General features: G+C 66.1%; 42 protein-coding genes and 2 pseudogenes. 22 read left to right on the top strand and 22 right to left on the bottom strand.

What is annotated here, in order from left to right; genetic code table 11:
- Nucleotides 1–12: 12 nt before the first annotated feature.
- The 7 genes from ABZE94_RS02585 to ABZE94_RS02615 all read left to right on the top strand — a co-directional run bounded on the left by ABZE94_RS02585 (nucleotide 13) and on the right by ABZE94_RS02615 (nucleotide 6403).
- Nucleotides 13–1134, top strand: a complete 1122-nt coding sequence (locus ABZE94_RS02585) for a Re/Si-specific NAD(P)(+) transhydrogenase subunit alpha (RefSeq protein WP_372874009.1) — start codon at nucleotides 13–15, stop codon at nucleotides 1132–1134.
- A gap of 12 nt (nucleotides 1135–1146) precedes the next feature.
- On the top strand, nucleotides 1147–1476 hold the full coding sequence (locus ABZE94_RS02590; RefSeq protein WP_372873971.1) for an NAD(P) transhydrogenase subunit alpha: 330 nt from the start codon (nucleotides 1147–1149) through the stop codon (nucleotides 1474–1476).
- Between the two features lie 5 nt (nucleotides 1477–1481).
- Nucleotides 1482–2933 (top strand): NAD(P)(+) transhydrogenase (Re/Si-specific) subunit beta, encoded by a 1452-nt coding sequence (locus ABZE94_RS02595; protein ID WP_372874010.1) that lies wholly within the window; start codon nucleotides 1482–1484, stop codon nucleotides 2931–2933.
- A 435-nt stretch (nucleotides 2934–3368) separates the two neighbouring features.
- Complete coding sequence (locus ABZE94_RS02600; protein ID WP_372873972.1) at nucleotides 3369–3584, top strand: DUF1127 domain-containing protein; 216 nt, start codon at nucleotides 3369–3371, stop codon at nucleotides 3582–3584.
- Nucleotides 3585–3828: 244 nt separating this feature from the next.
- Nucleotides 3829–4035, top strand: coding sequence for a DUF1127 domain-containing protein (locus ABZE94_RS02605; RefSeq protein ID WP_372873973.1), 207 nt, complete (start codon nucleotides 3829–3831; stop codon nucleotides 4033–4035).
- 95 nt (nucleotides 4036–4130) lie between these two features.
- A complete protein-coding gene (locus ABZE94_RS02610) occupies nucleotides 4131–4451 on the top strand; it encodes a DUF2388 domain-containing protein (RefSeq protein WP_372873974.1) in 321 nt (106 codons plus the stop codon).
- Nucleotides 4448–6403, top strand: a complete 1956-nt coding sequence (locus ABZE94_RS02615; protein ID WP_372873975.1) for a DUF4105 domain-containing protein — start codon at nucleotides 4448–4450, stop codon at nucleotides 6401–6403. Before ABZE94_RS02610 ends, ABZE94_RS02615 begins: the two co-directional genes overlap by 4 nt.
- Nucleotides 6404–6597: 194 nt before the next feature.
- On the opposite strand, the gene ABZE94_RS02620 is transcribed toward ABZE94_RS02615, so the two are convergent.
- Complete coding sequence (locus ABZE94_RS02620) at nucleotides 6598–7002, bottom strand: GFA family protein (protein WP_372873976.1); 405 nt, start codon at nucleotides 7000–7002, stop codon at nucleotides 6598–6600.
- Nucleotides 7003–7134: 132 nt separating this feature from the next.
- Between ABZE94_RS02620 and ABZE94_RS02625 the strand changes: the two genes are divergently transcribed.
- Nucleotides 7135–8073, top strand: a complete 939-nt coding sequence (locus ABZE94_RS02625) for an AEC family transporter (protein WP_372874011.1) — start codon at nucleotides 7135–7137, stop codon at nucleotides 8071–8073.
- Nucleotides 8074–8416: 343 nt separating this feature from the next.
- Nucleotides 8417–9211, top strand: coding sequence for a gamma-glutamyl-gamma-aminobutyrate hydrolase family protein (locus ABZE94_RS02630; protein ID WP_372873977.1), 795 nt, complete (start codon nucleotides 8417–8419; stop codon nucleotides 9209–9211).
- Nucleotides 9212–9278: 67 nt separating this feature from the next.
- On the opposite strand, the gene ABZE94_RS02635 is transcribed toward ABZE94_RS02630, so the two are convergent.
- The 7 genes from ABZE94_RS02635 to recC form a co-directional block, all read right to left on the bottom strand.
- Nucleotides 9279–10961, bottom strand: a complete 1683-nt coding sequence (locus ABZE94_RS02635; RefSeq protein ID WP_372873978.1) for a phosphate ABC transporter substrate-binding/OmpA family protein — start codon at nucleotides 10959–10961, stop codon at nucleotides 9279–9281.
- Between the two features lie 211 nt (nucleotides 10962–11172).
- Nucleotides 11173–12030, bottom strand: a complete 858-nt coding sequence (locus tag ABZE94_RS02640) for a hypothetical protein (protein WP_372873979.1) — start codon at nucleotides 12028–12030, stop codon at nucleotides 11173–11175.
- Nucleotides 12027–13676 carry an AAA family ATPase gene (locus tag ABZE94_RS02645; RefSeq protein WP_372873980.1) on the bottom strand — a complete coding sequence of 550 codons (1650 nt, stop codon included), beginning with the start codon at nucleotides 13674–13676 and terminating at the stop codon, nucleotides 12027–12029. Before ABZE94_RS02645 ends, ABZE94_RS02640 begins: the two co-directional genes overlap by 4 nt.
- 9 nt (nucleotides 13677–13685) lie before the next feature.
- The gene (locus ABZE94_RS02650) at nucleotides 13686–14441 is read right to left on the bottom strand and encodes a PspA/IM30 family protein (protein WP_372873981.1); all 756 of its coding nucleotides are present in this window, start codon (nucleotides 14439–14441) and stop codon (nucleotides 13686–13688) included.
- Nucleotides 14442–14684: 243 nt separating this feature from the next.
- On the bottom strand, nucleotides 14685–16523 hold the full coding sequence (recD, locus tag ABZE94_RS02655) for an exodeoxyribonuclease V subunit alpha (RefSeq protein ID WP_372873982.1): 1839 nt from the start codon (nucleotides 16521–16523) through the stop codon (nucleotides 14685–14687).
- 259 nt (nucleotides 16524–16782) lie between these two features.
- Nucleotides 16783–20328, bottom strand: a complete 3546-nt coding sequence (recB, locus tag ABZE94_RS02660) for an exodeoxyribonuclease V subunit beta (protein WP_372873983.1) — start codon at nucleotides 20326–20328, stop codon at nucleotides 16783–16785.
- Nucleotides 20325–23633 (bottom strand): exodeoxyribonuclease V subunit gamma, encoded by a 3309-nt coding sequence (recC, locus tag ABZE94_RS02665; protein ID WP_372873984.1) that lies wholly within the window; start codon nucleotides 23631–23633, stop codon nucleotides 20325–20327. The genes recB and recC overlap by 4 nt, the downstream gene beginning before the upstream one ends.
- A gap of 183 nt (nucleotides 23634–23816) precedes the next feature.
- Between recC and ABZE94_RS02670 the strand changes: the two genes are divergently transcribed.
- Both ABZE94_RS02670 and ABZE94_RS02675 read left to right on the top strand, forming a co-directional pair.
- On the top strand, nucleotides 23817–24485 hold the full coding sequence (locus ABZE94_RS02670; protein ID WP_372873985.1) for a haloacid dehalogenase type II: 669 nt from the start codon (nucleotides 23817–23819) through the stop codon (nucleotides 24483–24485).
- Nucleotides 24486–24666: 181 nt separating this feature from the next.
- Complete coding sequence (locus ABZE94_RS02675; RefSeq protein WP_372873986.1) at nucleotides 24667–26313, top strand: Na/Pi cotransporter family protein; 1647 nt, start codon at nucleotides 24667–24669, stop codon at nucleotides 26311–26313.
- 104 nt (nucleotides 26314–26417) lie between these two features.
- Here ABZE94_RS02675 and ABZE94_RS02680 read toward each other — a convergent pair whose 3' ends face one another.
- Nucleotides 26418–27383: a TAXI family TRAP transporter solute-binding subunit gene (locus tag ABZE94_RS02680; RefSeq protein ID WP_372873987.1), complete on the bottom strand. Its 966-nt coding sequence runs from the start codon at nucleotides 27381–27383 to the stop codon at nucleotides 26418–26420.
- Between the two features lie 223 nt (nucleotides 27384–27606).
- Between ABZE94_RS02680 and ABZE94_RS02685 the strand changes: the two genes are divergently transcribed.
- The 5 genes and pseudogenes from ABZE94_RS02685 to ABZE94_RS02705 all read left to right on the top strand — a co-directional run bounded on the left by ABZE94_RS02685 (nucleotide 27607) and on the right by ABZE94_RS02705 (nucleotide 33052).
- A complete protein-coding gene (locus tag ABZE94_RS02685) occupies nucleotides 27607–27930 on the top strand; it encodes a hypothetical protein (protein ID WP_372873988.1) in 324 nt (107 codons plus the stop codon).
- 142 nt (nucleotides 27931–28072) lie between these two features.
- Nucleotides 28073–30325, top strand: coding sequence for an EAL domain-containing protein (locus ABZE94_RS02690; RefSeq protein WP_372873989.1), 2253 nt, complete (start codon nucleotides 28073–28075; stop codon nucleotides 30323–30325).
- 37 nt (nucleotides 30326–30362) lie between these two features.
- Nucleotides 30363–31058: pseudogene (locus tag ABZE94_RS02695) on the top strand (PAS domain-containing protein); the annotation flags it as partial.
- A gap of 342 nt (nucleotides 31059–31400) precedes the next feature.
- Nucleotides 31401–31940, top strand: a pseudogene (locus tag ABZE94_RS02700) (methyl-accepting chemotaxis protein); the annotation flags it as partial.
- A 77-nt stretch (nucleotides 31941–32017) separates the two neighbouring features.
- The gene (locus ABZE94_RS02705) at nucleotides 32018–33052 is read left to right on the top strand and encodes a DUF5924 family protein (RefSeq protein ID WP_372873990.1); all 1035 of its coding nucleotides are present in this window, start codon (nucleotides 32018–32020) and stop codon (nucleotides 33050–33052) included.
- 117 nt (nucleotides 33053–33169) lie between these two features.
- Here the strand turns inward: ABZE94_RS02705 and ABZE94_RS02710 are convergent, their stop codons facing one another.
- The 5 genes from ABZE94_RS02710 to ABZE94_RS02730 all read right to left on the bottom strand — a co-directional run bounded on the left by ABZE94_RS02710 (nucleotide 33170) and on the right by ABZE94_RS02730 (nucleotide 36373).
- On the bottom strand, nucleotides 33170–34399 hold the full coding sequence (locus tag ABZE94_RS02710) for a nucleoside recognition domain-containing protein (protein WP_372873991.1): 1230 nt from the start codon (nucleotides 34397–34399) through the stop codon (nucleotides 33170–33172).
- Nucleotides 34400–34580: 181 nt separating this feature from the next.
- Complete coding sequence (locus ABZE94_RS02715) at nucleotides 34581–34745, bottom strand: DUF1328 domain-containing protein (protein ID WP_013789335.1); 165 nt, start codon at nucleotides 34743–34745, stop codon at nucleotides 34581–34583.
- A complete protein-coding gene (locus ABZE94_RS02720; RefSeq protein WP_372873992.1) occupies nucleotides 34739–35020 on the bottom strand; it encodes a hypothetical protein in 282 nt (93 codons plus the stop codon). Before ABZE94_RS02720 ends, ABZE94_RS02715 begins: the two co-directional genes overlap by 7 nt.
- Nucleotides 35021–35022: 2 nt before the next feature.
- Nucleotides 35023–35283 (bottom strand): hypothetical protein, encoded by a 261-nt coding sequence (locus ABZE94_RS02725; RefSeq protein ID WP_372873993.1) that lies wholly within the window; start codon nucleotides 35281–35283, stop codon nucleotides 35023–35025.
- 253 nt (nucleotides 35284–35536) lie between these two features.
- Nucleotides 35537–36373, bottom strand: coding sequence for a BON domain-containing protein (locus tag ABZE94_RS02730; RefSeq protein WP_372873994.1), 837 nt, complete (start codon nucleotides 36371–36373; stop codon nucleotides 35537–35539).
- 232 nt (nucleotides 36374–36605) lie between these two features.
- Between ABZE94_RS02730 and algB the strand changes: the two genes are divergently transcribed.
- Nucleotides 36606–37949, top strand: coding sequence for a sigma-54-dependent response regulator transcription factor AlgB (gene algB, locus ABZE94_RS02735; RefSeq protein ID WP_372873995.1), 1344 nt, complete (start codon nucleotides 36606–36608; stop codon nucleotides 37947–37949).
- Nucleotides 37946–39721 carry an ATP-binding protein gene (locus ABZE94_RS02740; protein ID WP_372873996.1) on the top strand — a complete coding sequence of 592 codons (1776 nt, stop codon included), beginning with the start codon at nucleotides 37946–37948 and terminating at the stop codon, nucleotides 39719–39721. Before algB ends, ABZE94_RS02740 begins: the two co-directional genes overlap by 4 nt.
- Before the next feature lie 81 nt (nucleotides 39722–39802).
- On the opposite strand, the gene ABZE94_RS02745 is transcribed toward ABZE94_RS02740, so the two are convergent.
- Both ABZE94_RS02745 and ABZE94_RS02750 read right to left on the bottom strand, forming a co-directional pair.
- A complete protein-coding gene (locus tag ABZE94_RS02745) occupies nucleotides 39803–40579 on the bottom strand; it encodes an N-acetylmuramoyl-L-alanine amidase (RefSeq protein ID WP_372873997.1) in 777 nt (258 codons plus the stop codon).
- On the bottom strand, nucleotides 40576–41169 hold the full coding sequence (locus tag ABZE94_RS02750) for a MarC family protein (RefSeq protein WP_372873998.1): 594 nt from the start codon (nucleotides 41167–41169) through the stop codon (nucleotides 40576–40578). Before ABZE94_RS02750 ends, ABZE94_RS02745 begins: the two co-directional genes overlap by 4 nt.
- 158 nt (nucleotides 41170–41327) lie before the next feature.
- On the opposite strand from ABZE94_RS02750, the gene ABZE94_RS02755 reads away from it, so the two are divergent.
- Nucleotides 41328–42746 (top strand): DASH family cryptochrome, encoded by a 1419-nt coding sequence (locus ABZE94_RS02755; RefSeq protein WP_372873999.1) that lies wholly within the window; start codon nucleotides 41328–41330, stop codon nucleotides 42744–42746.
- Between the two features lie 311 nt (nucleotides 42747–43057).
- Here the strand turns inward: ABZE94_RS02755 and ABZE94_RS02760 are convergent, their stop codons facing one another.
- The 5 genes from ABZE94_RS02760 to ABZE94_RS02780 form a co-directional block, all read right to left on the bottom strand.
- A complete protein-coding gene (locus tag ABZE94_RS02760; RefSeq protein WP_372874000.1) occupies nucleotides 43058–44983 on the bottom strand; it encodes a diguanylate cyclase in 1926 nt (641 codons plus the stop codon).
- Nucleotides 44980–45846, bottom strand: coding sequence for an endonuclease/exonuclease/phosphatase family protein (locus tag ABZE94_RS02765; RefSeq protein WP_372874001.1), 867 nt, complete (start codon nucleotides 45844–45846; stop codon nucleotides 44980–44982). Before ABZE94_RS02765 ends, ABZE94_RS02760 begins: the two co-directional genes overlap by 4 nt.
- 21 nt (nucleotides 45847–45867) lie before the next feature.
- The gene (locus tag ABZE94_RS02770) at nucleotides 45868–46494 is read right to left on the bottom strand and encodes a thiol:disulfide interchange protein DsbA/DsbL (RefSeq protein WP_372874002.1); all 627 of its coding nucleotides are present in this window, start codon (nucleotides 46492–46494) and stop codon (nucleotides 45868–45870) included.
- Between the two features lie 376 nt (nucleotides 46495–46870).
- Nucleotides 46871–47476, bottom strand: coding sequence for a cytochrome c (locus ABZE94_RS02775; RefSeq protein ID WP_372874003.1), 606 nt, complete (start codon nucleotides 47474–47476; stop codon nucleotides 46871–46873).
- Nucleotides 47477–47653: 177 nt separating this feature from the next.
- Entirely contained in the window at nucleotides 47654–47944 is a 291-nt protein-coding gene (locus ABZE94_RS02780) for a cytochrome c5 family protein (RefSeq protein WP_372874004.1), read from the bottom strand.
- Nucleotides 47945–48192: 248 nt separating this feature from the next.
- Between ABZE94_RS02780 and yihA the strand changes: the two genes are divergently transcribed.
- Nucleotides 48193–48843, top strand: a complete 651-nt coding sequence (yihA, locus tag ABZE94_RS02785) for a ribosome biogenesis GTP-binding protein YihA/YsxC (RefSeq protein WP_372874005.1) — start codon at nucleotides 48193–48195, stop codon at nucleotides 48841–48843.
- A 318-nt stretch (nucleotides 48844–49161) separates the two neighbouring features.
- Here yihA and polA read toward each other — a convergent pair whose 3' ends face one another.
- Nucleotides 49162–51981, bottom strand: coding sequence for a DNA polymerase I (gene polA / locus ABZE94_RS02790; RefSeq protein ID WP_372874006.1), 2820 nt, complete (start codon nucleotides 51979–51981; stop codon nucleotides 49162–49164).
- Nucleotides 51982–52055: 74 nt separating this feature from the next.
- Here polA and ABZE94_RS02795 point away from each other — a divergent pair, with 74 nt between their 5' ends.
- Both ABZE94_RS02795 and ABZE94_RS02800 read left to right on the top strand, forming a co-directional pair.
- The gene (locus tag ABZE94_RS02795; protein ID WP_372874007.1) at nucleotides 52056–52340 is read left to right on the top strand and encodes a DUF2782 domain-containing protein; all 285 of its coding nucleotides are present in this window, start codon (nucleotides 52056–52058) and stop codon (nucleotides 52338–52340) included.
- A gap of 15 nt (nucleotides 52341–52355) precedes the next feature.
- On the top strand, nucleotides 52356–52570 hold a 215-nt coding region (locus ABZE94_RS02800), incomplete at its 3' end, for a phosphotransferase (protein ID WP_372874008.1).

Below are 52570 nucleotides of genomic sequence, written 5' to 3' on the forward strand. Positions count from 1 at the left end.
AGGAGATTTGACGTGCACATCGGTGTTCCTCTCGAAACCCATGCCGGCGAGACGCGGGTAGCCGCCACGCCAGAAACCATCAAGAAGCTGATCGGCCAAGGCCATCAGGTCACGGTGCAGAGCGGAGCTGGCGTCAGCGCCAGCATTCCCGACCATGCCTTCGCCGCAGTCGGCGCGACCATCGGCAGCGATGCCGCGGCATTCGGTGCCGACCTGGTGCTGAAAGTGCTGGCCCCGAGCGACGCCGAACTGGCCCACATGCAGACCGGCGCGGTGCTGGTCGGCATGCTCAACCCCTTCAGCAGCGAGACCATCGCGCGGATGAACGCCCGCGGCATCACCGCCTTCGCCCTCGAAGCCGCGCCGCGCACCTCGCGCGCGCAGAGCCTCGACGTGCTCTCGTCGCAGGCCAACATCGCCGGCTACAAGGCCGTGCTGCTGGCCGCCAACCATTACCCGCGCTTCATGCCCATGCTGATGACCGCCGCCGGTACGGTGAAGGCCGCCCGTGTGCTGATTCTCGGCGCCGGTGTCGCCGGCCTGCAGGCGATTGCCACGGCCAGGCGCCTGGGTGCGGTCATCGAAGCCTCGGACGTGCGTCCGGCGGTCAAGGAGCAGATCGAGTCGCTCGGCGCCAAGTTCGTCGACGTGCCCTGCGAGACCGAGGAGGAACGCGAATGCGCCGAGGGCGTCGGCGGCTACGCCCGACCGATGCCGGCCTCGTGGATGGAGCGCCAGGCCAAGGCGGTGCACGAGCGCGCCAAGCAGGCCGATATCGTCATCACCACCGCGCTGATTCCGGGGCGCAAGGCGCCGACCCTGCTCCACGAGAGCACGGTCGCCGAGATGAAGCCGGGCTCGGTGGTCATCGACCTGGCCGCGGCACAGGGCGGCAACTGCCCGCTGACCGTGGCCGAGCAGGTGGTGATCAAGCACGGCGTGACTCTGGTCGGTTACAGCAACCTGGCCGCCATGGTCCCCGCCGACGCCTCGGCCCTGTATGCGCGCAACCTGCTGGACTTCCTCAAGCTGGTCATCGACAAGGACGGCCAGTTCCACCTCAACCTCGAAGACGACATCGTTGCCGCGTGCCTGATGTGCCGCGATGGCCAAGTCGTCCGTAACAACGGTTAAAGGAGTAGAAACATGGATCTGATTTCCGATGGCATCTACAACCTGATCATCTTCGTGCTGGCCATCTATATCGGCTACCACGTGGTCTGGAACGTCACCCCGGCCCTGCACACCCCGCTGATGTCGGTGACCAACGCGATTTCCGCGATCATCATCGTCGGTGCCATGCTCGCCGCTGCCCTGACCGTGACCCCGTTGGGCAAGACCATGGGCACCCTGGCCGTGGCCCTGGCCGCGGTCAACGTGTTCGGCGGCTTCCTGGTAACCCGGCGCATGCTGGAAATGTTCAAGAAAAAAGCGCCCAAGACGATAGCCACCGGCGCGCTGGCGGAGAAGCACTGATGACCATGAGCATGAACCTGATCACCGTTCTCTACCTGGTCGCCTCGGTCTGCTTCATCCAGGCCCTCAAGGGCCTTTCGCACCCGACCAGCTCGCGCCGCGGCAACCTGTTCGGCATGCTCGGCATGGGCCTGGCCATCGTCACAACGGTCGGCCTGGTATACAAGCTCGGCGCGCAAGTCAGCGCAGCGGGCGGCGCCACCCAGGGCCTCGGTTTCGTCATCGTCGGCCTGCTGGCCGGCGGCTCGGTCGGCACCCTGATGGCCAAGCGCGTGGAAATGACCAAGATGCCCGAACTGGTCGCCTTCATGCACAGCATGATCGGCCTGGCCGCGGTATTCATCGCCATCGCCGCAGTGGTCGAACCGCAGTCGCTGGGCATCGTTGCCGCCCTGGGCGATGCGATCCCGGCCGGTAATCGGCTGGAGCTGTTCCTCGGCGCCGCCATCGGCGCGATCACCTTCTCCGGTTCGGTGATCGCCTTCGGCAAACTCTCGGGCAAGTACCAGTTCCGCCTGTTCAAGAGCGCGCCGGTGCAGTTCAAGGGCCAGCACAAGATCAACCTGGCACTTGGCCTGGCGATTCTCGGCCTCGGCCTGGTCTACACCTTCACCGGCAACCTCGGCGCCTTCGCCCTGCTGGTGGCCCTGGCCTTCGTCATCGGCGTGTTGATCATCATCCCGATCGGCGGCGCCGACATGCCGGTGGTGGTGTCGATGCTCAACAGCTATTCGGGCTGGGCGGCGGCCGGGATCGGCTTCTCGCTGAACAACTCGATGCTGATCATCGCCGGTTCCTTGGTCGGCTCCAGCGGCGCGATCCTCTCCTACATCATGTGCAAGGCGATGAACCGCTCGTTCTTCAACGTCATCCTCGGCGGCTTCGGCGGTGCCACGGATGCCGGCCCGGCCGCCGGCAGCCAGGAGGCGCGCCCGGTGAAATCCGGCTCGGCCGACGACGCCGCCTTCCTCCTGAGCAACGCCGACACCGTGATCATCGTGCCCGGCTACGGCCTGGCCGTGGCCCGCGCCCAGCACGCACTGATGGAGCTGACCGAGAAGCTGACCCACCACGGGGTTAACGTGAAATTCGGCATCCATCCGGTGGCCGGCCGCATGCCCGGGCACATGAACGTGCTGCTGGCCGAGGCCGAGGTGCCCTACGACATGGTGTTCGAGATGGAGGACATCAACTCCGAGTTCGGCCAGGCCGACGTGGTGCTGGTGCTCGGCGCCAACGACGTGGTCAACCCGTCGGCGAAGAACGATCCGAAGTCGCCGATCGCCGGCATGCCGATCCTCGAGGCCTACAAGGCCAAGACCGTGATCGTCAACAAGCGCTCGATGGCCAGCGGCTACGCCGGCCTGGACAACGAACTGTTCTACCTGGACAAGACCATGATGGTCTTCGGCGACGCCAAGAAGGTCATCGAGGACATGGTCAAAGCCGTCGACTGACCGCCGCTGCGCATGACAAAACCCGGCCATTGCGTGCCGGGTTTTTTCTGCGCGCAGGAACGCCGCCTTCTCGCCCGGCGGCTTCGCGGCCGGGCCGCATTACCCATACAGATCGCCGCAGGCCAGCAGCGGAATTCGATAAAAAGCTGAACTGCAGATCAACGACACTCGCCAATCAATTTCAAACTGTACCTATAGTTAATCACTGTTTTTCTACTATATACCGAGAAATATAGCTGCCTTTATCGCCATAACGCGGTAATTAACTTACTACCGATACAGTTACCGAAGAAAACAATAGAACAGTTACTAAGCACACTATCTAATAGCTCAACAATTTAATCCAGCTGTGACTATTGCAGCGGTTGCAAGAAGCGGAACATGGGCACCAGGCAAAACACTCTCTAGACCCGCCACAAGCGGAAGGATGACACCATGGAACGTACCTTCAGTTCCGATATGCTTTTTCAAACCAACTCCTCCAGCGCCACCAGCGGCCTGCCGCTGCGCATGGCTGCCGCCCTGCTCACCTGGCAGCGCCGCATCGTCAGCCGCCGCCAACTGGCGCGCCTGGATGCCCGTCTGCTGGCCGATGCCGGCATCAGCGAGGCCCAGCGCCACGCCGAGTTGAGCAAGCCGTTCTGGCGTTAAGCCTGGCGGCGCATGCCGCTCAGCACGCACTGACAAGCCCGCCCACGCCCAGCGTCGGCGGGCTTTGTCGTTCTGCACCGGAGCGAGCGGCACAGCTTGCCTGGCTTACAAGCAGAACAGTTTTATAAAAACATAAACTGACCCAGTACACTTTTGCCTGGCTGTGGCTGCCAGGCGAGCCAGTGGCGCGCGACCATGGATACCCATACCGCCACGCCCGCCCTGTACGGGAAGGATCATTGTCATGGAGCGCATTCTCGGCGACATTCCAGTACCACTCGACCGGCCACGCAGCGACCCGCTCGCCCGCCTGCGCAGCACCCTCAAGCGCTGGCAGCTGAATGCCCGCACCCGCCGCCAGCTGGCCAGCCTGGACCCACGCCTGCTGGCCGACGCCGGCATCAGTCCAGGGGAACGCCTGGCAGAGCTGGAAAAACCGTTCTGGCGTTAAGCCAGCATGGTGCATCGACTGACCCCTGAGCTAGGCTGCAGTAGTGTGGCCTGGCCGATTGCCACGCCCTTGAAAGATGGCTCAGGAGTCTCGGGATGATCGCCTTGCGTGCACTCGGTTTTTCCGCTTTGTTGGTGCTGGCCAGCAGCGCCACGGCGTCCAGTTTCGTCGCCACCACCGATACCCTGGGCGGCGCAGTAATGGGCACATCGGACGCCACTTCCGATGCCAGCTCTTCGCTGCGTGACGACAAGATCGTGTTGGCCGCCCGTAACGACGCTGCCAGTTTCGTCGCCAGCCAGGGCGCGATCCGTGGCGTGCAGCTGCAAGCCGCGCTCGACAGCATTCGCCGCCGCGTGCCAGCAGTGCAGCACGCCTCCGATCAGGTGCTGGCCGAAGCCATTCTCGCCAGGTGAACCCCCTCCGTGTCTGGCTGCTGGTGCTTGCCCTGCTGGCCAGCAGCGGCGGCCATGCCGAGTTGAGCCTGGCGCTCGATGGCGACGCCCTCAGCCACAGCGAACGACTGGCCAGCCAGGCGCTGTTGAGCGAGGCGCTCGCTGCCCTGCCAGCACGCTTCAAGCAGCGCCTGGACCGGAAGATCAAGGTGCGCTGGCGGCCCATGCCGGCCGAGGTCTATGGGCGCGCCGGACGCTTCAGCGGCATAGAACTGAACAGCCAGCTGCTGTCTTCACTCAGCACCGGCAGCGCCGCCACCACGCCGACCCAGCGCCCGCACGGCAACGTGCGCCGCGAGCTGCTGGCCACCCTGCTGCACGAGTTGACCCACCTCTACGATCGCGCGCAACTCTGGCCAAAGGATGAGCGGCGCCTGCTGCAGCGCTGTCGACAGCGCCTTGCCAGCCTCGGCCCGGTCGGCTTGCCCGACAGCTGCCGCGGCCAGAGCGAACGGCGCTTTACCCTCAGCGACAATCCGCGCCTGCTCGACCTGGCCGGATGGCCGCAACGGGTCGGCCGACGCGGCGCGCGCGAGCAAGCCAACGCCCAAGTGGAACGCAGTCCGGATGTCTACGAGCTGAGCAACCCGCGCGAATTCGTCGCGGTGAACATGGAGTACTTCCTCCTCGACCCCGCCTACGCCTGTCGCCGACCCTCGCTGGCGCGCCACTTCAGCGCACATTTCGCCGGCTGGACGCCACCGCGGCGGCAGCCCTGCACCGAGGACTACCCCTATCTCAATGCCGGCCGCGATTTCGCCCGCCAGCCGCTGGGCACGCTCAACCCCGAAAGGGTCTACCAGATCGACTACCTGCTCGCCGAGGCCAACCAGCAATGGGCCAGCCGCTGGGGCCACAGCATGCTGCGCCTGGTGATCTGCGCCCCCGGGCGGCCGCGCGGACCGGATTGCCGCCTCGACCTGGACCAGCACCTGGTGCTGTCCTACCGCGCCTTCGTCGGCGATCTGCAGCTGTCCAGCTGGGACGGCCTGACCGGCGTCTACCCGTCGCGGCTGTTCGTCCTGCCGCTGTCCCAGGTGATAGAGGAATACACCAAGGTCGAACTGCGCAGCCTGGCCTCGGTGCCGCTGAAGCTCGAGCGCGAGCAGCTGGAGCGCCTGGTCACCCGTGCCGCCGAGCAGCACTGGAGCTACGACGGCGACTACTACTTCATCTCCAACAACTGCGCGGTGGAAACCCTCAAACTGCTGCGTAGCGGCACCGCCCATCCGCGCCTGCAGGCGCTCGACAGCATCCTGCCCAACGGCCTGCTGCAGTTGCTGACGGCGCGCGACCTGGCCGATATGGCGGTGCTGGACGATGCGGAGCAGGCCCTGCGCCTGGGCTATCGCTTCGACTCCTTCCGCGACCGTTACCAGGCCATGTTCACGGTGCTGCAGCAGCGCCTGCCGATCGAACAGCACAGCGTCGAGTACTGGCTGGAGCAGAGCGCCGAGGCCCGCCGCCCCTGGTTCGCCAAGGCCGACCTGCGCGCCAGCGCCGCGTTGCTGCTGCTTGAGCAGGCGGCGTTGCGCCGGCAACTGCTGCTGGCCCAGGACGAGCTCAAGCGCCGCTACCTCGGCGGCCGCGCGGCCCAGGCCCCGAGCCTGGACAAGGCCAGCGGCGCGCTGGAGCAGATCCTCGCCAGCAGCAGTTTTCTCAGCCGCCCGGCGGAACTCCTGGAAGGCGGTTACGGTCTGCCGCAACGCGCCGAATGGCAACGCCTGGAAGCCGAGAGCCGCAGGCGCCAGCAGCAATTGCGCCAACTCAGTGACGACCTCGACCAGCATGTGCGCAACCTGCTGGAGCCGACGCGCCTGGCGGAACTGGAGGCCAACGAAGCCAACCTGGTGCAGCTCGGCGAACACCTGCGCGCGCTGCACAAGGCCAGCGGCGGGTTGATACTGCCGTAGGCTTGATCGGGCGCACCTCCTGCGGAACGGCTGCCCGCCTATAACCCGGATCCAATCCGGGGACGATGTTGACGCCAAACCGCTCCCGGATTGCATTCGGGTTACGGGAGAGCGCAAGCGCCGCCATCCCGAATTGCGCCAAGGTCTGCTCGATAAATTATGGCGGGCTACAAAAGCGCGAAGCCTTGTCCGGCCTACGGGATGTGTTCCTGCTGCTCTTCAGGCAACTGCTCATCCAGATGTAGCCAGGGCAAACGGCTCTGCACCCAGATATGCCGATCCGCCGGCGCCAGCTCCGGCTGATCCAGGGTGGCGACGGTGATGTCCAGGGTCTGCGGACTGAGCGTGGTGAACAGGCACAGGTGGGCGCCGCAAGTCGGACAGAAACTGCGCGTGCAACTGGCCGAGGAGGCGTACTGGCTGGGGGTGCCGGCCAGCCAGCGGAAACTCGCCAGCGGCACCGTGAGCCAGGTGGTGACGATGCCGCCGCTACTGCGCCGGCACACCGTGCAATGGCAGTGGGCGATATCGGCCAAGGCTGCGGCGAATTGATAACGCATGGCGCCGCACTGGCAGCCGCCGCTGTGGATCTCGGTCATAAGCGCTCCTGGTGCAAGACAAAAGGCCGGCCGCGACCAGTAAACAGGAACGGCCCCGGCTAAGGCAATCGCCCGGCAAGCATCGCAGGTCAGCGCATATCGGCCTTGCGTCGCCGCGGCGCGCTGACCAAGATAGGCACCTGCCACGAGCCAGGGGTTGCCGTGATCGATTTGTTGCTGGCCTTGTGGCCATTGTTCGCCTTGATCGTCGCCGGCTACGCGCTACGCCGCCTGGACTTCCCCAGCGAGGCCTTCTGGCCCGGCGCCGAGCGGCTGAACTACTTCATCCTGTTCCCCGCCCTGCTGTTCAGCAGCCTGGCCAGCGCGCCGCTGGACAACCCGGCGCTGCCACGCCTGGCCCTGGCGGTGCTGCTCGGCCTGGGCATCGCCTGGCTGGCGCTGCTCCTGCTGCGGCGCCTGCGCGGCTGGCCGTCCGGGCGTTTCGGCGCCTTCAGCCAGGGCATCCTGCGCTTCAACACCTACCTGGGCCTGGCCGCGGTGGGCAGCCTGTTCGGCCAGGAGGGCCTGACCCTGGCCGCCTTGATGCTGGCCCTGATGGTGCCGATGGTGAACGTGCTGTCGGTCTGGTCGCTGACCGCCGAACGCGGCGTCAGCGCGCGCAGCCTGCTGTTGCCAATCCTCAAGAACCCCTTGATCCTCGCCTGCCTCGGCGGCGCCCTGGTCAACCTCAGCGGCCTCGGCCTGCCCGGCGGCAGCGATCGCCTGCTCGGCCTGCTCGCCGCCGCCAGCCTGCCGCTCGGCCTGCTCTGCGTCGGCGCCGCGCTCAAGCCCGAACGACTCGGCGGCGAGATTCCCGCACTGGCCTGGAACAGCGGCCTGCGCCTGCTGGCCATGCCGCTGCTGGCCTGGGCCGTGGCCTACGGCCTGCAATTGCCCGAGATGGAAAGCAGCGTGCTGGTACTGTTCTTCGCCCTGCCGACGGCGCCGACCGCCTATGTGCTGACCCGCCAACTGGGCGGCGACAGCCACCTGATGGCCGGCATCATCACCCTGCAGACGTTGTTGGCGGCCGCCAGCCTGCCGGTGCTGCTGAGGCTGGTGCTGGGCTGAGGGCCGGACTCGTCGCGCGTTAAAAATACTGGACTGCCCAGCAAGCTGAAAATAAATTTAATTCTTTTAAAAACAGCCATATAGAACGATATTGCTCAGCAATAGACAGAGCACTCGGTCGATTTTCTCCACAAATAACTCGCTATTTGTTTGACATATTTTACGGCTTTGGCAGACTGGCACGGCTTTCCGCTGCCAATGTACCGCTGCGCGAGACGGGCATTCGATGCATCGAAACGCCCACCCAGCGGTCTATCGGCAGAGGCTAGCCGAACCAGGAAGTAGCGCCGCAACGGCCCTTCCTGCACAGCAACGGCAGCTTCTCGCTGCCCCAAGGTGATCTATGTCCAACAACAAAACCCTGCCCGCCAAACGCAAGCCCGTGGTCCTCATGTCCATGGGCGCCCAGGAACGCAAAGGCCATGCCTACCAGGTGATGACCCACAAATACATTGCCCCCATCGTCGAGTTCTCCGGCTGCGTACCGCTGCTGGCACCGACCTGCTTCGGCACCGACGACCTCGAGCAGTACCTCGACATGGTCGACGGCGTGTACCTCACCGGCGCCGGCAGCAACATCGACCCGGTGCTCTACAACCAGGAAAACCTGACCCCGGACAAGGCCCAGGATCGCGACCGCGACCTGTTCGACCTGCCGCTGATCCGCGCCGCCATTGCGCGTGGCCTGCCGATCTTCGGCATCTGCCGCGGCATGCAGGAAATCAACGTGGCCCTGGGTGGCGACATCCACCAGAAACTCTATGCCGTCGGCGGCTTCGACGACCACCGCGAAGACACCAACGACCCGGTGGAGGTGCAGTACGGCGAAAGCCACAACGTGCGCCTGGCACCCGGTAGCTGGCTGGCCGAGTTGCTGGCGAAGGATGAGATCAGCATCAACTCGCTGCACGGCCAGGGCATCGCCACCCTGGGCGAGGGCCTCGAGGCCCTGGCCTACGCCGAAGACGGCCTGATCGAAGCCATCCATGCCCCCGGCCTGGCGCAATTCACCCTCGCGGTGCAGTGGCACCCGGAATGGCAAGCGGCGCAAAACCCCGACTCGGTGAAGATCTTCCAGGCCTTCGGCGCGGCCTGCCGCCAGCGCGCGGCACAGACCGCCGCGGCGAACCACCGCTAGCCGACCTCGCTTCCGCGACCGAGCGCCTGCACGCAGGAGCCCGGCCGGATTTGCCGGCGCGAGCGGGCTATTCGAGGGTGAACCACTGCACCTCGACCCGGCGGTTCTGCTCGCTGTCCTGACTCATCGGCTCTTCCCAGCCGCGGCCGACCAGCTCGATACGGTCTTGCGCGATCCCCGGATGGCGCGCCAGCAGCGCCTCCTTGACCGCCAGGGTGCGCTGGCGCGACAGCTCCATGGCCTTCAGCGCCATGCGCCGCAGCAGGGGGGCGCCACCCTGGCGCTCGAACTCGCCGACCATAGCGTTATCTACATGGCCACGCAGCAGGACGATGGAGCCCGGGCTGACCTGGAGGAACTGCTTGATGGTGTCCAGGTAGTCCTGGTTGTCCTTGGCCTGCTTGTCCAGCTCCGCCGAGTTCGGCTCGAAGAAGAAACGGATGTCCTTGCTCAGCAGCGCATCGCCTTCCAGGGCGACCTTGCCGCTGGTGCGGATCGGCGCGATGGCGATGCTCTGGCCCTGGAACTGGCCGTCTTGCTGCAGCGCCTTGAGGTGTTGCAAGTCGGCGAAGCGCGCCGGGTCGGCCGGGTTGCGGATCAGCGCGCCGTAGGCCAGCACCGAGGACTGGAAGATGCCCTGGAAGGAACCGGCCGAATCGATGCTGCCGTCGAAGAACGCCAGGTTCTCCGGCAGGTTGCTCAGGTGCACCTTGCTCAGCTCGTCGAGGGTCTCCTCGGGCGTCCAGCCGAAGGCCTGGGCGACCACGCCGGCATGGCTCTTCGGATCGTCGCGCAGCAGCCGGTTGCCTTCCAGCAGGCCGTGCACCAGGCCCTTGACGATCTGCGGGTGGGCGCTGGCGAAGCCCTTGTTGACCACCAGTATGTCGGCCACCACCAGCAGGTTGCGGTTGGACACCAGCATCTTCGCCGCACCGGCGGATTCGGCGACCACCTGATCGGTGCGCGGCGACCAGCCGACGCAGCCGTTGAGGCGCTGCTTGCCGGTCAGTTCGGCGGCGTAGGCATCGCAGGCGAGAAAGGCATCCTCGTAGAACACCAGGCCCAGCTCGTTCGGCCCCGGACGACCGTCGAGGTCGCGCAGCACCTTGACCGGCACCCCGGCTTCGGAGGCCAGGTAGCGGATAAAGAACTCGCTCTCGTTGAACTGGGTGGCGCCGAGCACCTTGCCCTTGAGCTGGTTGACGCTGGCGATGGCGCTGTCCACCACCACCTGGTCGGCGCCACGGGAGAAGGCGATCTGCGCCGGCACCGTGACCTCGAACTGGCGGCCGAGCACCGCCAGCACGTCGGCGGTGGTGGCCACCGCGGCCATCTGACCGTTGTTCAAGGCCGACCATTCCTCGCTCTCGCCCTTGCTCAGGCGCAGCTGGAAGCCGTACTGCTTGGCAAAGAACGACTCCGGATTGGGGTCCAGACCGCCGTTGGCGACGATCAGGCCGCCATAACCGGCGTACTCGCTCATGTCGACGTCGATGATGTTGTTCTTCATCTCGTAGGGCGCCGCCGATTGTAGGGTCGGCGTGCCGCTGACCGGCTCCACCGGTTCGGGCCCGGCGGTTACCCCGAGGCTGGCGGGCAGGCCGCCGAGCAGGCTGTCGCCACCGTCCTTGAGCATGTCCTTGCCGACCAGCCAGGCGCCCAGGCCAAGCAGGCCGAGCACCAGCACGATGGTCAGCAGCTTGCCGGCAACACTGCCCTGTTGGCGCTGCCTGGTTGCGGATAGATACATGACGCCTCTCCCTGTCGGATGCGGGCCAGCGGCCCGCCAATCAAAAGTGTTCATAGCCTAAATCGCTTCCCGGATTTCATCCGGGCTACGGTCTGCGACAACGTAGGGTGGATGACGCCTTTTTCATCCACCATCGTCGATGGTGGATGGGTGAAGCGTCATCCACCCTACCCGTATCCGTGACCCGGATAAGCCTGGGTGCAGCAGCCCATCAGTGTCGAAGCGACTGGCCTTGCACCGGCTTGTCGCCCTGGCCCTGCAACACGTAACGCGGCAGGGTCTGGTGTTCGTTGAGTTCGAGTACGCCGAGCAGGTCGCGCTGGCTGTTCAGCCAGCGGCTGGCCTCGTTGAACGAGGAGGTCAGGGCATTCAGCGCCACGCCGATCTGCTCTTCGTCGGTGGCGAGCAGGGTCTGCTCGCGGATCAGGGCGATCTGCTGCTCGATGCGCTGCAACTCGGCATCCACATGCTCCTTGCGCCGCAGGCCTTCGACGTGGGCGGCCTGGCGCGCGTCTATCACCTGCTTCTGCTGTTCCAGGCTGCGGCGCAGTTCGTCGTTCAGTTCGCTACCCGCCAAGCGCGCGTCGATCTGCTCTTCCTGCTGCTGCAGCTCGGCGCTGTCGCGGGCGGCGGTGTCCGCCACCACGTTCAGCGCCTGGCCGGCAACCAGCAGACGCAGGTTGAGCCACACCAGTTGCTCCAGACTGTCGGCGTGGGAGGCCATCAAGGGCGAGCGCGAGAGCAGCTGCAGCACCTCGCGGGCACGCGCCTCGACTGCCTGTTGACGGGCGCGTTGTGCGGCATCGAGCAGGTCCAGAGTAGTTTCATAACGCAGGCTGGCGGGATCGGTCGGCGGCACTTGCCGGGCATCCACGGTACGGCGAAAGCGTGCGCTGCGCGCCAGCAGCGCCAGATAAGCCAGCTCCAGGCCGGCGCCGAGGACCCAGAAGCCGGGGCTGACGAAGGCGCCGAGCAAGGCGAACGCCGCCAGGCCGAACCAGTTCGGCGCCAGCGGCATGCCCAGCGGGCGGGCATTGAAGGCCGCCCAGAGGTAGCGCCCGCCACTCATGGGCTGAGACTCTCCTGAGCGAGATGGCGCAGGGACTCAGGGACGAAGGCCATGTCGGTGGCTTCGCGGATGGCGATGCTCATCTGCATCCGCAGCACCTGCTCGGCCACCGGCGGCTGATAGCCCTGCAGACAATGCTCGAGCGCCGTCAGCGGCTGCATCTGCGCGGTGCGCACCTGGCGGTAGACCTTCACCGCCAGCGCCTCGGCGGCGCCGGGGGTGAGCAACAGGGGCAGCGGCAACTTCACCAGCGCCTTGATCTCCAGCTTGAGCTCGAAGCGTTTGAGCAGGGCCCTGAGCAGCGCCGCGCTTTCTTCGACCGTGGTGGTCGGCAGCAGCGGGATCTTCACGTCGACCCGGCCCGGGCGCTTGAGGTCGACCTCGATCAGGTCTGGGCGCGACGAGGCGAGAATCCAGATCACCTTGCCGCGGTTGTCGGCATCGCCCATTTCCTGAGCGATCATCGAATAGAGGCGCCCGGACAGGCCGCTGTCGCCGCTGCCGCCGTCGCGCTTGCCGAGGGTCTGGTCGGCCTCGTCGATAAACACGATGCAGCGCCCCAGGCCGCGGATCAGGCGGAAGATCTTCTCCAGGTTGCCCTCGCTGGAACCGACCCAACGGTCGCGGAAGTTCTTCAACTTGACCACCGGCACCCCGGCCTCGCCGGCCAGGCATTCGACCAGGTAGGTCTTGCCGGTACCGACCGGGCCGCAAAAGATATAGCCCTTGGGCAGCGCGCGCAGGTCGGCGGCCTGCCACAGCGCCATGTCCTGGCGCAGCCAGACTTTCAGTGCCTCCTGGGCGTGGTAGTCGTCCAGAGTGCGCCTGGATTCGATGAATTCCACCAGGCCGGCGCTGTCGGTCTCCACCAGTTCCTTCTTGGCTTCGACCCAGTCCTGGGCGCCGAGCACCTTGCCCTCATGGGCGCGGCGTTTGACCAGGCTGGTCAGGGCACTGAGGCTGACCCCGGCGAGGGCCTTCACCGTGCCGTTGTCCTCACTGGCGAAGGCAGCGGGATGGTCGATGCGCAGTTGCGCCAGGCACTGGCCGAGGCTGTCGGCGTCCGGCAGCGGCACCTGCACCCGATCGATGCGCGGGTTATTGGCCACCAGTGGATGCAGGTCATTGAGGTTGTCGGCGAGCAGCAGGCTGGCGAAGGCCATGTCGGCGAACGGCGGCTCGGCGGCCCAGTCGCGCACCAGGCTGGCCAGGCTGGCGCTGGCGAAATCGCCCTGACGGCTGGCCGGCAGCACCAGCTCGGCGCCACGCAGGATCACCGCCACATGTTCGCTGTCGCCGCGGCCCAGCGCCTGCAGATTGGCGCGGTAGCGCAGGTAGCGGCTGATCAGCTCGATCGCCGCGCGCGGCTCATGGGGCCAGGGTCTGACCTGCTCCGCGGCCGGCCACTGGGCGAAACGCTCGCCGCCGCGCAGCAGGCTCAGGCCATTACCGGGGTCGTAGAGAAACACCAGGTCGAAGGTGCCGAGCAGCCTGGCCTCGAGGTAGCGGGTCAGGCTGACCAGGCGACCGTCCAGGGGGAAGCGGTCGGCGACGTTGCCGTAGAGCACGAACTGGCCATGGGCGCCGCTCTCGTAGGCCAGGCGCAACTCGTCGAGCCAGGCGGGGGCTTTGCCTTCACTGCTCATGGGCGCGCCTTACTGGCTTTCGGACTGCGGGTTGCTACCGCCCATACTGCGGCTGGCCGGCGCCTCGGGGGTGGCCTCCTGGCCCGGCAGGCTGATGCCTTCCTTGGCGGCGAAGTCGGCCAGGGCCTGGTCGGCCAGGGCGTCCATCTCGGCTTCCTTGAGGTTCACTTCGCTCATGTCCATCGAGTCGCGGGCCATGCGCGCACGACCGGCGGCCTGGGTGCGTTCTTCCTCGACCATCTCGTGCAGACGGCTGAGGGTGTCGCCGGAACCGCCGATGCTGCTGACCATGCCGGCGGCCATCTCGTTCATCTCGGCCATGGCGGTCTTCATGCGCAGGTCGTTGATCGCGCCCTTGAGTGTCTCGATCTTGCTGCGCGCGGCGTTGACCGCCACCTCGCGGGCCTTGGTCAGGTTCTGGTAGGTCTCCTCGGCCTGGGCCAGCTGGCGGCGGTTTTCCTCCAGTTCGCGGCCGAGGTTCTGCAGGCGCAGGGCGTTCTGCGCGGCGGCCGACTTGTTGCCGGCGCGCAGGTGGGCGGTGGTGCGCGCATGCAGTTCGCGCTCCTCGGCCTCCTGCTTGCGCACCTGGCTCATCAGGCGCTCGGCCAGGCCGGCGTGGGCGGCCAGGCCCTGGTTGAAGTTGGCGATCTGTTTGCGCAGGTTTTCCTGTTCCAGCTCCAGCAGGGCTTCCGGGTTCTTGCGCTCCAGGTCCTTGATGAACAGGGAGAGGATACCTTTAAAGATATTGCTCAGACGGGTAAGCATGGTGTCTCCTTGCACTAAGCGGACAATCCATCGGTAACCGGCGACACAGCCGGCCGGGCTTGGCGCATTCTTGGCGAGCGCGTCGATTGTTGCAACCTTCTCAGTGATTGGCCGGACTCGGGCCACGACTGCCGGCTATGGGCACAGGGTAGGATGGTGCGGGCCGCGTAGGCTTGAGCGCAGCGATACCCATCGATCGCCAGCATGGGTATCGCTGCGCTCAACGCCATCCTACAAAGGCAGCTAGAACAGCGGCAGTTGAGCGTGATCGGCGCCGCTGTCGGGCGGCGCTACAGACCCGGTCTGGGTGGTCGAGTCGACGGCCAAACGCCCGGCCAGGCCCGCCGCGCGCTCGGCGCGGGTGGCCACCGCCTCGCCCAGGCGCGCCGGCAGGCCCCAGATCTCCACTTTGTGTTTGGCGCGGGTGATGCCGGTGTAGAACAGGCTGCGGCTCAGCAGCGGGCTGGGTTGCTCGGGCAGCACCAGCAGCACTTCGCTGAACTCCGAGCCCTGGCTCTTGTGCACGGTCATGGCGAAGGCGCTGTCATGGCTGGGCAGGCGTGCCGGGGCGAAGGGACGGAAACCCTCTTCGCTTTCGAAGAACACCCGCAGGCCGTGTTCGCTGTGCAGGCAGATGCCGATATCGCCGTTGAACAGGCCGAGGGCGTAGTCGTTCTGCCGCACCATCACCGGGCGACCGACGTACCAGCGTTCGCGGCTGGCGACCTGGCTGCGCCTTTTTACCCGCGCTTCCAGCGCTTCGTTGATCCCGGCCACGCCCCAGGCGCCTTCGCGCTGGGCGCAGAGGGCACGGAACTCGTTGAAGGCGGCGAAGGCCGCCTGTGGGTCGGCGCTTTTCGCCGCGGCGAGAAAGGGTGCATAGCCCCGGTCCAGCCGCTCGAGCAAATCGGCCGGCGTCGGCTGGGCATTCCAGGCCAGGTCGCTGCGCTGTTCCTTGAGCAACTTCAGGGTACCGCTGACGTCGCCGCCGTTGATCCGCCGCGCCAGCTCGCCGATACCGCTGTCGCCGGCAAAACGGTGGCTGTGCGTCAGCAGCACCACGGCATCGCCCAGACGTGATGTCGGCTGGGCGACCGCTACCTGCTGACCGGTGATGCGTTGCAGCTCGGCGGCCGCCTGGCCGTCGAAGCCGCGGCCCTCGCAGAGTTCGGCGAACACCGCGCCGGCTTCCACCGCACAGAGCTGGTCCTTGTCCCCGAGCAGGATCAGCCGTGCGCTGGGCGGCAGGGCCTCGACCAGCTTGGCCATCAGCGCCAGGTCGACCATCGAGGCTTCGTCGACCACCAGCACGTCCAAGGCCAGTGGATTGGCCGCGTTGTGGCGCACCTGCGGGCTGTCGCCGCGGCTGCCGAGCAGGCGGTGCAAGGTGCGCGCCTCTTCCGGCAGCGCCGCCTTGACCGCCGCGCTGACCGGCAGTGCCGACTTGGCATTGCGGATCGCCTCGGCCATGCGCGCCGCCGCCTTGCCGGTGGGCGCGGCCAGTCCGATGGCCATTCGCTCGGCGCCGGGTTGTTCGAGTAGCGCGGCGAGCAGGCGCACCACTGTGGTGGTCTTGCCGGTGCCCGGGCCGCCGGAGATCACCGCCAGCTTACGCCTTACCGCCTGGGCCGCGGCCAGGCGCTGCCAGTCGGGCTGTTGCGTATTGAAGGCGAACAGGCGGGTCAGGCTTGCGCCTAGCTGGGCCTCGTCTACCGTCGGCAGATCGGCCGCACGGCTGAGTAGCTGCTCGGCAAGCTGGCGCTCGTAGGCCTGGTAGCGCGCCAGATAGAGCCGCCCGTGGTCGAGGATCAGCGGGCTGAAGTCGCCGTCGCCACCGACCAGCGAGGAGGCCTGCAGTTGCGCCTGCCACTCGGCCAGGGCCGGCAGACAGAACGCATGGTCCGCCCAGGGTCGCTGCCCGGCGCGACGCGCCAGCGGCAGACAGACGTCGCCGTTATCCAGCGCCGCGCAGAGCAGCGCCGCCGAGACCAGCACCAGCGGCTCGGCGGCCGGATCGAGACGCCGCAGGCTGTCGACCAGGGCGCGCTCGAGGGGGCCGAAGGGCAGGTCGGCGAGGTTCATCGACCACTCCCGTAGGGTGGATGGCGTTTTATCCATCCACCGATCACGATGGTGGATGAAAAGAGCGTCATCCACCCTACCCAATTGGTCGCTGTCGAATGTAGGAGCGGCCTTGGCCGCGATGTTCCGGCGGCGCCTGGATCGCGGTCAAGACCGCTCCTACCCGGCGCTGGTGATCCCGTAGCCCGGATGCAATCCGGGGATTTTTTCAGGCATCGCGAAGACCGCCCCGGGATTGCATCCGGGCTACGAAGCAGCATCATTTGCCCTCCTCGAACAGCCGGTCCAGCGCATCCAGCAAGCCATCCTGCGGACGCGAAAAGTACACCCCGGCGCCGGGCATGCCGCGCAGGAACAGGTAGTAGGCGCCGCCCAGTTGGCTGCCGTCGAAGTCGGCCAGACGCTGACGCAGGAAGCGCCTCAGCGCCACCAGGTAGATCAGGTATTGCAGGTAGTAGTGCTCACCGGCCAGGGCCTGGAGCAGGCGTTCGCCGCCATAGTAGCTGGCGTCCGGGCCGAGCCAGTTGGATTTGTAGTCGGCAATATACCAGCGCCCGTCATGCTCGAAGGTCAGGTCGATGAAGCCCTTGAGGAAACCCTTGAGGCTGTCGAACTCCAAGCGGGCGGCCGCTTCGCGCATCGGCGCGGCCAGCCCAAAGGCCGGATCGGTGAGGATGGCGCGCAGGCGCTGCAGGTCGAGGTTGGCCACCGGGAAGGTGAAGCCCAGCTCCGGCAGGCGCCGCGCCGACTGCAGGCTGGCCAGGGTCAGGCCGGCGCCATCGAGCTCGCTGTCGATCACCAGCTGCAACTGGCTCAGCGCCACCTCGCGCCAGTCGCTGCTGATGCCATGACCGCGCAGCGCCGGCTCGATCAGCTCGGCCAACGGCGCCTTGCCGCGCGCCCAGTCTTCCAGGATCGCGTGCAAGCAGGTGCCGGCGCGGGCGCCGCGGGGGAAGGCGAAGAAGCCACTACCCGGCTCGCTGGCGGCGGGCAGCACCAGGCCGTCGCGGTCCGGCGCCTCCATGTGCATGCCGGAAGCCAGGCCGGAGAAGCTGCCGATGCGCCAGGCGCTGTGCAGGCTGCGGTTCATGCTGTCCAGCTGCCGGGGCGCCGGCGCGCGGCGTTCACCGGCGGCGCTGGCTTCGCTCTCGCGCAGCGCTTGCACGACCATATGGCCGTGGCTGGCGCCCGCCAGCTGGTCGATTTCGCCGCGCAGGCCGCTGGGGCTGAGCGCTTGCAGATGGCCGGCGAGCTCGCCCAGGGCATCCGCGCCGGGCAACTGGCGACCGTGCAGCAGCCAGGCCAGGGCACTGCTGTGCAAGCCGGCCTCGCTGAGCGTGCCGTCCTTCTTCGGTTTGCAGTCCACCGGCCCCCAGTGCAACCAGAGACGGTCGCGGGCACGGGTCAGGGCCACATAGGTCAGGCGCAGGCGCTCGGCGAAGCGCTCATGGCGGGCGCGCTCGCGGTGCGTATCGAAGTCAGCGCCACCCAGATCGAGCAACGGTGCGCCGTCGTCGGCGTGGCAGGTGATGTCTTCGCTCTGGCGCAGCAGCGCCCCGTCCCACAGGTAGGGGCAGAACACCAGCGGGTATTCCAGGCCCTTGGAGGTGTGGATGGTGACGATCTGCACCCGTTCGGCATCGCTTTCCAGGCGCAGCAGGGCTTCTTCGCCGTGGCTCTCGGCGCTGCGCTGGGCGTTGAACCAGCTCAGCAGCTGTTCCAGGCCGGGGCGTTGCAGGCTCTCGCTCTGCAGCAGTTCGGCCAGGTGCAGCAGGTTGGTCAGGCGGCGTTCGCCATCGACCAGGGCGAGCAGCCGTGGCGCCACCTGCTGCTCGTCCAGCCAGGCGCGGAAGGCGCGCATGAAACCTTGTTGCTGCCAGAGCTGGTGGTAGCGTTCGGCGGCTTCGCGTTCGCTATCCCAGGCCTGGGCGTCGTCCTGGCAGGCGGCCAGATCGGCCGCGCTGCGCCCGAGCAGACGGCTGGCCAGGGCATAGCGCAGCGCGCCTTCGCGGCCCGGTTCGGCATAGGCGGCCAGCACCGCGTCCAGCTCACCGGCCTCTTCGCTGTGCCAGACGTTTTCCTTGCCGCGGCGCACGCTGGGCACCCCGCGCGCCGCCAGCTCGGCGGCGACTTCTCCCGCCTGGCGGTGGCTGGCGACCAGCACGGCGATATCGCCGCCCTTGAGCGGAGTGCGCTCGCCCGGTTCCTCGAAATAGGCCTCACCGCAGCTGCTCGCCGCCAGCAAGGCGGCGATGCGCCGGGCCGTGTCGCGGGCCACCAGGCTGCCGGCTTCACCCTTGCCAAGGTAATCGTCATCCAGCCAGACCAGCGCCACTGGCGCGTCCTGCTCAACATCGATTAGGGGCAGCACCAATTGCGCCCGCGCCCGCGAGCTGGCACCGACTTGCGGATAGCTCAGGCCCGGTTCGGCGAAGGGCATGGGTCGGTCGAACAACTGGTTGAGCGCGGCGATCAGCTCGGGGGTGGAACGGTGGTTGGTGGCCAGGCTGTACTGGCGCGCCGCCTCGTCGCGGGCCTTGAGGTAGGTGGCCAGATCGGCGCCGCGAAAGGCATAGATCGCCTGCTTGGGATCACCGACGAAACACAGGTCGCCCTGGTTTTCGTAGATGCGCCGGAACACCTGGTACTGCACCGGATCGGTATCCTGGAACTCGTCGATCAGCGCCACCGGGTACTGCTCGCGCAGGGTGCCGGCCAGGTGCTCGCCACCCTCGCCGTAGAGGCCCTGCTGCAGCTTGTTGAGCAGGTCGTCGAAGGCCAGCAGGCGCTGGGCGGCCTTGCGCTGCGGCAGTTGTTCGTTGAGCTGGCCGATCAGGCGTACCTGCAGGTCGATCAGGCGCTGCTCGGCTTCGGGCTGCGCGGTCTGCAGGGCCTCGCACAGGCCTTGCAGGGCATCGGCCAGCGCACTGTCCGGCGCACTGCTGCCTTTCTTGCTGGCCTTGGCCAGGCCGTCACGGGCCAGGCGCTGGTGCGCCTCGGTCTTGCTGAACAGCGCGGCGGCATCGCTGAAGTAGCCGTCCAGCTCGGCCTGCCAGGCGCCGAGCTTGAGCGGGTTGCACATATTGCTCTTGAAGCCGTCGAACGCCTTGAGCTGCTCCAGCCAGGCGCCACTGTCACGCTGCCAGCAGTCCCGGGCGTGCTGCCAGGCATTGCGCAGGGCGCTCATCTCGCTGCTGGCCCCGGGCTGCGGCTCGATGCGCAGGTAGGGCTTGCCCAGGTGGTTGCGCAGGCGCTGGCGCAGGCCCTGCGGGGTCAATTTGTGCTGCACCAGAAAGGCCGCCCACTCCGGCTCGGCGGCGGCCAGTTCATGGCGCCAGAGGTCGGCGAGCAGGGCGTCGAGAATCTCGCGGTCGTCGTGGGTCAGCTCGTTGTCGAAGTCACCGCCGGCCTCGAACGCGGCGTCCTGCAGCGCACGCTGGCAGAAGCCGTGGATGGTGAAGATCGCCGCCTCATCGAAGCCGTGCACCGCCAACAGCAGACGGCGATGACTGGCGGCATCCGGGTATTGCGCGTGCAGCCGATTGAGCAGCTCATCCGCGCCCGGACCGTTGTCGTAGACCGCCAGCAACTCGGCCAGGCGCAGGCGAATGCGCTCGCGCAATTCGGCGGTGGCCGCGGTGGTGAAGGTCACCACCAGGATCTGGCTGACGTTGAGCCGTTTCTCCAGCAGCAGGCGGGCGTACAGCGCGGTGAGGGTCCAGGTCTTGCCGGTGCCGGCGCTGGCCTCGATCAGCGAGCGGCCGGCGAAGCTGTCGTGCAGCAGGTCCAGCGGTGCGCTCGTCATGCCTGATCCTCGTCACTGTCGCGCAGGGCATCCAGCGCCGGGCCATAGAGTTGTTCGGCCAGGGCCTCGAAGCGCTCGTCGAGCGGCTCGCGGTCGCGGAAAGCCAGGGCATTCCAGGGGTCCTGGCCTTCGCCGCTCATGTAGTCGTTGCCTTGCCACATCACCCGCGCTTCGCTGCGCGCGGCGTCGAGCGGCTCCTTGCGTCCGGGCTTGCGCCATTTGCTGGCGAAGCCATAACTGCACTTGGCCAGCACCGGCAGCGGTTCGCACAGTGCGCTCTGGTAGGCATCGAGCCAGGGTTCGAGCAGTTGCAGCGGATTGGCCAGCGGGCCCAGGCGCCATTCGCTTTTCGGCGACAGCAGGCGGCTGTCGCGGGCGATGCCGGGGGTGGCGGCGCAGTTGAGCAGCAGGTGGCGCAGCCAGAACGGCGCCAGCTCCCAGGCGCCGAGGTCGCGCAGGCGGTAGTCGAACAGGCCGCTGGCGCTGACGCCGTCGAGCCAGCCGTGGATGCGCACACCGGCCAGCTGGATATCCACCAGCAGCGGTTGCGGCGCATCACTCGGGCGCTCGTCGAACAGGGTCGGGGCGAAGGCGCGGATCGGGCCGCGAATCTGCCCCCAGTGGGCCTGGCCCAGTTCGCCCACCGGCAACCAGCCGGAGGCGGCGGCCACGCTGCGCTCCTCCCGTTCGCTCCAGCCTTGCTCGACGGCCCGCAGCGCCAGTTGGCGCAGGCCGTGCTGACTGGTCCATTCGACGCTGAAGGGTTCGTCGCCGGCCAGGGCTTCCTCGCTCTGCGCCAGGCGCAGGCCGAGGCGCTGTTCCAGCAGGTAGCGCGCCGGGTGCTTGAAGCAGTGGATCAGCTGGCTGGGCTCCAGGGTCAGCTGATCGCCGTCCGGCGCGGCCAGGGTGCTGGCGAAGGGCTGCGGCGCTTCGACCACCTCGCTCAGGCGCTGGGCGGCGTGGAACCAGGGCGCGGCGAAACCGGCCTGGGCGCCACCGGCGAAGTTGCCGGCGGCGAAAGGCTGCAGTGGATGCTGGTGGGTGATGTGGGCGCTGGCGGTTTGCGTCTGTGGATCGGCGCAGACCGCGGTGAGGTCGATGACATCCAGCAGTTCGCTGACCAGCACCGAGGGCGGCAGTTCGGCGTTACTGCGCGGGTCGCGGCCTACGTAGCTGAGGTACAGGCCGCCACGCGCCGAGAGCAGGGTCTCGAGCAGCAGGTAACGATCGTCGAGGCGCCGGGCGCGGTCGCCACGCCGGGGTTTCTGGCCGATCAGGTCGAAGCCGGCGGCCGGGGTGCGCCTTGGCAGGGCGCCGTCATCCAGGCCGAGCAGGCAGACCAGGCGGAACGGCAGGCTGCGCATCGGCACCATGGTGCAGAAGGTCACCGCGCCGGTGAGAAAGCCCGAGGCGCCACCACCCTGCTCCAGCGCCGCTGTCAGTTGCTGGCGGATCAGAGCCAGCTCCAGCGGTCGCTCGATGCCGGATGCCAGCGCCTGATCCTGCAGCGCCGCGCAGGCTCTGGAGAGCAATAACAGGGTGTCGCCGGCCTCGCGCTCGTCGAACAGGTCGTCGACCAGCTGCAACAGGGTCTCGGCCCATGCACTCAGGCTGCGTGGGCGTTGCAGGCTCTGCGCCAGGGCGGCCAGGCGCTCGACGAAGGCGACCAGGCGCCCGAGCAACTGTGCGCGACCACCTTCCAGGGCATCCAGCGGCCAGCTGTCGCCAAGCAAGGGGGCCTGGTCGCTGGCCAGTTGTGGCGGCGCGGCGAAGCCCAGGAGCAGGCGATCCAGACCCTGGCGCCAGGTAAAGGCGCTGTCGGCCGGCAGACCCAGTTGCTGGCGATGCGCACCGTCGCGGCCCCAGCGCACGCCGGCCTCGCGCAGCCAGTCGCGCAGCAGCGTCAGGTCCTCGGCTTCGATACCGGCGCGGCGGGCGATCGCCGGCTGCTCCAGCCAGGCGAGGATTTCCTCGGCGGCGAAGCGGCTGTCGGGCAGGGCGAGCAGGTTGAGGAAGGCCTCGATCAGCGGGATTTCCGCACGCAGGCTGCGGTCGGCCAGGCTGAAGGGAATGCGCGGGGCGGCCATCCGTGGGGCGGCCATCCGGGGGCCGGCCGGCCGCGAGACGCCGCTTCGCCCGGCGAAAATCGCCTCGATATAGGGCGCATAGCGCTCGATATCCGGGGTCAGCACCACCACCTGGTCCGGGGTCAGCTCGGGCTCGGCGGCAAAACGCGCGAGCAACTGGTCATGCAGGATTTCCACTTCGCGCAGCGGCGAGTGGGCGATATGCAGCTCCAGCGAGCGGTCGTCCTCGCGCAAGACCAGGCGCTCGTCGGTCTGGCGGGTGCGCAGGCGCAGGATGTCGTTCTGCAGCGCCTGCAACAGGCTGGCATCGTGCAGGTCGCCATCCTCGGAATAGAGGCCGATTTCCTGGCTGCCTTCGGCCGAAGCCAGAGAGAACAGGCTGTCGAAGAAGTCGCGGCCCTGCTTGCCCAGACTCGCCAGCAGCGGATGGCCAACGTCCAGGTACCAGTCATCGGGGCTCAGCTCGGGCTGCCGGGCCAGCTCGCGGATATCGCGAATCTCGCCCCAGGCCTCGCGGCACGGGTTGAGGGCGAAGATCACCACCTCGGTGTGCCGCGCCAGGCCTTCGAGCACGCGCAGGTGGTGGGTCGGCAGGCTGCTGATGCCGAACACCAGCAGGCGTTCGGGCAGATCGGCGATGGCCGTATCGTCGTACAGGCGGCGCAGCAGCTCGTCGAGCAGACGCGCGCGATGCGGATGGCCATCGCGGGTCAGCTCGCGCCAGAGCAGCGCCTGCCAGGCTTCGTCCGGCCCCAGGTCGAGCAGCTCGTTGCGCTCCCAGGCGGCCAGCCAGTCGTCGCGATACAGCAGGTATTGGTCGAATACGTCGGCGATCTTGCTGGCCAGCGACAGGCGGCGACGCTCGTCGCCACCCTCGAGGTAATGCGCCAGACGCGGGGCCTCGGCCAGGTTGACCGGCTCGCACAACCAGTCATACAGGCGCCAGGCCAGGGTGGTCGGGGCGAACGCCGACTGTTCCGGCAACTGGCCCAGTACCAGGCGCGACAGGTCCCAGACGAACTTGGCTGGCAACTGCACCTCGAGCTGCATGGCGATGCCCTGCTTGCGCGCCAGTTCCAGGGTCAGCCAACGGCCCATGCCCTGACTCGGCACCACTACCAACGCCGGGGCGAAGGGCTCTTGCAGCGGCTGGGCGAGCAGCGTAGTCGCCAGTTCACCGAGGGTTTCCAGGTCAGGGGCGTGATAGAGATTGAGCATGGTGGGCACTGCATCCGTTGCGAAGCGCTAGGTTAACCAGTCTGGCCGCGCGGGGCGACAGCCAGTGTCGCCCGAGTGCAAGGATGGCAAGCTCAAGGACTCGAGCCATGCCACTTAGGTGCAAGTGTCGGCAGGGCGCGCTTCTGCCACCCTGTCGCCCAGCAGTCCAATGAGGAGATCGCAATGCCCACCCTTGCCTTCGATGTTTACGGCACCCTGATCGACCCCAGCGACGTAACCCGACAACTGCGCACGACCCTCGGCGAGCGCGCCGAGGTGTTCTACCAGAGCTGGCGCGACAAACAGCTGGAGTACAGCTTCCGCCGTGGCCTGATGGGCGCCTACGTGGATTTTGCCCAGTGCACCCGTGAGGCCCTGGCTTTTGTCTGCGCGCAGACCCAGGCCCCGTTCGACGCCGCGGCGCAACAAGGCTTGCTGGATGCCTGGAGCCAACTGCCGGCCTTCGCCGACAGCGCCCCTGGCCTGCTCGCCCTGCAGCAACGCGGGATTCGCCTGTATGCCTTCTCCAATGGCAGCCAGGCGGCAGTCGGCGCCCTGCTCGAACAGGCCGGTCTGGCGGACTTCTTCGAGGAAATCGTCAGCGTCGAGGCAGTCCGCAGCTTCAAGCCGGCGCCGCAGGTTTACCAGCACCTGCTGAGCCGCACCGGCAGCGCCGCCGAAACGACCTGGCTGGTCTCCAGCAACCCCTTCGACGTGCTCGGTGCAAGCCACGCCGGCCTGTGCAGCGCCTGGGTCAGACGCAGCGAACAAGCCCAATTCGATCTCTGGGGCATCGAGCCGGATGTGCAGGTCGCTAGCCTGCTTCAACTGGCCGAACGCCTGCCCGACTGAGCCGCCGCCCCGCCCTCGGCGGCTGGCGCGAAGGCCAATCGCCGACTACAGCTTAAGACAGGCCCGGTAAAAACTATTCGATCCTGGGCCGACGCTATCGACCCGGGCCCGGCGTCACGGGTAACCTGCTCCACATCCATTGGCTGCCCGCGCGTGGGCGCCCCTGTCAGGGAGATGCACGATGCTGACCCTGCTCAATCTACTCTCTGCTGTCGCCCTGCTGATCTGGGGGACCCACATCGTCCGCACCGGCATCCTTCGGGTATACGGCTCGCAACTGCGCCAGGTGCTCAGCCACAACGTCAGCAAGCGGCCCCTGGCGTTCGCCGCCGGTATCGGCGTCACTGCCCTGGTGCAGAGCAGCAACGCCACCGCGCTGCTGGTCACCTCCTTCGTCGGCCAGGGCCTGATGGCACTGCCACCGGCGCTGGCGATCATGCTCGGCGCCGACGTCGGCACGGCGCTGATGGCGCGGGTGCTGACCCTGGACCTGAGCTGGCTGTCGCCGCTGCTGATTTTTCTCGGGGTGATCTTCTTCCTCTCCCGCCGGCAAACCCGCGCTGGCCAGCTTGGCCGGGTGGGCATCGGCCTGGGCCTGATCCTGTTGGCCCTGGAGCTGATCGTCGCCGCCGCCACGCCTATCACCCAGGCCCAGGGGATCAAGGTGCTGTTCGCCTCGCTGACCGGCGACCTGCTGCTCGATGCCCTGATCGGCGCCCTGTTCGCCCTGATTTCCTACTCCAGTCTGGCGGCCGTGCTGCTCACCGCGACCCTGGCCGGCGCCGGCCTGATCAGCCTGCCGGTGGCCATCGGCCTGGTGATAGGTGCGAACATCGGCAGCGGCCTGCTGGCCTTCCTGACCGCCAGCCTGCAGACCCCGGCAGGGCGCCGGGTGGCCCTCGGCAGCCTGCTGTACAAGCTGATCGGCCTGATTGTGGTGATCCCCCTGCTCAACCCGCTGGTGAGCTGGCTGGACAGCCTCGAGTGGCGTCCGGCGGAACTGGTGATCGCTTTCCACCTGCTCTACAACAGCCTGCGCTGCGTACTGATGCTGCCCACGGTCGGGCCGATGGCGCGCTTCTGCAACTGGCTGCTGCCGGACCGCCCCGAGGCCAGCGGCGTCGCCCGCCCGCGCCACCTCGACCCCACGGCGCTGGGCACTCCGGGCCTGGCGCTGGCCAACGCGGTGCGCGAAACCCTGCGCATCGGCGACCTGATCGAGACCATGCTGCGCCACCTGCTGGAAGTGCTGCGCAGCAACCAGCCGGCGCTGAGCAAGGAACTGCGCCGCCTGGACGACGACGTCGACGCGCTGTACGGCGCGGTCAAGCTGTACCTGGCCCAGGTACCGCGCGAGTCGCTCAGCGAACAGGACAACCGACGCTGGGCGGAGATCATCGAACTGGCGGTCAACCTGGAGCAGGCCGGCGACATCATCGAACGCATGCTCGGCAAGGTGCAGGACCAGAAGACCGCCCAGCGCCATTCGTTCTCCGACAGCGGCCTGGAGGAGCTGGCCAGCCTGCACGGGCAGCTGATGGCCAACCTGCGCCTGGGCCTGTCGGTATTCCTCTCCGGCGATGCCGAGAGCGCTCGCCAGCTGCTGCGAGAGAAACGCCGCTTCCGCGCCCAGGAGCGCCGCCTGGCCCACGCCCACGTCGGCCGCCTGCATCGCCAGGTGGTGCAGAGCATCGAAACCAGCTCGCTGCACCTGGAGCTGATCGGCGACATGAAACGCCTCAACTCGCTGTTCTGCAGCAGCGCCTACGTGGTGCTGGAGTCCAGGGACACCGGTGCGCTGCACGCGGAGGAAGTGGGCGGCGAGTAGGCCACCAGGGCGAACAGCAGAAAGCCACATCAGCTCCTTGGCCCGCGCAATCCGGGCAGCATTCCCCGGATCGCGCCCAGGCATCCCCGGGCTACGGACCAGGCTTACATCCAGCCACGTTCCTTGTAGTAACGCACGGCGCCGTCATGCAGCGGCGCGGTCAGGCCGGCCTCGATCATCTCGGCTTCCTTGAGATCGGCAAAGGTCGGGTGCAGGCGCTTGAACCGCTCGAGGTTGTCGAACACCGCCTTGACCAGCTGGTAGACCACTTCCGGGTCGACCTGAGCGGTGGTGGAGAGCACGGCCTTGACGCCAATCGAGGGGATCGCCGCATCGTTGCCGCGGTACAGGCCGCCGGGGATTTCGGCCTTGGTGTAGTAGGTTTTTTCGGCCAGCAGCTGGTCGATCTCGGGTCCGGCTACCGGCACCAGCACCGCGGCGGTGATGGTGGTGGCCTCCTGGATCGCGCCATTGGGGTGGCCGACGAAGTAGCTCATGGCGTCGATGTTATTGTCGCCCAGGGCGCTAGCCTGCTCGGCCGGCTTGAGCTCGCTGGACAGGGCAAACACCGACATCTCCCAGCCCTTGACCCGCAAGATTTCCTCGAGGGTGTCGCGCTGCCCGGAACCCGGGTTGCCGACGTTGACGCGCTTGCCCTTGAGGTCGTCGAAGCTGGCGACCTTGGCGTCGTGGCGGGCGAGGATGGTGAACACCTCGCTCTGCAAGGAAAACAGCGCACGGATATCGTCCATCGCACCCTCGCCGTCGAACGGCGCTAGCCCGTTGAGCGCCTTGAACTGGTGGTCCGACTGCATGATGCCGAAGTTGAACTCGCCGCTGCGCAGGCCATTGACGTTGGCCACGCCGCCGCCACTGACCGGGGCGTTGCACTTGATGCCGTGGGCGCCACGGTTGACGAAGCGGCAGATCGCCTGCCCCGCCACGTAGTAGATCCCGGTCTGACCGCCGGTGCCGATGGTGACGACTTGTTCTTCGGCCTGTACCGCGCCACTCAGGGTGATAGCCGCGAGTGCCGCCGACAGGGCCCATGCCAGGGATTTGCCTTTCATGGGAGTGCTCCTTTTCTGATTATTGTCGTTGCGCTGCGCAAAGCTCGTGGGTGGCGCCGCAAGCCAGAAAGTCTAACCCTTCGGACAGAATTTTCACTGAACAATGCACTTCTAGCGGGGAATCGGCTAACCAGGTACAAGCCCGCACGACACTGATCCCAGTCAATAGCAACGCGGGCCAGGCGCGCTAGCCTTGATGGCAATTAGCCACTGAGTTGTCGCCATGATCCAGACCCGCCTGCTCGTGACCCTGCCCAAAGCGCAATGCGCCAATCGGGTACGGCAAATACTCCAGGCCCAGGCGCCAGGCTGCGAAGTGCTCGGTCAGCCGCGCGACTGCAGCCAGGCCCCAGGCTGCCATTGGTTGCAGGCACTGCCGCCGCACCAGACCGGTGCAGTACTGGCCCTGCTCAGCGATGCGGTGGAGGTGCTGGAACAGACCCGGCATGCCTTCAAGTCGGCGCAACTGGCGCAGCTGCGTAAACGCCTGAACCGCATGCTGGAGGACTTGTCGGACAATCCCGAATCGGGTAAAACCACACTTTAGTAGTGGTTTTTCGCTTCGGCGCAAACCAGCTTTGCCGGGCAGGGCATATGGACCTGCAAGACAGAGCGCCGAGGTTAGTCATTTGCTGCAGATGACTCGCCTCGGCGCTTTTTTTTGCGCTGCGAAATGTAAAGGACTCCCCATGGGCAACGAACAAGAATTCCAGGAACTGCTCCAGCACGTCGGCCTCGACCGCGAAGAAATCATCCAGCGTCTGCGCTTTCTCGACTGGAGCGCCGCCGATGTCGAGCAGCTCAGCCGCCACGGCGCTGGGCTGCAGCCGGCCCACTCCGGCTTCCTCGAGCAGCTCTACCGGCGCCTCGGCGAGTTCCCGGCGACCGCCGCCATCGTCAACGACCCGGCCACCATCAGCCGCCTCAAGCACAGCCAGGGCGATTACTACCAGCGCCTGTGGAATGGCCCCTACGATCAGAGTTACGTGCTCGACCGCCTGCGCATCGGCTGGGTCCACCAGAAGATCGGCGTCGACCTCAAGTGGTACCTGGGCGCCTACCGCCTGTACCTGGCCGAGATGCTCGACGGCCTGCTCGGCGAGCACCCGGCCAGCGCCGGCTTCGCCAGCCTGCTGAAGGCGGTGTTCTTCGACATCGGCCTGGCCCTGGACACCTACAGCGCCGCGCAACGCAAGGCCCTGGAAGACAGCGAGGCGCGCTTCGCCCGCGCCCTGCGCGGTGCCAACGACGGGCTCTGGGACTGGCATGTCGATCACGACCAGCTGTACCTCTCCGAGCGCTGGGCGGGCATGCTCGAGCTGCACCGCGACCAGCTCGGCAGCGGCAGCGCCGGCTGGTTCGCCCGCGTCCATCCGGACGACCTCGGCGGCCTGCGCCGGGCCATAGACGCCCACCTGCAGGGCAGCACGGCTTCGCTGCACCACGAGTACCGCATCCGCCGGCAGAACGGCAGCTACCTGTGGGTGCTGGTGCGCGGCGTCGCCGAGCAATTCGCTCAGGGCCAGCGGCGCATGGCCGGCTCGCAGACCGATATCAGCCAGCGCCGCGCCGCCCAGGAGCAACTGCAGCACGCCGCCCGCCACGACTCGCTCACCGGCCTGGCCAACCGCGAGCGCCTGACCGAGCTGCTGGCTCAGGCCATGCAACGTCAGGGCCGGGCCGGTGCGCGCGAGGCGGCCCTGCTGTTCATCGACCTGGACCGTTTCAAGCTGATCAACGACAGCCTCGGTCATCATATCGGCGACCATGTGCTGGTGGAGGTGGCGCGCCGCCTCGGCCATTGCCTACGTCCCGGCGATCACCTGAGCCGTTTCGGCGGCGACGAGTTCGTGGTCCTGCTCGACGATCTCGCCTGCATCGCCGATGCCGAGCGGGTGGCCCAGCGCATGCTGGACAGCCTGCAGCCGCCGCTGCAGGTGCAGGAGCACCAGCTGGTGGTCAGCATCAGCATCGGCATCGCCGCCCTCAGAGAGGGAAACGCCGGTCTCGATTCGCTGCAAGCCGCCGACCTTGCCCTGTACCGCGCCAAGGCCGCCGGCAAGGCGCAGTTCGCCCGCTACAGCGCCGAAATGCAGGCCCAGGCCCAGCATCAGCTGGAACTGCAGAGCGCCCTAAGCCGTGCGCTGGCCAGGGACGAATTCAGCCTGGTCTATCAGCCCATCTGCCAGCTGGAGCAGGAGCATCCCGCCCTTGTGGCCGTGGAAGCGCTGTTGCGCTGGCAGCACAAGGGTCAGGCGGTTGCCCCGCTGGAGTTCATTCCCTGCCTGGAAGAGTCCGGAGGGATACTGGCGGTCGGTGACTGGGTGCTGCGCCAGGCCTGCGTGCAGGTGCGCCACTGGCAACTGGCTGGCCAGGCTGGGTTGCGTTGCTCGGTCAACCTGTCGATCCGGCAATTGCAACAGGCCGACTTTGCCGCGCGGGTCGCCGATATCCTGCGCGAGAGCGGCCTGCCGCCGGCCAGCCTGGTGCTGGAAATCACCGAAAGCCAGCTGATGGAAGACAGTGCCCAGACCCTGGCCTGCCTGCGTGAACTGGCCAGCCTGGGTATCCAGTTGGCGCTGGACGATTTCGGTACAGGCTACTCCTCGCTCGGCTACCTCAAACGCTTTCCGTTGCACATTCTCAAGGTCGACAAGACGTTCATCAGCGGTACCTCCGCGACTGGCGACTCGCAGCTGATCAGCCGCGCCATCATCGGCCTGGGCCTGAGCCTTGGCCTGGAGGTGGTGGCCGAGGGCGTGGAGCGCAGCGAACACCTCGACTTCCTGCGCGCCGAAGGCTGTCGCCTGGCCCAGGGCTACTGGTTCAGCCGGCCGCGAGTACCGGCCGAGCTGGAGCGCCTGTTCAGCGGCGAGGACTGCTTCGAGGGCCTCTACTGCCGGCTGCAGCCCCAGCTCGACCCCGCACCTTCATTCCCATAACACTAACGCGCGAGAGAACCGCCCCATGAAGCTCAATATGCCCGTCAGTGGCCGTGCCATCGCAGTCGACGCCCAAGCCAATATCCTTTCCACCACCGACCTCAAGGGGGCGGTGAGCTACGTCAATCCAGACTTCGTCGCCATCAGCGGTTTCACTGAAGCCGAGTTGCTTGGCCACAACCACAACATCGTGCGCCACCCGGACATGCCGCCGCAGGCCTTCGCCGACCTCTGGCGCACGCTCAAGGCGGGACGCTCATGGATGGGTCTGGTGAAGAATCGCTGCAAGAACGGCGACCATTACTGGGTCAGTGCCTATGCGACCCCAGTGCTGCGCAATGGCCAGGTGGTGGAATACCAATCGGTGCGCACGCTGGCATCGGCACCAGGGGTCAAGCGTGCCGAGGGCCTGTACGGCGAACTGCGCGCCGGACGCACCCCGCCACGGTTACGAGCGCCTCGGCTGAGCCTCACGCAACGTCTAAGTCTGCTCTGCGCAGCGCCCGGGCTGATCGTGGCCACGCTGCTCGGGGTCGGCGGCACTCTGCCGCTGCTGCCCGCCCTCGGCGGCACGGCGTTGCTCGCCGGGTTGCTGGCCGGCGTGCTGCACCTTGGCCTGCGGCCGCTGGAGGGCTTGACCGAGCAGGCCCGGGCGATTGCTGACAACCCGCTGAGCCAGCTGGTGTATACCGGCCGCAACGACTGTTTCGGCCAGATTGCCTTCGCCCTGCACAGCCTGCAGGCTGAAACCGGTGCCGTGGTCGGCCGGATGGCAGACTCTGCCCGGCAGCTGAGTGTCGAAGCCGGGCAGTTGGTCGCCGCGGTGGACAGCAGTAGCCAGGCGACCATGCAGCAACAGGGCGAAACCGATCAGGTCGCCAGCGCCATCGGCCAGATGGCCAGTAGCGTGCAGGAGGTAGCGCGGCATGCCCAGCTCAGCGCCAGCGCTGCCGGAGCCGCCGACCTGGAAACCGGCAGCGGTCTGCAGCTGGTCGAACACACCCGGCAGTCGATCGCCGCCCTGGCCAGCGAAGTACAGCAGAGCAGCCAGGTGATCCACCAGCTGGAGTTGCACAGCCAGGAGATCAATCGCGCCCTGGAAGTGATCCAGAGCATTGCCGAGCAGACCAACCTGCTCGCCCTCAACGCCGCGATCGAAGCGGCACGGGCCGGCGAGGCCGGGCGCGGTTTCGCCGTGGTCGCCGACGAAGTGCGCGGCCTGGCCTCGCGCACCCAGCAGTCCACCGCGGAAATCCACGCCATCATCAGCAACCTGCAGCAGGGCACCGGCAACGCCGTGGCGGCCATGAGCCGTAGCCAGCAACAGGCCGAGGCCAGCGTTGCCCATGCGCTACAAGCCGCCCAGGCACTCGAAGGCATCAACCAGCGGGTCGGCCAGATCAGCGACATGAACCTGCAGATCGCCGCCGCCGTCGAGCAGCAGAGCGCCGTCGGCGACGACATCCAGCGCAACCTCAGCGGCATCCGCCTGGCCAGCGAGAGCAACGTGCTGGCCGGCAGCCAGAGCCGCAGCAGCGCCAGCCAGGTCGCCGCCCTGACCGACCGCCTGCAGGCCCTGGTCGAACATTTCTGGGGGCAGAAGCGCAATCACTGATGACCGGCAGGCGGGTCTGAACACAAGCTTCGTGCACAAGGAGTATTCTCCGCTATTCGCCGACCCCGACCATTGCCATGAGCCTACCCTTGACCCTACTCGCGCGCTGGAAAACTCAGCTGCTCAGCCTATTCGCCCTACTCCAGCGCCACCCCGGGCTGGTGGCGATCTTCGGCTTCGCCTCGGGGCTGGCGAGCTTCCTGCTGGTCGAACGCCAGGCCGAACTGGCCCAGGTGCTGGCCACGGTGATGTTGGCCAGCTGGCTGTGGCTGATCCTGGAAAACATCCTGCGTGCGCAGATCGCCCGCTGGTTCGGCTTCGAGCTGCCGCCGCCGCTGCTGCGCTACGCGACCCAGATGATCCACCAGGAAAGCCTGTTCTTCGTCCTGCCGTTCTTCTTCATCACCACCACCTGGAACAGCGGCCAGGCGCTGTTCAGCGGTGTGCTGGCGGTGGCTGCGCTGGTCTCGATCATCGACCCGCTGTACTACAAATGGCTGGCGCCGCGGCGCTGGCTGTTCCTCGCCTATCACACCCTGACACTGTTCGCGGTCATGCTCACCGCCCTGCCGATCATCTTCAAGCTGACCACCCCGCAGAGCTACCAGCTGGCCCTGGCCACCGCGGTGATCCTGTCGTTTCCCAGCCTGATTGGGATCATCACCGTGCAGCGCTGGTGGCGCGGCGGGCTGCTGGTCGGCTTGACCCTGGTGCTGGGGGCGACCGGCTGGCTGGCGCGCTCCTGGGTGCCGCCGGCGACGCTGTGGCTGACCGATGTCGCAGTGACCACCGAGTTCGATGACCGCAACCGCGCACCGGGCACCAGGCTGAAGCAGCTCAGTGTCGCGCAACTGCAAAACCAGGGTCTGTTCGCCTACACCGCGATCAACGCGCCGCGCGGCCTGAACGAACGCATCTACCACGTTTGGCGCCACAACGGCCGGGCCGGCGAGCATATCGCCCTGGACATCCACGGCGGACGCGAGAAAGGCTACCGCGCCTGGACCCACAAGCAGAACTTCCCGAGCGACCCGCTCGGCAACTGGCAGGTGCAGGTCATGACCGAGGCCGGGCAGATGATCGGCGTGCTGCGCTTCAAGGTAGTGGAATAGCCGGCAATCCCGGCTGCTTCACGTTGGTCGGCACCCCGGATTGCATTCGGGCTACGGCAGCGGGGTAGCCACAGCGCCGAAGCGCCCCTGAGCGGTCGAACCTGATGGCTGCGCCGGTCAGCCGAAGAACCAGTAGCACACGCCGATGGCGGCGAGGATGCCAGCCAGGTCGGCGAACAGCGCACAGGCCACGGCGTGGCGGGCACGCTGGATGCCCACCGCACCGAAATACACCGCCAGCACGTAGAAGGTGGTCTCGGTACTGCCCTGCACCGTCGCGGCTAACAGGGCGGGAAAGCTGTCGACGCCGAAGCTCTGCATGGTCTCGATCAGCATGGCCCGCGCCGCGCTGCCGGAGAACGGCTTCATCAGGGCGGTGGGCAGGGCGTCGATGAAGCGGGTGTCCCAGCCCAGCCACTGGACCACGGCGCGCACGCCATCCAGGCCGAAGTCCAGGGCACCGGAGGCGCGCAGCACGCCGATCGCGCAGAGCATGGCGACCAGGTAGGGCAGCAGGCTCTTGGCCACGTCGAAGCCTTCCTTGGCGCCTTCGATAAAGCTCTCGTAGACCGGCACCCGGCGCAGGGCGCCGACCAGCAGAAACAGCAGGATAAGACCGAACAGGGTGAGGTTGCCAAGCAGCGAGGACAGCGCCGCCAGCGCCGTGGCCGAGAGGCCGGCGAGCAGCGCCATGAAGCCGCCGAGCAGCAGCGCACCGGGAATCAGGTAGGCCAGCACCACCGGATCCCACAGGCGCAGGCGCTGCACCAGGGCCACCGCCAGCAGGCCGGCCAGGGTCGAGGCGCTGGTGGCCAGGAGGATCGGCAGGAACACCAGGGTCGGGTCGTCGGCGCCCTGCTGCACCCGGTACATGAAGATCGATACCGGCAGCAGGGTCAGGGACGAGGTGTTGAGCACCAGGAAGAGGATCTGCGCGTTGCTCGCCACCACCTTGCTCGGATTCAGCTCCTGCAGCGCGCGCATGGCTTTCAGGCCGATCGGCGTGGCGGCGTTGTCCAGGCCCAGGCCGTTGGCGGCGAAGTTGAGGGTGATAAAGCCCAGCGCCGGATGGCCGCGCGGCACCTCGGGCATCAGCCGCGCAAACAAGGGCCCCAGGGCGCGGCCGAGGAGGTCGACCAGGCCGGCCTTCTCGGCGATGCGCAGAAAGCCCAGCCACAGGGTCAGGGTGCCGAACAGCACCACCATCACCTCGACCGCCAGCCTGGCCATGGCGAACAGGCTCTCGACCATGGCGGCGAACACCGCCGGATCGTCACCCAGCAACCAGCGCGACAGTGCCGCCAGCGCCGCCACCACGAAAAAGCCCAGCCACAAGCCGTTCAGCATCATCCACCCCCAATCGATGCGCGGATGATAACGCGGCTCAAGGTGGCGGCGTCCAGGTTGTGTGGTGAATGGCGGGGATTAGCCGGACACGACCCTGCCCGAGCATGGCGTCCTGCTATTGGCTCTCAGCTGGGCGCAGTACTCTGCCGGCGCCCCATTGCAGGGCGCCCGCCGTGGATGGCTAGCCCCGTGGGCGGCGGCCCATGATGAACGACACGATGAACATCACCAGAAACACCACGAACAGAATCTTCGCGATACCCGTGGCAGTGCCGGCGATACCACCGAAACCCAGTACGGCAGCGACGATGGCGATGATCAGAAAAGTTATGGCCCAGCTCAACATGGCGTTTCTCCTTGGTGTGTGAGGTCTTGCAAAATATGCTTCGAATTTACAGTCGCGCTGCCGCGCGCGGGCATTGCAAAGACTTTCCCGTCGCGACCTGACCCGCCGCCGCACTGCTGCCGGGGTATGCCATCATCCTGGGCGTGATTGCCCCACAGCCATTGGCCGGCCAGCACCGTGCCGCCGAACATCACGCCGGACAGGAGCAGCAGAGTCGCCAGCAGCAAGACCAACGCACAGAGGGCCGCCTTGCTGGTCTGCAGCTGCATGTACATGGCTAAAACACCCAACTGGCTTTGCGCGAGGGGTCGCTCCAGGTTGGCGCCAGACTGTCGCTGCCGATTTGCTGCACCCGCCGTACCGCCGGCACGGCGCCTGTCGGCAGGCTCGTCGGTAGGGCTGGAGCCGTCAGCACGGCACGAGGCGCGGTCACTTCGGCATCCCGACTCAACACCAAGCCAATCAGCGCCAGCACAAACGCGCTGCCAACCAACAAATACTTATCGCTTGACGCGAGATCGAAATAACGGCGACTCATCCTGAAACTCCTCCCAGTCTTGCCTGGGTTGTCCGCTGCCCGGCCGGCATGGATGCTGGGGCTGGGGCTGGGGCTGGGGCTGATAGCTTGACTAGTGCAGCAGGCGTGCCAGCTAAACTGAAAATAAAAAGACTTTAAGATCAATAAGATAAAAATAAATCCGGCAGCGAATACGGGCATCTTGCACGATCCAGCGCCGACCGCCGGGCGTTTTGCACGACGGCCGACGGAGAGAACGCCCGGCAGTGAAAGCTTAACCCGTGACTTTCAGGCCTGCGGCTTTCACCGACCGCACGCCGCGGATGTTGCGCGCGGTCTCGATTGCCAGCTGCTTCTCGGCCTGGCTCAGCACGCTGCCGCCGAGCGTGACCTGCCCGGCCTTGGTCTCCACTGAGATATTCAGGCCCGAGGTGTTGCGGCTGTAGAGCAGGCTGGATTTGACCTTGCTGGTGATCCAGCTATCGCTGATCACTGCCTTGGCATCAGTCGCAGCGTGCTGTGCTTTTGCCGCTGTTGTATCGGCGGCGCTGACGCTCAGCTGGTTATGCACCTGGCGCACCCCGTCGGTATTGGCCGTCAGGCGTCCGGCCAGCTCCTTGGCCGCCGCCGACTGTGCACTGCCCGTCAGAGTCACCACACCCTTATCGCTGGTCACCTTGATGTCCAGACCTTCGGTGTTGCTGTTCCACAGCAGCTTGGATTTCACCGTGGCGACCAGGGTAGCGTCGTCGAAACGCTGCGCCAGGGTTGGTTCACTGCTGACCGTAGGTTCGATCTTCGGATCGATCTGCAGCTGGTTATCGACCTTGTTCACCCCGTCGATGCCCAGCGCGACCTGCTCGGCGAGGTCGCGCTCGACGGAAGTTTCCACGCTGCCGGTGAGCAGCGCGCTGCCGTTCTCGACATCCACATCGATCTTGAACGGACTGAGGTGACGGTTGAGGGCGAACGCGGTCCAGATCGAACCTTCCTGACGGGCTTCACTGAGCTGGCTGCTCAGATCGCCCTGCTCGGCGTAGGCCGCCAAGGGCATGAAGGCAAACAAACCGGCGGTCGCGGTGGCCAGGGCCAGGGTTTTCAACTGATGCATGGCAGAACTCCTATTGAATCCACTTACCAGCTACCTGCGGCAGCTTTATGTGGGTGGACTCTTGCAGCCCTTGTGCCAGCTCTTTTGATTAAATTAATCCTATAAATATCAGCACCTTATTAAATATATCCAAAAGCCCAAGCATGCAATGTGCAAGATCGCCGCATACTCGTCATGCAACTTGCACGAGAGCGCGGGGACTAATCCTCACATTCAGCCTCTGGAGATGGACATGGACGCAGCACAACCCGGCGGGCGCATCCTGCTGGTCGATGACGAGGCGGCAATCTTGCGCACCTTCCGTTACTGCCTGGAGGACGCCGGCCATCAGGTTGCCACGGCCAGCAGTGCCCATCAGGCTGAAGCGCTGTTGCAACGCCAGGTGTTCGACCTGTGCTTCCTCGATCTGCGCCTGGGCGAGGACAGCGGCCTCGACGTGCTGGCGCAGATGCGCGTGCAGGCGCCCTGGATGCGCGTGGTGATCGTCACCGCCCTGTCAGCGGTGGACATCGCCGTGGATGCCATCCAGGCCGGCGCGGCGGATTACCTGGTCAAGCCCTGCAGCCCCGAGCAACTGCGCATGGCGGCGACCAAACAACTGGAAATACGCTACCTGTCCACCCGCCTGGAAGCCCTGGAAGGCCAGGTGCGCAACCGCAAGCAGGAGCTCGACTCGAACAACCCGACCATGATGGCAATCCTGGAAACCGCACGCCAGGTGGCCGTTACCGACGCCAACATCCTGATTCTCGGCGAGTCCGGCACCGGCAAGGGTGAGCTGGCGCAGGCCATCCATGGCTGGAGCCGGCGGGCGAAAAAGCTCTGCGTGACCATCAACTGCCCCTCGCTGACCGCCGAACTGATGGAAAGCGAACTGTTCGGCCATAGCCGCGGCGCCTTCACCGGAGCCAGCGAAAGCACCCTTGGCCGCGTCAACCAGGCCGACGGCGGCAGCCTGTTCCTCGACGAGATCGGCGACTTCCCGCTGACCCTGCAACCCAAGTTGCTGCGTTTCATCCAGGATCGGCAATACGAGCGGATCGGCGACCCGGTGACACGCCAGGCCGACGTGCGCATCCTCGCCGCCACCAATCGCATCCTCGGCGAGATGGTCAAGGACGGTCAGTTCCGTGAAGACCTGCTCTACCGCCTCAACGTCATCACCCTCAACCTGCCGCCGCTGCGCGAGCGCAGCGAAGACCTGCTGCCCTTGGCCGAGCGCTTTCTCGCCCACTTCGTCGAGGAATATGCCCGCCCGGCGCGCGATTTCAGTGACGCGGCACGCGCGGCTTTGCTGGCCTACCACTGGCCGGGCAACATTCGCGAACTGCGCAATGTGATCGAGCGCGCCAGCATCATCTGCACCCAGCCACTGGTCGAGGTCAGCCACCTTGGCCTCGGTGGGCAGCTGCCCGGCAGCGGTCCGCGAGTCGGCGCCGCGATGAGCCTGGAAGCACTGGAGAAAGCCCATATCGGCGCGGTGCTGGCCAGCAGCGAAACCCTCGACCAGGCGGCCAAGACCCTGGGCATCGATGCCTCGACCCTGTACCGCAAACGCAAGCAGTTCAACCTGTGAAGCTGCGCGGCCGGCTCTTCCTCAACAGCAGCGCACTGATCACCGTGGCCTTGCTCGGCCTGCTGCTGGGCATGTTCAGCGTATTGCAGCTGACCAAGACGCAAAACCAGGCGATGACCCACAACCTGAGCATGCTCGACGCCACCCTCGGCCTGCGCCTGGAAGTGGGCAAGCAGCTGGTCCTGCTGCTGCCGGAAAACCTCGACCGCCAGGCCTTGCAGGCTTCCGATCGGCGCTTCAACGACTGGCTCGAGCAGATCCGCGCAGGCGCCCAGGACGACAGCGACCGCCAGGCCCTGAGCGAGATCCAGCGCGCTTACGCGCTCTTTGAGCAGCTGCTGGAAAAGCCCTTTTTGGCGCGCCAGGCATTGCTCGGCTCCACCACCTTCGGCCAGTCGGTGGAAGACCTGCGCGAGCGCATCAATGCCGTGCAACTGCGCTATTTCGCCGAACTGCAAAGCTCCGAACAGCGCTCACAGGAGCGCGCCACCCTGATTGTCGGACTGCTCGGCCTGATCGGGCTGGCCGTGCTGCTGGTCGGTTTCGTCACCGCGCACAGCATCGCTCAGCGCTTCGGCCAGCCGCTGGAGGCCCTGACGCTGGCGGCCGAGCGGATCAGCCAGGGCGACTTCCAGGTCAACCTGCCGCCTTCACCGGTCGCCGAACTGTCGTCCCTGAGCCAGCGTTTCGGGGTGATGGCCGAGTCGCTCAGGCAATTCAAGAACAGCGATGTCGAGACCCTGCTCACCGAGCAGCGGCGCTTGCAGGCGGTGCTCGACAGCATCGACGACGGCCTGCTGATTTTCGACCGCGGCGGTCTGCTCGATCACTTCAATCAGGTTGCCCAGCGCCAGCTCGGCTGGTACGACCAACCGCGCGGCGTGAGCATCGGCCAGGCCCTGCAGCGCCCGGGACTGGAAGAGCAGTTGCAACGGGTCATGCGCGGCGAAGGCCTGGAACAGGCCCCGGAAGACCTGGAAGTCGAAGCCGACGGTGAAACCCGCCTGCTGACCTACCGGCTGACCCCGGTCAGCCTCAGCGACGAACGGATTCACGGTGCGGTGATGGTGCTGCACGACGTCACCGAGCAACGCGCCTTCGAGCGCGTACGCAGTGAATTCGTCCTGCGCGCCTCGCATGAGTTGCGCACCCCGGTGACCGGCATGCTCATGGCCTTCGCCCTGCTGCAGGAACGCCTGCACTTCCCCGCCGAGGCGCGCGAGAGCAAGCTGCTGCTCACCGTCGACGAAGAAATGCGCCGCCTGCTCCTGCTGATCAATGACCTGCTGAATTTCTCGCGCTACCAGAACGGCCTGCAACAGCTCGACAGGCGCCCCTGCGACCTCGAGCGCCTGCTGCAGCAGGCGCAACAGCGCTTCGCCGCCCAGGCCGCCGAGCGCGGGGTCACGCTCAGTGTCGAGGTCGAAGGCGTGCTGCCGGAGATCGATCTGGATCGCCTGCAGATCGAGCGCGCCCTCGACAACCTGCTCGGCAACGCCCTACGCCACAGCCACGTCGACGGGCAGATCCGTCTGCAGGCACGGCGCCAGGGGCAACGGGTGATCCTGGCCGTCGAGGATGATGGCGAGGGCATTCCCTACAGCCAGCAGGCGCGGGTATTCGAGCCGTTCGTCCAGGTCGGCCGCAAGACCGGTGGCGCAGGCCTCGGCCTGGCGCTGTGCAAGGAGATCGCCCAACTGCACGGCGGGCGCATCGGCGTGCGGTCGCGACCGGGACAGGGCGCGCGCTTCTATCTGGAGCTGCCGCTCTGATGCCAGCCGCCGGCAAACACTCGGCGGCGGTGAACATCACCAACGTGGCCCAGCTCGAAGCTGTCGGGTGGGCCGGGCCTCTCAGGGCTGGCGGTTGAGCACCAGCAACAGCGCCGCCGTCTCGGCATCCGGCTCACCGTCGTAGCGCGCCTGGCGGTACTTCATCTGGAAGGCGGCCAGCACATTGCGCGTGGCCTCATCCAGCTCGCCATGCTTGGGCACCCGATAGCCCTGACGCTGCAGCTGCTGCTGAAACCAGGCCACCGTGGGCAGGCTCTTGGCGAACAAGGCCTGCTGCTGCGCCACGGCCTGGGCGTCCGGCCAGGGCAGCAGACCTGCGTCGGCCAGGCGTTTCCAGGGGAACAGCGGCCCCGGATCGACCTTGCGCTGCGGCGCCACGTCGCTGTGGCCGAGAATGCTGCCGAGGGGCAGTTGATGGCGCCGCACTATGTCCTCGAGCAGTTCGATCAGCGCGTCGATCTGCGCCGGGGCGTAGGGTTGCCAGTAGCGCCCGGTGGGGCTTTCGTAGTAGCCCTGGTTGACCAGTTCGATGCCGATCGAGGTGCCATTGAGCCAGGTGCGCCCCTGCCACTGGCTGTCGCCGACGTGCCAGGCACGGCGGTTTTCATCGACCAGGCGGTAGATGGTCGGCGGCGCAGCGCCGATCAGGTAATGGCTGCTGACCTCTTCCTCGGTCAGCAGGCGCAAGGAGCGCGGCAGATCGGTCGAGGTGTAGTGCAGGATGATGTACTGCACCCGGCTGTTCTGACCGATCGCGGTGTAGCGGTCGTCGATCCGCGGACCGCTGGCACAACCGGCGAGCAGGATGAGTAACAGGGCAAGGCAAAGGACTCTCATGGACGGATATGCAACACGCTTTGCAGGTTATCCAACAGCATGTCGACGCTGAGCATGATCAACAGCATGCCCATCAGTCGCTCTACTGCGGTCAGCCCGCGGGGGCCGAGGAAACGCTGCAGGAACGAGGCCTGCAACAGGATGAAGGCGGTCGCCGCCCAGGCCAGCAGTACCGCGGCGTAGAGTTCCCAGAGCGGCCCTTCATGGGTATTGCGCAGGGTCATCAACACCGCCAGGGCCGAGGGCCCGGCCACCGCCGGGGTGACCAAGGGTACCAGCATGGGCTCGCCGTCCGGAGTATCGCCGAGCAGCCCCTGCGGGCCGGGGAAGATCATGCGCATGGCGATCACGAACAGGATGATACCGCCGGCAATCGCGATTGCCTCGCGCGACAGGCCGAGGGCGTTGAGGGCTTTGTCACCAAAGGTAAGGAACAGCAGGAGCAAGGCCAGGGCACAGAGCAACTCGCGCCCCGCCACCCACAGCCGGCGCTTGGGCGCGACATTCTTCAGCGCGGCGATATAGATCGCGATATTGCCGAACGGATCGGTCACCAGAAAGATCAACACCGCGATACCGAAAATATCCATGCAGCACTCCTCGACAGGTCACGACAGTCTAATGTTGTAGTAGGCGTGAGTCTGTCGGCAAAACGCCTTCGTCAGGCGAATCGGCGGCAGTTGCATACTCGCTGCACCATCGCCTGTGCCCCGGCCATTTTGCCAGACCGCCGTTCGAGGAACCCACCATGCGCGCACTGCTGTGGTTCAAACTGGATCTGCGCCTCGACGATCACCCGGCCCTGCAGGCCGGACTGAGTGCCGAATGCCTGCTGCCGGTATTCGTCTTCGACCCGGCGCAGCTGCAGTCCTGCGCCTTCGGCAGCCGCCGGCTCGGCGTGCACCGGGCGCGCTTTCTCCTGGAGAGCCTGACGGCGCTGAACGGCGCGCTGCGCCAGCGCGGTTCGCACTTGCTGGTTCTGCCGGGCACGCCAGAGCAGGTGATCCCCCGGCTGGTCAAACAGTTCGAGCTGGACCGGGTGCTGACCCTGGAAGAGATCGCCCCAGACGAGCGCGCGCAACTGGCCCGCGTGCAAGGCGCGCTTGCTGGGGTCGCCCTGCAGCAAGTGCCCGGCAACAACCTGTTGCACGCCGAGGAACTGCCCTGTGCCCTCGAACGACTGCCGCATGTGTTTAGCCAGTTCAAGAACCTGGTCGAGGAACGCCTGCACGTGTTCCAGCCGCGCCCCGCGCCATACCGCCTGCCATCCCTGCCGGACGGCGCGCAGGCGCTGCTGCAAGCCTTGCCCAGCCTGTCCCGGCTGGGTCTGGGCGAGCCGCTCAGCGTGCCGGCCAGCGCCTTCCCGTTTTCCGGCGGAGAAACCGCGGCCCAGGCACGCCTGCGCGATTACCTGTGGAACAGCCAGGGTGTGCGCCACTACAAAGACACGCGCAACGGCATGATCGGCAGCGAGTATTCGTCGAAATTCTCACCCTGGCTGGCCAACGGCAGCCTCTCGGCCCGGCGGGTGATGGCCGAGTTGCGCCGCCATGAGGCGCAATACGGGCGCAACGATTCGACCTATTGCCTGTGGCTGGAGCTGCTCTGGCGCGACTTCTTGCGCTGGACCCTGGTTCGCCTCGGCAGCGCGCTGTTCAAGGCGGGCGGTCTGAAAGCCACGGAGCATGCCCCGCAACGGCTCGATCACGGCTACCGGCGCTGGTGCCAGGGCCGCACCGGCATGCCCCTGGTGGACGCCAATATGCGCGAACTGGCCGCCACCGGTTTCATGTCCAGCCGCGGCCGCCAGGTCGTCGCCAGCTACCTGATCAATGACTTGCAGCAGGACTGGCGATACGGCGCCGCCTGGTTCGAGGAGCACCTGATCGACTACGACCCGGCGAGCAACTGGGGCAATTGGGCCTACCTCGCCGGTGTCGCCTGCGACCCGCGGCACACGCACCCATTCAACGCCCTGCGCCAGGCCCGCGAATACGATCCGGACGCCACCTACGTCAGCCTCTGGTTGCCGGAACTGCGCCATGTGCCCCAGCATTTGCGCCACACCCCGTTCCTCCTCTCGCAACGGCAACTGGACGCCCTCGACTACCCGCGTCTGGAACAGATTCCAGAGACCTGGCGGCCCTACCTGCCCAGGGCGGCCTGAGGCCCACTGGGGCGCGGAGAACGGGGGATGGGGAAAGATCGAGACCTCCCTCCTGGGAGTGGCTAGACGCCCTTATCAAACAACCCGTATATCATTGATTTTACGGGCTATTACATCCTCTGTAGGAGCGGCTTCAGCCGCGAATTCTTCGCGGCACAGCAAAGCTTCGCGGCCGAAGCGGAACGCCGCCCGGCCGCGCCTACGACGGCGGGCCCCGCGCGCACCCGGTTTGCTGCGCGACCACGCGGCATCGTAGGCGGGGCGGCCGCTCCTGCACGGGGTGGCCAGTGTCCAGCGCCTATCCTGGGGACTCAGCCCGCCTCGACGCAGTTGCGGCCGCCACGCTTGGCCCGGTACAGCGCCTGGTCGGCGCGCTCGAATACCTGCTCGCCGCGCTCGGCGCTGGCGAAGGCAGCGATCCCGGCCGACAGGGTAATGGTCACCCGCTCGCCCCTGAAGTGGAACGGGCAGGCTTCGATGCCGGCCCGCAGGGTTTCCAGCAGCTGCAGGCCACCGGCCAAGGGGGTCGCCGGAATCAGCAGGGCGAACTCCTCGCCGCCGAAGCGGGCGATGAAGTCGGTCTTGCGCAGGCGCTTGTGCAGTTCGCCGGCGATGATCTTCAGCACCTTGTCGCCGGCCAGGTGGCCGTACTCGTCGTTGATCCGCTTGAAGTGGTCGATGTCGACCACCGCCAGCAGCAGTTCGCCGCCGTAGCGTTGCCAGCGCGCCACTTCCAGTTCCAGGCGTTCGTTCCAGGCCGCGCGATTGGGCAGGCCGGTGAGCGGATCGAGCAGGGCTTTCTGCCGTTGCTCCTCCAGGTGCTGACGAAAGCCCTTGGCTTCCTGCTCCATGCTCGCCACCCGCTCGACCAGGGTTTGCAAACGCCCGGCCACCAGTTGCTCACGCTCGTCACGCTGGCGCTGGTATTGCTCCATGGTTCCCAGCAAGCCGTTCAGGCGGTTCTCCACCAGCCCCTTGAGGCTGTGCAGGTCGGTGGCCTGCTGCACGCTGCTGTGCAGACCGTCGACCTGCTGACGCAGTTCGCTATCCAGTTCGCGCGCGGCACCGACCGAATCGGCGTAGCCATCGTGGGCGTCTTGCAAGCCGCCCTGAAAAGTCGCCAGACGTTCATTGAGCTGCTTGAGGTAACCCTCGAACTCGCGCTGGCCGACATCGGCGAGGGCCAGCATCAGCACGGCCAGATCGTCCAGCACCGGCACCAGCTCATACATATTCAACCCGGCCAGAATTCGCTCGCGCAGCAGGTCGGCCTGGTCCTGGTGGCGCTCCGGCAAGGCCAACTCATCCAACAGGCCGAGCAGGGTTGTCTCGACATGCGTGGCGATGGCGCTGTAACCGGGCTCTGGCAGCGACGGCAGGGCGTACTCGGGATCCGCCTCGACAGGCTCGAGCGGTTCTTCAGCGGCGTCCGGCTCTGCTGCCAGCGGCGCCGCCGACGGCAACAGGCCGGCAGGCAATGGCAGGCTGTCGAGCACGCTCGCCGCCGGGGCCGGGGCGTGAACGGCGTTCTCCGCGGCCTGGCCGACGGCACCCGCCGTTGCGTCGTCAACAGAGCGGACGGGTGCTGGCTCTGCCAGGGGCACGACTGCCGATGGCACTGTCAGCGGCGGCAGCGGCGCCACAGGCACAGGCACAGGCACAGGCACAGGCACAGGCCCGGATTCTGGCGCGGGCGGCAGCTCATGGATGGCCGGCGTGCGGCCGGCGAACAGGCGCTGGAGCAAGCCCGGGCGCTCGAGCTGCTCGTGCCCCAGCACTGCCAGGGCCTGTTGTTGCAGAGCACTCAACTCGGCCAGCAACAGGGGCAGTTCGCGCACCTGCTCGGCACGGCTATCGAGCTGCTTGGCATAGTTTTTCAGTGGTTTGCGCACTTCGCGCGGCAGGTCCAGTTCGAGCAACTGGTCGACCAATGCCACCAGTGCGCTGGAAACCTGCCCGACCCGCTGCTGGCGCCGCTGCTCGGAGTCCAGTACGGCTGTTTCCAGACGCGGGATCAGCGCCGCGAGCCCGGCATCCATGTCGTCGCGGCGCAAGATTTCGCGCAGATCCTGCATGCACCGGTCGACCGCTTTGTCGGCCCCCTCGGCCGCCAGGCTGCTGCGCACCAGGCCCCGCCGCAGCAGGTCGAGCCGCGCATCCCAGCTTTGTTCGAGGGTTTCCTGCCGTTCGAGGCTGGCCAGGTATTTGTCTTTCCAGCGCTGGGCGTCGTTGTTCATGCCGGGGACGTGTCCAGTGCGAGCAGCGGCGCGCCACCGATTGTCTCGGGCAGGCGAATTTCCACGGCCACCGGCAGGTGGTCGGAGATCGGCAGGGCCAGCACCTCGAAGCGCTCCAGCACCAGGTCGGGGCTGAGCAGGATATGGTCGAGGCAGCGCTGCGGCCGCCAGCTGGGAAAAGTCGCTTCGATCTGCGGCGCCACCAGGCCGAGGTCGCGCAAGGGCGAGCTCAGCAGCAGGTCGCTGGCGTGGGTGTTCATGTCGCCCATCAGGATCTGATGCCGGTAGCCGCCGATCAACTCGCGGATATAGGCCAACTGGCGGGTGCGGGTTCGCGCGCCGAGCGCCAGGTGCATCATCACCACCACGATGGCGTCCTCGCCTTCGCCGATGCGCAGCAGCATCGCGCCGCGACCCGGCGGGCCGGGCAACGGGTGATCCTCCAGCAGGCTGGGGCGCAGCCGGCTGAGCACGCCATTGCTGTGCTGGGCCAGACGGCCAAGGTTGCGATTGAGCTGCTGGTACCAGTAGGGAAAGGCACCGAGATGGGCCAGGTGTTCGACCTGGTTGACGTAGCCGGAGCGCAGGCTGCCGCCATCGGCCTCCTGCAGGGCGACCAGGTCGTAATCGGCGAGCAGAGTGCCGATGCGCTGCAGATTGCCGGCGCGGCCGATGTGCGGCAGCAGGTGCTGCCAGCTGCGCGTCAGGTAGTGATGGTAGCGCTGGGTGTTGATGCCGACCTGGATGTTGAAGCTGAGCAGGCGCAGGCGCCCGCCGCAGGGCCAATCGTCGGCAGGCGGGCACCGTGGGTTGACCTGCGGGTCACACAGGCCAACCGGACGGCTGGAGGGCCAACGGCGCACCTCAGTTCACGCCCGGGGCGCCTACTGCGCCGCCCGTTCCTTGGCAATCAGGTAATCGGCCACTTCCAGGGCCTGCTTGGCACCGCCGGCGCTGCCGAGGTCGAAGCGATACTTGCCGTTGACGATCATCACCGGCACGCCACTGATCTGGTAAGCCATGCCCAGCTTCTTGGCCTTTTCCATCTGGCTCTTCACGCCGAAGGAGTTGTAGGTCTTGAGGAAGGCGTCCTTGTCGACGCCGTAGCTGGCGAGGTAGTCGGCCATTTCATCCGGGCTCGCCAGCTTCTTGCCTTGCTTGTGGATGGCGCTGAATACCGCGTCATGCACCTTCTGCTCGACCTGCATGCTCTCCAGGGTGATGAACAGCTGGCCGTGGACGTTCCAGGCACCGCCGAACAGGGCGGGGATACGCCGGAAATTGACATCGTCGGGCAACTGCTCGACCCAGGGGTTGATGGTCGACTCGAACTGATAGCAGTGCGGGCAGCCATACCAGAACAACTCGACCACCTCGATCTTTCCGGGCTTGGCTACCGGCACGGGGCTGGTGAGTTCGACATAGTTCTTGCCGGCCACGGGTTCCGCCTGAACAGCCAGCGCGAACAGGCTGCTGACGGCCAGGGCGGCGCAGAGGATCAGTTTACGCATGGGGTACTCCTTGCTTGGATGTTAAGGGCCTGTCAATAAATAACTACGACGCCTTGCTGGTCTTTTCGTCCGCCTTCGGCGTTACGGCAACGCTTACATAGAACCACTATGCGCGCCTTGCCGTGCGACGTGAACGGACCCACTAATGCCGCGGGGGCAGGGATGCCCAGGAGCGGCCTTGAAGGCAAACGAAAATCCGGCGCATTACGTAGCAGTTATTTCTTTCCATGACCTAAGCGTCGCCCAGCGACGAGTCGGAAATCAGACTCTGTGCTGCGGGCCAGGTTCCAATCATTGTAGCGGGCTGACAAACGAAAAAGGGTGGCCGCGGCCACCCTTTTCATTGCAGGTTCTTACGACCTGCCTAGCAAGAGGCTCAGTGCAGACCCTGGATAAAGCTGGATACTGCTTCGATATCCTTGTTGCTCAGCTTGGCGGCGATACCGCGCATGATCATGCTGTCGCCGTCGTTGGTGCGATTGCCTTCACGGAAATCGGTCAACTGCTTGGCCACATAACCGGCATGCTGACCACCGAGTTGCGGGAAACCGGCCGCATCGAGGCCCGCACCATCGGGCGAGTGACAACCGGTGCAGGCGGGCATGCCTTCGTTCAACTTGCCGCCACGGAACAGCGCTTCACCGCGCTCGACCAGTTTCGGGTCGGCGGCGCCCACGCTCATGTTCTGGCTGGCGTAATACGCGGAAATATCGGCCAGATCCTGGTCGCTGAGGTTGTTCAGCAGACCGGTCATTTCCACCACAGACCGGTCACCCGACTTGATGTCGTTCAGTTGCTTGAGCAGGTAACGCTCGCCCTGACCGGCCAGTTTCGGGAAATTCGGTGCAGCACTGTTGCCATCGGCACCGTGGCAAGCGCCACACATGACGACCTTGTCCTGACCGGCAGCAGCGTCGCCAGCGGCCTGGGCCAAACCGGTGATGCCCAGGGTCAACAGCAGACTCACGAGTATTTTATTCATCAACTAATCCAACTACGGCTAAGAGAGAAAGAGTTATCAGGCTGTTGGAAAACTACCTGCATTACCGATGCGTCGTTAAAAACCGGCTAAAAATGCTCATTTACAACACTTTTTCGCCTGTTTTTGCCTAACCTCGGCTGCTTCGCCTACGTTTTCAACGGCCTGTATGGGCCGGATTTACTCGGTCATCCACTGTATGACGGCTTGGTAATCCTCGGCGGTGCAGTCCATGCACAAGCCACGCGGTGGCATGGCATTCAAGCCATTGGTGACGCTCTGTACCAGCACGTCCATGCCTTTGGCCAAGCGAGGTTCCCAAGCAGCCTTGTCGCCTTTTTGCGGCGCCGTCGGCAGCTGGCCGTTATGGCAAGCGCCGCAGGCACGAGCATAGACAGCCTCGGGATCCTGGGCGGCATGGCTATTGAGCGACAACATCAACACACCAGCGGCAAGCAGCATTTTCTTCATCAGATCGGCCTCATCAGGGAGGGGGAACGTCCTGCTTCTAAGGGCAGAGGTTCTCAATCGTTCCCATGAACACTTATCCTGCGAGTGGGACAAAGCGCACACAAAATCTGCGGCATTATATACTGACGCCACTGAAACGGAAACGACGCCGCTTGCCGCGCAGCGTAGCGCCCGGCAGGATGTGCGCAAATGTCGCAAGGGCTGCGCACCTGTAATTTCCATTATGCCCGCCCTCACCGGATACCCTGATGCAAGCTAAGAACCCCATTATCGGCCTGTGCCAACAAGCCACCTTTCAGATCAGTGCCGCCAAGGTCGACCAGTGTCCGGACGACCTGGGCTACGAAGTGGCCTTCGCCGGCCGCTCCAACGCCGGCAAATCCAGCGCGCTGAACACCCTGACCCACGCCAGCCTGGCGCGCACCTCGAAGACCCCGGGGCGTACCCAACTGCTCAACTTCTTCCGCCTGGACGATGAGCGGCGCCTGGTCGACCTGCCCGGTTACGGCTACGCCAAAGTACCTATTCCACTGAAGCTGCACTGGCAGAAGCACCTGGAAGCCTATCTGGGCAGCCGTGAGTGCCTGCGCGGGCTGATGCTGATGATGGATATCCGCAAGCCGCTGACCGAGTTCGACATCTTGATGCTGGACTGGTCGACGGCCAGCGAGATGCCCATGCACATCCTCCTGACCAAGGCCGACAAACTGGCTTTCGGCGCGGCCAAGACCACGCTGCTCAAGGTGCAGCAGGATATCCGCAAGCGCTGGGGCGACCGGGTGAGCATCCAGCTGTTTTCCGCGCCCAAGCGCCAGGGCATCGAAGAAGCCCAGGCGGTGCTGGCCGAATGGTTGCAACTGGGTGAGTTCGCGTTGAGCGAGCCGCAAACCGAAGACTGAGTCGGCGGCCGAGCAGTTTACGGCGGACAAAAAAAATCCCGAGCCTCATATGGGGAGAGAGAAGCTCGGGATCCAAGGATCTGAACCGTTAGGGCGGGGTTCAGATATCTGCCAACACTTAACACAACAAGGAGCATCGAAAGGCTTTCTGGGCCGTTCGTGGATTCTGACTGGTGGAGCAAACACAAAGTTCACTAGCGTCTTAAAATCTATTGGTCATAAGGCATCTGTACTTGATGCCTTAAGGTTTTAAGAGCCAACAAGCCAGGCAACGGCGGCCCCCAGCCGCCGCCTGACTCACCCCGTCAAACCGCCGTTTTAGTGCGCCTCGTCCCAGTTATCGCCCACGCCCACTTCCACCAGCAGCGGCACAGCCAGTTCGGCCGCGCCGCTCATCAGCTGCTTGACCCGCTCGCGTACCTGCTCGACCAGGTCTTCGCGCACCTCCAGCACCAGTTCATCGTGCACCTGCAGGATCACCTTGGCATCCAGCCCGGACTCGCTCAGCCAGGTGTCCACTGCGATCATCGCGCGCTTGATGATGTCCGCGGCGGTGCCCTGCATGGGTGCGTTGATCGCGGTGCGTTCGGCACCCTTGCGCAGGCCCTGGTTGCTCGAACGGATCTCCGGCAGGTACAGCCGGCGGCCGAACAGGGTCTCGACATAGCCCTGCTCGGCGGCCTGCTCGCGGGTGCGTTCCATATAGGCCAGCACCCCCGGGTAGCGGGTGAAGTAACGGTCGATATAGGCCTGCGCCTGCTTGCGGTCGACGCCGATCTGCTTGGCCAGACCGAAGGCGCTCATGCCGTAGATCAGGCCGAAGTTGATCGCCTTGGCGCTACGCCGTTGATCGCCGCTGACCTCGTCCAAAGCTACGCCAAACACCTCGGCGGCGGTGGCGCGGTGCACGTCGCGGTCATGGCGGAAGGCATCCAGCAGGCCTTCGTCCCGGGCCAGGTGGGCCATGATGCGCAACTCGATCTGCGAATAGTCCGCCGCCAGCAATTTGTAGCCGGCGGGCGCGACGAACGCCTGGCGAATGCGCCGGCCCTCGGCGCTGCGGATCGGGATGTTCTGCAGGTTCGGGTCGCTGGACGACAAGCGCCCGGTGGCCGCCACCGCCTGGTGATACGAGGTGTGGATGCGCCCGGTCCGCGGGTTGATCTGCTCCGGCAGGCGGTCGGTGTAGGTGCTCTTGAGCTTGCTCAGGGTGCGGTACTGCATCAGCACCTTGGGCAGCTCGAAGTCCTGCTCGGCCAGTTCGGCGAGCACCGCTTCGGCGGTGGAGGCCTGGCCCTTGGCAGTCTTGCTGATGATCGGCAGGCCGAGTTTCTCGTAGAGGATTACCCCGAGCTGCTTGGGCGACGACAGGTTGAACTCCTCGCCGGCGATGTCGAAGGCCTGGCGCTCCAGCGCCACCAGCTTGTCGCCCAGCTCGACGCTGTGCAGGCCGAGCAGCTTGGCGTCGACCAGCGCACCCCGGCGCTCGATGCGCGCCAGCACCGGCACCAGCGGCATCTCGATCTCGCGCAAGACCCTGGCCAGGCCAGGTTCGGCTTCCAGCTTGGCCCACAGGCACTGGTGCAGGCGCAGGGTCACATCGGCGTCTTCCGCCGCGTAAGGCCCGGCCAGTTCCAGGGCGATCTGGTCGAAGGTCAGCTGCTTGGCGCCCTTGCCGGCGATGTCCTCGAAACGGATGGTGCTGTGGTCGAGGTATTTCAGCGCCAGGCTGTCCATGTCGTGGCGGGTCGCCGTGGAGTCGAGCACGTAGGACTCGAGCATGGTGTCGAAGGCCACGCCCTGTACCGCGATCGGCGTCGAGGCATTGGCGAGGATATTGATGTCGTACTTGGCGTGCTGGCCGACCTTGGCCTTGCGCGGGTCTTCGAGAATCGGCTTGAGCGCCGCCAGCACCTGGTCGCGATCGAGCTGCGCCGGCACGCCCATGTAGGAGTGGGCCAGCGGAATATAGGCGGCCTCGCCAGGCGTGACCGCAAACGAGAGGCCGACCAGCTGCGCCTTCTGTGCGTCGAGGCCAGTGGTTTCGGTGTCGAAGGCGATCAGCTCGGCGCCTTCGAGCTTGGCCAGCCAGCTGTCGAACTGGGCCTGCTCGAGAATCGTCAGGTAGCCAGCCGGGGCCGCGGCCGCGGCGACGCTGGCCGGCTCCGCTTGCGGCGCAGCGCTGGCGGTCAGGCTAAACAGCTCGGCGGCAGGCGCGGCGACGCTGGCGGGTTTGCTGGGCTTGGCAACCTGGCCCTGGTTCTGCCGCAACAGCTGATCGCGCCAGCTCTTGAACTCCAGCTCCTCGTACAGCTCGATCAGCGTGGGCACATCGGCGGCGCCGGGGTGCAGCGCGTCGACCTCCAGGTTCAGGGGCACGTCCAGCTTGATGGTCGCCAGCTCATAGGACAGGTAGGCCATGTCGCGGTGTTCGGTGAGTTTGGCCGCCAGGGTCTTGGCCCCACGGATCGGCAGCCCGGCCACCTTGTCGAGGTTGGCGTAGATCACGTCGAGGCCGCCGCCGAGGCCGACCAGCAGGCCCAGCGCGGTTTTCTCGCCGACCCCCGGCACCCCCGGAATGTTGTCGACCTTGTCGCCCATAAGCGCCAGGTAGTCGATGATCAGCTCAGGACCGACGCCGAATTTCGCTTTCACGCCATCGATGTCATAGACGCTACCGGTCATGGTATTGACCAGCGTAACGTGCGGGCAGACCAGCTGGGCCATGTCCTTGTCGCCGGTGGAAATCACCACGTCGCGGCCTTCGCCGGCGCATTGGCGGGCCAGGGTGCCGATCACGTCATCGGCTTCGACGTTGTCGACGCAGAGCAGCGGGAAGCCCAGCGCCTTGACGCTGGCGTGCAAGGGCTCGACCTGCACGCGCAGGTCGTCGGGCATCGACGGCCGGTTGGCCTTGTACTCGGCGAACAGCGCATCGCGGAAGGTCCCGCCCTTGGCATCGAAGACCACCGCGAAGGGGCTGTCAGGGTACTGCTTGCGCAGGCTCTTGAGCATGTTCAGCACGCCCTTCACCGCCCCGGTGGGCAAGCCCTTGGAGGTGGTCAGCGGCGGCAGGGCATGGAAGGCGCGGTAGAGGTACGAGGAACCGTCGACCAGGACGAGAGGAGCTTGGCTCATGAGCAGGATCAACCTTTTCGGCGGGGGCGGCGTTAGAATGACCGCACCATTGAAAACAAAGGGACAAGGTTACCATGCGCACACTCAATCGCTTGTTGCTGGCCAGCCTGATGGCAGTCATTCCGCTTGCGGCATTTGCCGATGATGCACCCTCGGCCGAGCCGGATGTGACCATCCGCCAGGAAGGCGACCGCACCGTTGAGGAATACCGGGTCAATGGCTTCCTCTATGCAATCAAAATCACCCCCAAGACCGGCAAGCCCTACTTCCTGGTGCGCGCCGATGGCAGTGACGGCAACTTCGTCCGCTCGGACTCGCCGGACATGCTGATTCCATCCTGGGAAATCTTCAAATGGTAAGTTGGCGGTTCTGATATGTCGGTATTCACCCCCTTAGAGCGTCACGAGTTGGAAGCCTTTCTCGCGCCTTATGGCCTGGGTCGCCTGCGCGATTTCCAGGGCATTGCCGCGGGCAGCGAGAACAGCAACTTCTTCGTCAGCCTGGAGCAGGGCGAGTTCGTCCTGACCCTGATCGAGCGCGGCCCCAGCGCCGACCTGCCGTTCTTTATCGAACTGCTCGATGTCCTGCA

Source organism: Pseudomonas sp. (assembly GCF_041601375.1).
Lineage (GTDB): Bacteria > Pseudomonadota > Gammaproteobacteria > Pseudomonadales > Pseudomonadaceae > Aquipseudomonas.

Excerpts from the sequence above, each read along its gene's own strand:
- ABZE94_RS02590 (WP_372873971.1), top strand. The coding sequence starts at position 1,147 with ATGGATCTGATTTCCGATGGCATCTACAACCTGATCATCTTCGTGCTG.
- ABZE94_RS02595 (WP_372874010.1), top strand. The coding sequence starts at position 1,482 with ATGAGCATGAACCTGATCACCGTTCTCTACCTGGTCGCCTCGGTCTGC.
- ABZE94_RS02600 (WP_372873972.1), top strand. The coding sequence starts at position 3,369 with ATGGAACGTACCTTCAGTTCCGATATGCTTTTTCAAACCAACTCCTCC.
- ABZE94_RS02605 (WP_372873973.1), top strand. The coding sequence starts at position 3,829 with ATGGAGCGCATTCTCGGCGACATTCCAGTACCACTCGACCGGCCACGC.
- ABZE94_RS02610 (WP_372873974.1), top strand. The coding sequence starts at position 4,131 with ATGATCGCCTTGCGTGCACTCGGTTTTTCCGCTTTGTTGGTGCTGGCC.
- ABZE94_RS02620 (WP_372873976.1), bottom strand. The coding sequence starts at position 7,002 with ATGACCGAGATCCACAGCGGCGGCTGCCAGTGCGGCGCCATGCGTTAT.
- ABZE94_RS02630 (WP_372873977.1), top strand. The coding sequence starts at position 8,417 with ATGTCCAACAACAAAACCCTGCCCGCCAAACGCAAGCCCGTGGTCCTC.
- ABZE94_RS02635 (WP_372873978.1), bottom strand. The coding sequence starts at position 10,961 with ATGTATCTATCCGCAACCAGGCAGCGCCAACAGGGCAGTGTTGCCGGC.
- ABZE94_RS02640 (WP_372873979.1), bottom strand. The coding sequence starts at position 12,030 with ATGAGTGGCGGGCGCTACCTCTGGGCGGCCTTCAATGCCCGCCCGCTG.
- ABZE94_RS02645 (WP_372873980.1), bottom strand. The coding sequence starts at position 13,676 with ATGAGCAGTGAAGGCAAAGCCCCCGCCTGGCTCGACGAGTTGCGCCTG.
- ABZE94_RS02650 (WP_372873981.1), bottom strand. The coding sequence starts at position 14,441 with ATGCTTACCCGTCTGAGCAATATCTTTAAAGGTATCCTCTCCCTGTTC.
- recD (WP_372873982.1), bottom strand. The coding sequence starts at position 16,523 with ATGAACCTCGCCGACCTGCCCTTCGGCCCCCTCGAGCGCGCCCTGGTC.
- recB (WP_372873983.1), bottom strand. The coding sequence starts at position 20,328 with ATGACGAGCGCACCGCTGGACCTGCTGCACGACAGCTTCGCCGGCCGC.
- recC (WP_372873984.1), bottom strand. The coding sequence starts at position 23,633 with ATGCTCAATCTCTATCACGCCCCTGACCTGGAAACCCTCGGTGAACTG.
- ABZE94_RS02670 (WP_372873985.1), top strand. The coding sequence starts at position 23,817 with ATGCCCACCCTTGCCTTCGATGTTTACGGCACCCTGATCGACCCCAGC.
- ABZE94_RS02675 (WP_372873986.1), top strand. The coding sequence starts at position 24,667 with ATGCTGACCCTGCTCAATCTACTCTCTGCTGTCGCCCTGCTGATCTGG.
- ABZE94_RS02680 (WP_372873987.1), bottom strand. The coding sequence starts at position 27,383 with ATGAAAGGCAAATCCCTGGCATGGGCCCTGTCGGCGGCACTCGCGGCT.
- ABZE94_RS02685 (WP_372873988.1), top strand. The coding sequence starts at position 27,607 with ATGATCCAGACCCGCCTGCTCGTGACCCTGCCCAAAGCGCAATGCGCC.
- ABZE94_RS02690 (WP_372873989.1), top strand. The coding sequence starts at position 28,073 with ATGGGCAACGAACAAGAATTCCAGGAACTGCTCCAGCACGTCGGCCTC.
- ABZE94_RS02705 (WP_372873990.1), top strand. The coding sequence starts at position 32,018 with ATGAGCCTACCCTTGACCCTACTCGCGCGCTGGAAAACTCAGCTGCTC.
- ABZE94_RS02710 (WP_372873991.1), bottom strand. The coding sequence starts at position 34,399 with ATGCTGAACGGCTTGTGGCTGGGCTTTTTCGTGGTGGCGGCGCTGGCG.
- ABZE94_RS02715 (WP_013789335.1), bottom strand. The coding sequence starts at position 34,745 with ATGTTGAGCTGGGCCATAACTTTTCTGATCATCGCCATCGTCGCTGCC.
- ABZE94_RS02720 (WP_372873992.1), bottom strand. The coding sequence starts at position 35,020 with ATGTACATGCAGCTGCAGACCAGCAAGGCGGCCCTCTGTGCGTTGGTC.
- ABZE94_RS02725 (WP_372873993.1), bottom strand. The coding sequence starts at position 35,283 with ATGAGTCGCCGTTATTTCGATCTCGCGTCAAGCGATAAGTATTTGTTG.
- ABZE94_RS02730 (WP_372873994.1), bottom strand. The coding sequence starts at position 36,373 with ATGCATCAGTTGAAAACCCTGGCCCTGGCCACCGCGACCGCCGGTTTG.
- algB (WP_372873995.1), top strand. The coding sequence starts at position 36,606 with ATGGACGCAGCACAACCCGGCGGGCGCATCCTGCTGGTCGATGACGAG.
- ABZE94_RS02745 (WP_372873997.1), bottom strand. The coding sequence starts at position 40,579 with ATGAGAGTCCTTTGCCTTGCCCTGTTACTCATCCTGCTCGCCGGTTGT.
- ABZE94_RS02750 (WP_372873998.1), bottom strand. The coding sequence starts at position 41,169 with ATGGATATTTTCGGTATCGCGGTGTTGATCTTTCTGGTGACCGATCCG.
- ABZE94_RS02755 (WP_372873999.1), top strand. The coding sequence starts at position 41,328 with ATGCGCGCACTGCTGTGGTTCAAACTGGATCTGCGCCTCGACGATCAC.
- ABZE94_RS02760 (WP_372874000.1), bottom strand. The coding sequence starts at position 44,983 with ATGAACAACGACGCCCAGCGCTGGAAAGACAAATACCTGGCCAGCCTC.
- ABZE94_RS02770 (WP_372874002.1), bottom strand. The coding sequence starts at position 46,494 with ATGCGTAAACTGATCCTCTGCGCCGCCCTGGCCGTCAGCAGCCTGTTC.
- ABZE94_RS02775 (WP_372874003.1), bottom strand. The coding sequence starts at position 47,476 with ATGAATAAAATACTCGTGAGTCTGCTGTTGACCCTGGGCATCACCGGT.
- ABZE94_RS02780 (WP_372874004.1), bottom strand. The coding sequence starts at position 47,944 with ATGAAGAAAATGCTGCTTGCCGCTGGTGTGTTGATGTTGTCGCTCAAT.
- yihA (WP_372874005.1), top strand. The coding sequence starts at position 48,193 with ATGCAAGCTAAGAACCCCATTATCGGCCTGTGCCAACAAGCCACCTTT.
- polA (WP_372874006.1), bottom strand. The coding sequence starts at position 51,981 with ATGAGCCAAGCTCCTCTCGTCCTGGTCGACGGTTCCTCGTACCTCTAC.
- ABZE94_RS02795 (WP_372874007.1), top strand. The coding sequence starts at position 52,056 with ATGCGCACACTCAATCGCTTGTTGCTGGCCAGCCTGATGGCAGTCATT.